Annotated in this window: 57 protein-coding genes, 1 tRNA gene and 2 riboswitches (2 of these 60 running past the window's edge); of the genes, 25 read left to right on the top strand and 33 right to left on the bottom strand. The window is 69.4% G+C overall.

Features of this window, described 5'->3' with window-relative positions:
- Window positions 1-117: the 5' end (the start) of an SDR family NAD(P)-dependent oxidoreductase gene (locus tag GVV86_RS15090; RefSeq protein WP_159619945.1), read on the bottom strand. 564 nt of this gene lie to the left of the window's left edge; 117 of the gene's 681 nt are visible here — the first part of the coding sequence; it begins with the start codon at window positions 115-117; its stop codon lies beyond the left edge, outside the window.
- A gap of 51 nt (window positions 118-168) precedes the next feature.
- Here GVV86_RS15090 and GVV86_RS15085 point away from each other — a divergent pair, with 51 nt between their 5' ends.
- Window positions 169-738, top strand: a complete 570-nt coding sequence (locus GVV86_RS15085) for a DUF5655 domain-containing protein (protein WP_159803221.1) — start codon at window positions 169-171, stop codon at window positions 736-738.
- Here GVV86_RS15085 and GVV86_RS15080 read toward each other — a convergent pair.
- From GVV86_RS15080 to GVV86_RS15045, 8 genes are all read right to left on the bottom strand, one after another.
- Window positions 710-1,408: a PspA/IM30 family protein gene (locus tag GVV86_RS15080; RefSeq protein ID WP_159619941.1), complete on the bottom strand. Its 699-nt coding sequence runs from the start codon at window positions 1,406-1,408 to the stop codon at window positions 710-712. The genes GVV86_RS15085 and GVV86_RS15080 overlap by 29 nt on opposite strands.
- 40 nt (window positions 1,409-1,448) lie before the next feature.
- On the bottom strand, window positions 1,449-2,012 hold the full coding sequence (locus GVV86_RS15075; protein WP_159803220.1) for a hypothetical protein: 564 nt from the start codon (window positions 2,010-2,012) through the stop codon (window positions 1,449-1,451).
- Window positions 2,013-2,121: 109 nt separating this feature from the next.
- Window positions 2,122-2,544 carry a heat shock protein transcriptional repressor HspR gene (locus tag GVV86_RS15070; protein WP_159619937.1) on the bottom strand — a complete coding sequence of 141 codons (423 nt, stop codon included), beginning with the start codon at window positions 2,542-2,544 and terminating at the stop codon, window positions 2,122-2,124.
- A 44-nt stretch (window positions 2,545-2,588) separates the two neighbouring features.
- A complete protein-coding gene (locus GVV86_RS15065) occupies window positions 2,589-3,569 on the bottom strand; it encodes a DnaJ C-terminal domain-containing protein (RefSeq protein ID WP_159803219.1) in 981 nt (326 codons plus the stop codon).
- A 169-nt stretch (window positions 3,570-3,738) separates the two neighbouring features.
- Window positions 3,739-4,416, bottom strand: a complete 678-nt coding sequence (locus tag GVV86_RS15060) for a nucleotide exchange factor GrpE (protein ID WP_159803218.1) — start codon at window positions 4,414-4,416, stop codon at window positions 3,739-3,741.
- A gap of 2 nt (window positions 4,417-4,418) precedes the next feature.
- On the bottom strand, window positions 4,419-6,281 hold the full coding sequence (dnaK, locus tag GVV86_RS15055) for a molecular chaperone DnaK (RefSeq protein WP_159619931.1): 1,863 nt from the start codon (window positions 6,279-6,281) through the stop codon (window positions 4,419-4,421).
- A gap of 127 nt (window positions 6,282-6,408) precedes the next feature.
- Window positions 6,409-7,290, bottom strand: coding sequence for an esterase/lipase family protein (locus GVV86_RS15050; protein WP_201291469.1), 882 nt, complete (start codon window positions 7,288-7,290; stop codon window positions 6,409-6,411).
- Window positions 7,250-9,427, bottom strand: coding sequence for an MMPL family transporter (locus GVV86_RS15045; RefSeq protein ID WP_159803216.1), 2,178 nt, complete (start codon window positions 9,425-9,427; stop codon window positions 7,250-7,252). Before GVV86_RS15045 ends, GVV86_RS15050 begins: the two co-directional genes overlap by 41 nt.
- A gap of 100 nt (window positions 9,428-9,527) precedes the next feature.
- Here GVV86_RS15045 and GVV86_RS15040 point away from each other — a divergent pair, with 100 nt between their 5' ends.
- From GVV86_RS15040 to GVV86_RS15020, 5 genes are read left to right on the top strand one after another with little or no spacing between them, the layout of a single operon-like run.
- Entirely contained in the window at window positions 9,528-10,025 is a 498-nt protein-coding gene (locus GVV86_RS15040; protein WP_159803215.1) for a MarR family winged helix-turn-helix transcriptional regulator, read from the top strand.
- On the top strand, window positions 10,022-10,819 hold the full coding sequence (locus tag GVV86_RS15035; protein ID WP_159619923.1) for a methyltransferase domain-containing protein: 798 nt from the start codon (window positions 10,022-10,024) through the stop codon (window positions 10,817-10,819). Before GVV86_RS15040 ends, GVV86_RS15035 begins: the two co-directional genes overlap by 4 nt.
- 49 nt (window positions 10,820-10,868) lie before the next feature.
- Window positions 10,869-11,486, top strand: a complete 618-nt coding sequence (locus GVV86_RS15030) for a LysE family transporter (protein ID WP_159619921.1) — start codon at window positions 10,869-10,871, stop codon at window positions 11,484-11,486.
- A 54-nt stretch (window positions 11,487-11,540) separates the two neighbouring features.
- Complete coding sequence (gene pabB / locus GVV86_RS15025; protein WP_159619919.1) at window positions 11,541-13,601, top strand: aminodeoxychorismate synthase component I; 2,061 nt, start codon at window positions 11,541-11,543, stop codon at window positions 13,599-13,601.
- A 28-nt stretch (window positions 13,602-13,629) separates the two neighbouring features.
- Complete coding sequence (locus GVV86_RS15020; protein ID WP_159619917.1) at window positions 13,630-14,505, top strand: aminodeoxychorismate lyase; 876 nt, start codon at window positions 13,630-13,632, stop codon at window positions 14,503-14,505.
- 36 nt (window positions 14,506-14,541) lie between these two features.
- Here the strand turns inward: GVV86_RS15020 and GVV86_RS15015 are convergent, their stop codons facing one another.
- From GVV86_RS15015 to GVV86_RS15005, 3 genes are read right to left on the bottom strand one after another with little or no spacing between them, the layout of a single operon-like run.
- Window positions 14,542-15,339 carry an energy-coupling factor transporter transmembrane component T family protein gene (locus GVV86_RS15015; RefSeq protein ID WP_159619915.1) on the bottom strand — a complete coding sequence of 266 codons (798 nt, stop codon included), beginning with the start codon at window positions 15,337-15,339 and terminating at the stop codon, window positions 14,542-14,544.
- Window positions 15,336-16,829 carry an ABC transporter ATP-binding protein gene (locus GVV86_RS15010; RefSeq protein ID WP_159619913.1) on the bottom strand — a complete coding sequence of 498 codons (1,494 nt, stop codon included), beginning with the start codon at window positions 16,827-16,829 and terminating at the stop codon, window positions 15,336-15,338. Before GVV86_RS15010 ends, GVV86_RS15015 begins: the two co-directional genes overlap by 4 nt.
- Window positions 16,826-17,440, bottom strand: a complete 615-nt coding sequence (locus GVV86_RS15005; RefSeq protein WP_159619911.1) for an ECF transporter S component — start codon at window positions 17,438-17,440, stop codon at window positions 16,826-16,828. Before GVV86_RS15005 ends, GVV86_RS15010 begins: the two co-directional genes overlap by 4 nt.
- 66 nt (window positions 17,441-17,506) lie before the next feature.
- Window positions 17,507-17,639, bottom strand: a riboswitch (TPP riboswitch).
- Window positions 17,640-17,758: 119 nt separating this feature from the next.
- Here GVV86_RS15005 and GVV86_RS15000 point away from each other — a divergent pair.
- Both GVV86_RS15000 and GVV86_RS14995 read left to right on the top strand, forming a co-directional pair.
- On the top strand, window positions 17,759-18,019 hold the full coding sequence (locus GVV86_RS15000) for a DUF4235 domain-containing protein (protein WP_133403667.1): 261 nt from the start codon (window positions 17,759-17,761) through the stop codon (window positions 18,017-18,019).
- Window positions 18,020-18,120: 101 nt separating this feature from the next.
- Entirely contained in the window at window positions 18,121-19,485 is a 1,365-nt protein-coding gene (locus GVV86_RS14995) for an MFS transporter (RefSeq protein WP_159619979.1), read from the top strand.
- Window positions 19,486-19,696: 211 nt separating this feature from the next.
- Here GVV86_RS14995 and GVV86_RS14990 read toward each other — a convergent pair whose 3' ends face one another.
- The 3 genes from GVV86_RS14990 to GVV86_RS14980 all read right to left on the bottom strand — a co-directional run bounded on the left by GVV86_RS14990 (window position 19,697) and on the right by GVV86_RS14980 (window position 22,315).
- Window positions 19,697-20,647, bottom strand: a complete 951-nt coding sequence (locus GVV86_RS14990; RefSeq protein WP_159619909.1) for a hypothetical protein — start codon at window positions 20,645-20,647, stop codon at window positions 19,697-19,699.
- A 219-nt stretch (window positions 20,648-20,866) separates the two neighbouring features.
- Window positions 20,867-21,442 carry a dCTP deaminase gene (dcd, locus tag GVV86_RS14985; protein ID WP_120167593.1) on the bottom strand — a complete coding sequence of 192 codons (576 nt, stop codon included), beginning with the start codon at window positions 21,440-21,442 and terminating at the stop codon, window positions 20,867-20,869.
- An 18-nt stretch (window positions 21,443-21,460) separates the two neighbouring features.
- Window positions 21,461-22,315 (bottom strand): tryptophan 2,3-dioxygenase, encoded by an 855-nt coding sequence (locus GVV86_RS14980; RefSeq protein ID WP_159803214.1) that lies wholly within the window; start codon window positions 22,313-22,315, stop codon window positions 21,461-21,463.
- A gap of 118 nt (window positions 22,316-22,433) precedes the next feature.
- Between GVV86_RS14980 and GVV86_RS14975 the strand changes: the two genes are divergently transcribed.
- From GVV86_RS14975 to GVV86_RS14935, 9 genes are all read left to right on the top strand, one after another.
- Complete coding sequence (locus GVV86_RS14975; protein WP_159803213.1) at window positions 22,434-23,486, top strand: M4 family metallopeptidase; 1,053 nt, start codon at window positions 22,434-22,436, stop codon at window positions 23,484-23,486.
- On the top strand, window positions 23,483-23,761 hold the full coding sequence (locus tag GVV86_RS14970; protein ID WP_159619903.1) for a protealysin inhibitor emfourin: 279 nt from the start codon (window positions 23,483-23,485) through the stop codon (window positions 23,759-23,761). The genes GVV86_RS14975 and GVV86_RS14970 overlap by 4 nt, the downstream gene beginning before the upstream one ends.
- Window positions 23,762-23,971: 210 nt before the next feature.
- Window positions 23,972-24,042, top strand: a tRNA-Gly gene (locus tag GVV86_RS14965).
- A 97-nt stretch (window positions 24,043-24,139) separates the two neighbouring features.
- Window positions 24,140-24,565: an aspartate 1-decarboxylase gene (gene panD / locus GVV86_RS14960; RefSeq protein ID WP_159619901.1), complete on the top strand. Its 426-nt coding sequence runs from the start codon at window positions 24,140-24,142 to the stop codon at window positions 24,563-24,565.
- 267 nt (window positions 24,566-24,832) lie between these two features.
- Complete coding sequence (locus GVV86_RS14955) at window positions 24,833-26,146, top strand: sugar ABC transporter substrate-binding protein (protein WP_159619899.1); 1,314 nt, start codon at window positions 24,833-24,835, stop codon at window positions 26,144-26,146.
- Window positions 26,143-27,147, top strand: coding sequence for a carbohydrate ABC transporter permease (locus GVV86_RS14950; protein WP_246199864.1), 1,005 nt, complete (start codon window positions 26,143-26,145; stop codon window positions 27,145-27,147). Before GVV86_RS14955 ends, GVV86_RS14950 begins: the two co-directional genes overlap by 4 nt.
- Window positions 27,147-27,989 (top strand): carbohydrate ABC transporter permease, encoded by an 843-nt coding sequence (locus tag GVV86_RS14945; protein ID WP_159619897.1) that lies wholly within the window; start codon window positions 27,147-27,149, stop codon window positions 27,987-27,989. The genes GVV86_RS14950 and GVV86_RS14945 overlap by 1 nt, the downstream gene beginning before the upstream one ends.
- Window positions 27,990-28,019: 30 nt before the next feature.
- Window positions 28,020-29,387 (top strand): ABC transporter ATP-binding protein, encoded by a 1,368-nt coding sequence (locus tag GVV86_RS14940; protein ID WP_246199863.1) that lies wholly within the window; start codon window positions 28,020-28,022, stop codon window positions 29,385-29,387.
- A gap of 125 nt (window positions 29,388-29,512) precedes the next feature.
- A complete protein-coding gene (locus GVV86_RS14935) occupies window positions 29,513-30,493 on the top strand; it encodes a hypothetical protein (RefSeq protein WP_159803212.1) in 981 nt (326 codons plus the stop codon).
- A gap of 38 nt (window positions 30,494-30,531) precedes the next feature.
- On the opposite strand, the gene GVV86_RS14930 is transcribed toward GVV86_RS14935, so the two are convergent.
- The 8 genes from GVV86_RS14930 to GVV86_RS14895 all read right to left on the bottom strand — a co-directional run bounded on the left by GVV86_RS14930 (window position 30,532) and on the right by GVV86_RS14895 (window position 37,719).
- Window positions 30,532-32,505, bottom strand: a complete 1,974-nt coding sequence (locus tag GVV86_RS14930) for an NHL domain-containing thioredoxin family protein (RefSeq protein WP_159803211.1) — start codon at window positions 32,503-32,505, stop codon at window positions 30,532-30,534.
- Window positions 32,502-34,655: a bifunctional copper resistance protein CopD/cytochrome c oxidase assembly protein gene (locus GVV86_RS14925; protein ID WP_159619865.1), complete on the bottom strand. Its 2,154-nt coding sequence runs from the start codon at window positions 34,653-34,655 to the stop codon at window positions 32,502-32,504. Before GVV86_RS14925 ends, GVV86_RS14930 begins: the two co-directional genes overlap by 4 nt.
- Before the next feature lie 96 nt (window positions 34,656-34,751).
- A complete protein-coding gene (locus tag GVV86_RS14920; RefSeq protein ID WP_120167571.1) occupies window positions 34,752-35,030 on the bottom strand; it encodes an HU family DNA-binding protein in 279 nt (92 codons plus the stop codon).
- 289 nt (window positions 35,031-35,319) lie between these two features.
- A complete protein-coding gene (gene rpsN, locus GVV86_RS14915) occupies window positions 35,320-35,625 on the bottom strand; it encodes a 30S ribosomal protein S14 (RefSeq protein WP_120167570.1) in 306 nt (101 codons plus the stop codon).
- A gap of 3 nt (window positions 35,626-35,628) precedes the next feature.
- Window positions 35,629-35,796 carry a 50S ribosomal protein L33 gene (gene rpmG / locus GVV86_RS14910; RefSeq protein ID WP_019481734.1) on the bottom strand — a complete coding sequence of 56 codons (168 nt, stop codon included), beginning with the start codon at window positions 35,794-35,796 and terminating at the stop codon, window positions 35,629-35,631.
- The gene (gene rpmB / locus GVV86_RS14905; protein ID WP_026545364.1) at window positions 35,796-36,032 is read right to left on the bottom strand and encodes a 50S ribosomal protein L28; all 237 of its coding nucleotides are present in this window, start codon (window positions 36,030-36,032) and stop codon (window positions 35,796-35,798) included. The genes rpmG and rpmB overlap by 1 nt, the downstream gene beginning before the upstream one ends.
- A gap of 350 nt (window positions 36,033-36,382) precedes the next feature.
- Window positions 36,383-36,871: a MarR family winged helix-turn-helix transcriptional regulator gene (locus tag GVV86_RS14900; RefSeq protein WP_159619642.1), complete on the bottom strand. Its 489-nt coding sequence runs from the start codon at window positions 36,869-36,871 to the stop codon at window positions 36,383-36,385.
- Window positions 36,872-36,933: 62 nt separating this feature from the next.
- Complete coding sequence (locus GVV86_RS14895) at window positions 36,934-37,719, bottom strand: SGNH/GDSL hydrolase family protein (protein ID WP_159803210.1); 786 nt, start codon at window positions 37,717-37,719, stop codon at window positions 36,934-36,936.
- Window positions 37,720-37,817: 98 nt separating this feature from the next.
- On the opposite strand from GVV86_RS14895, the gene GVV86_RS14890 reads away from it, so the two are divergent.
- A complete protein-coding gene (locus tag GVV86_RS14890; protein WP_159619644.1) occupies window positions 37,818-38,777 on the top strand; it encodes a diacylglycerol/lipid kinase family protein in 960 nt (319 codons plus the stop codon).
- Window positions 38,778-38,858: 81 nt separating this feature from the next.
- Here the strand turns inward: GVV86_RS14890 and GVV86_RS14885 are convergent, their stop codons facing one another.
- From GVV86_RS14885 to GVV86_RS14860, 6 genes are all read right to left on the bottom strand, one after another.
- Window positions 38,859-39,713 carry a M23 family metallopeptidase gene (locus GVV86_RS14885; RefSeq protein ID WP_159619645.1) on the bottom strand — a complete coding sequence of 285 codons (855 nt, stop codon included), beginning with the start codon at window positions 39,711-39,713 and terminating at the stop codon, window positions 38,859-38,861.
- Between the two features lie 4 nt (window positions 39,714-39,717).
- A riboswitch (cyclic di-AMP (ydaO/yuaA leader) is annotated at window positions 39,718-39,951 on the bottom strand.
- A gap of 123 nt (window positions 39,952-40,074) precedes the next feature.
- Entirely contained in the window at window positions 40,075-41,121 is a 1,047-nt protein-coding gene (locus tag GVV86_RS14880) for a siderophore-interacting protein (protein WP_159619646.1), read from the bottom strand.
- Window positions 41,118-41,966 carry an ABC transporter ATP-binding protein gene (locus GVV86_RS14875; protein WP_159803209.1) on the bottom strand — a complete coding sequence of 283 codons (849 nt, stop codon included), beginning with the start codon at window positions 41,964-41,966 and terminating at the stop codon, window positions 41,118-41,120. Before GVV86_RS14875 ends, GVV86_RS14880 begins: the two co-directional genes overlap by 4 nt.
- A gap of 1 nt (window position 41,967) precedes the next feature.
- Window positions 41,968-42,978, bottom strand: a complete 1,011-nt coding sequence (locus tag GVV86_RS14870; protein ID WP_159619754.1) for a FecCD family ABC transporter permease — start codon at window positions 42,976-42,978, stop codon at window positions 41,968-41,970.
- A 77-nt stretch (window positions 42,979-43,055) separates the two neighbouring features.
- Window positions 43,056-44,123, bottom strand: coding sequence for a FecCD family ABC transporter permease (locus GVV86_RS14865; protein ID WP_159803208.1), 1,068 nt, complete (start codon window positions 44,121-44,123; stop codon window positions 43,056-43,058).
- Window positions 44,124-44,233: 110 nt separating this feature from the next.
- On the bottom strand, window positions 44,234-45,328 hold the full coding sequence (locus tag GVV86_RS14860) for a YihY/virulence factor BrkB family protein (protein WP_159619649.1): 1,095 nt from the start codon (window positions 45,326-45,328) through the stop codon (window positions 44,234-44,236).
- A 148-nt stretch (window positions 45,329-45,476) separates the two neighbouring features.
- Between GVV86_RS14860 and GVV86_RS14855 the strand changes: the two genes are divergently transcribed.
- Window positions 45,477-46,550: an NAD-dependent epimerase/dehydratase family protein gene (locus GVV86_RS14855; RefSeq protein ID WP_159803207.1), complete on the top strand. Its 1,074-nt coding sequence runs from the start codon at window positions 45,477-45,479 to the stop codon at window positions 46,548-46,550.
- Here the strand turns inward: GVV86_RS14855 and GVV86_RS14850 are convergent.
- Both GVV86_RS14850 and GVV86_RS14845 read right to left on the bottom strand, forming a co-directional pair.
- Window positions 46,547-48,577, bottom strand: coding sequence for a sensor histidine kinase (locus GVV86_RS14850; protein WP_246670003.1), 2,031 nt, complete (start codon window positions 48,575-48,577; stop codon window positions 46,547-46,549). The two genes, GVV86_RS14855 and GVV86_RS14850, sit on opposite strands and share 4 nt — an antisense overlap.
- Before the next feature lie 133 nt (window positions 48,578-48,710).
- Window positions 48,711-49,532, bottom strand: coding sequence for a CPBP family intramembrane glutamic endopeptidase (locus tag GVV86_RS14845; protein WP_246670000.1), 822 nt, complete (start codon window positions 49,530-49,532; stop codon window positions 48,711-48,713).
- A 103-nt stretch (window positions 49,533-49,635) separates the two neighbouring features.
- On the opposite strand from GVV86_RS14845, the gene GVV86_RS14840 reads away from it, so the two are divergent.
- The 5 genes from GVV86_RS14840 to GVV86_RS14820 all read left to right on the top strand — a co-directional run bounded on the left by GVV86_RS14840 (window position 49,636) and on the right by GVV86_RS14820 (window position 53,247).
- Window positions 49,636-51,006, top strand: coding sequence for a dihydrolipoyl dehydrogenase family protein (locus GVV86_RS14840; RefSeq protein ID WP_159619655.1), 1,371 nt, complete (start codon window positions 49,636-49,638; stop codon window positions 51,004-51,006).
- Between the two features lie 117 nt (window positions 51,007-51,123).
- The gene (locus GVV86_RS14835; RefSeq protein WP_159619657.1) at window positions 51,124-51,396 is read left to right on the top strand and encodes a hypothetical protein; all 273 of its coding nucleotides are present in this window, start codon (window positions 51,124-51,126) and stop codon (window positions 51,394-51,396) included.
- A 74-nt stretch (window positions 51,397-51,470) separates the two neighbouring features.
- Window positions 51,471-51,701: a DUF6480 family protein gene (locus tag GVV86_RS14830; RefSeq protein ID WP_159619658.1), complete on the top strand. Its 231-nt coding sequence runs from the start codon at window positions 51,471-51,473 to the stop codon at window positions 51,699-51,701.
- Between the two features lie 114 nt (window positions 51,702-51,815).
- On the top strand, window positions 51,816-52,865 hold the full coding sequence (locus GVV86_RS14825; protein ID WP_159803205.1) for an iron-siderophore ABC transporter substrate-binding protein: 1,050 nt from the start codon (window positions 51,816-51,818) through the stop codon (window positions 52,863-52,865).
- Between the two features lie 76 nt (window positions 52,866-52,941).
- Window positions 52,942-53,247 carry a PRC-barrel domain containing protein gene (locus GVV86_RS14820; RefSeq protein WP_159619662.1) on the top strand — a complete coding sequence of 102 codons (306 nt, stop codon included), beginning with the start codon at window positions 52,942-52,944 and terminating at the stop codon, window positions 53,245-53,247.
- A 39-nt stretch (window positions 53,248-53,286) separates the two neighbouring features.
- Here the strand turns inward: GVV86_RS14820 and GVV86_RS14815 are convergent, their stop codons facing one another.
- Both GVV86_RS14815 and GVV86_RS14810 read right to left on the bottom strand, forming a co-directional pair.
- Window positions 53,287-53,718 (bottom strand): ChaB family protein, encoded by a 432-nt coding sequence (locus tag GVV86_RS14815; RefSeq protein WP_159619664.1) that lies wholly within the window; start codon window positions 53,716-53,718, stop codon window positions 53,287-53,289.
- A gap of 32 nt (window positions 53,719-53,750) precedes the next feature.
- Window positions 53,751-54,725 (bottom strand): ATP-grasp domain-containing protein, encoded by a 975-nt coding sequence (locus GVV86_RS14810; protein WP_159803204.1) that lies wholly within the window; start codon window positions 54,723-54,725, stop codon window positions 53,751-53,753.
- A gap of 104 nt (window positions 54,726-54,829) precedes the next feature.
- Between GVV86_RS14810 and GVV86_RS14805 the strand changes: the two genes are divergently transcribed.
- Window positions 54,830-54,845, top strand: partial view of an ABC-F family ATP-binding cassette domain-containing protein gene (locus GVV86_RS14805; RefSeq protein WP_159803203.1) — the start only. It continues 1,628 nt past the right edge of the window; only the first 16 of its 1,644 coding nucleotides appear in the window; its start codon is at window positions 54,830-54,832; the stop codon falls past the right edge of the window.

Below are 54,845 nucleotides of genomic sequence, written 5' to 3'. Positions count from 1 at the left end.
CTCCGACCGTCCACTCAGGGTCAGGAGGGCTCCCCGGGCGGCAAGGCCGCGCGCGAGCGCGGATCCCAGCACTCCGGTGGCACCGACGACAAGGAAGTGGGATCCGTTCAGCTCCATGCGGCGAGTGTACCAACGCAGGGTTGAGGGCGGTCCGGCTACGCTGGGGCAATGGGCGAGATTAAGACCTGGCAGGCGATGGCCGACAAGAATGCGGAACGGCTCCAGCGCACCACGGGCCGCAGCGTTGAGGAGTGGGTGGAGGCCGCCCGCTGCGCCGGCGTCGACTCCCGGGCGGCGCTCGCGGCCTGGCTGAAACCCCAGGGGGTGACCGGCTACAGCCTGATGAGCGTGGACTGGGCGATGTTCGGCTACCCGGATTTCATCCTTCGATCCGGAGACGAACTGTACGAGGGCCAGTACGCGGACCGGCAGGCGCTGCGGCCCATCGGGGACCGGCTCCTCGCCTGGGCACTCGACACCGACGGCGTCGAGGTGCAGATGCGCAAGACCTACACCTCACTGCAGACGGCGCGCCGGAAGTTCGCGCAGGTCACCCCGGCGACGAAGTCCGCCGTCGACGTGTTCCTGCGCTTCGCCCGCCCGAACGATCCGCGCGCCGAGCCGGCGCGGGCGGCCAAGGACGATCCGTTCCGCTGGCGGATCCGCCTGAAGACAGTCGACGATATTGACGACGCGGTGCTGCAGGCCCTTACTGCGGCCCGGGACGAAAGCCTCTAGCCCGCTGTTCCTTGAGCCGGGCCAGCTCAAGGCGCGCAGCGGAGTCGGCCTCGAGCTCCTCGAACGCCTCCTGGACCCGCTGTGAGGAAGGATCCGACCAGGCCAGTTCCTCACGGGCGGCGGCGAGTGCCTGCAGGCGGCGCACCTCCCGCTCGGCTTCCCGGGCGGCGAGCTCCCCGCCCCCGATCGGGCCCGCCGAGGCGCGCAGTGCCTCCTGGGCCCGCACCGAGGCCTCGGCCGCGGCCTGCTGGGCCAGCAGGGCCTGGTGCCGGAGCCAGCTGTCGGACATCCGTTCCTCAAGCCGTGCGACGTCGGCGGCGAGCCGCCGGGCCTGAACGTCGATCTCCTGAAGCTGCCCGCTGAGGGTCTGCAGGTGCTTCGCGGCACCCAGCTGGGCTCGCAGGGCTTCCCGGGCGGCGTTGTCATCGCCACGGGCGACCGCGGCCGCGGCGTGCGCCTCGAAGTGGCGCACCCGCGCGGCGGCCTCGCCGGCCAGGATTTCGAGGCGGCGCCGGTGCGCGGCGACATCGGCGGCTCCCCGCCGTGCCTGATCCAGGGCTGCGTGCTGCGCCCGCTGTGCGTTGGCTGCGGTCACCCGAGGGTCCTCGACGGGCTGGGCGGCGGCCTTGTTGGCGCGGACGATCCGCGAGATGCGCCGGGAAAGGGACATCGCTGCCCTGCCGGGGCCTAGGAGCGGCGGAGCGGCGCCGTCATGACGCCCTCCGGACCCCGTAGGCGGTAAGCCATGAATGCATGGCGCTGATCTCCATGGTCAGCCGGGCACCGCTGCGTTCCAGCTCGAGCCGGTCCATGGAGCCTGAACCCCGCAGCAGGCAGCGCCGGAGGTCAACCGAGAGTCCCTCAAGGGAGCGCACATGACGGGCGAGGTCCGCCGTCAGTTCCCGTTTCAGGGCCCGGTTCGGCTCCCGGTCGGCCATGCGCAGGTGGTCTCCGACGGAGGCGGCGGCCCGTTCGAGCTCTTCCGCGGCGGCGGGCAGGTTGCCCACCGGCCAGCCGCGTTGCACGGCTTCGGCGAGGGCCCGCCGGTTGGCCTGATTGGAGCGGCGGAGCTCCAGGGCCAGCCGGGCCGGCTCCCTCACGGTCCGGTCCATGGCGAGGGAGTGAAGGGTCAGGACGCCGTTATCGGCCGCGCGCCGCATCAGTCCTGAACGCCGGATCCGCCGGACGGCCAGCCAGAGCAGCGCGGTGGAGGTCAGGCCCATGAGGAGCAGGATGATGCCGAACACCATCAGCAGCTGAAGAAATCCGTCCATCAGTACAGGGTCCTCGGGGAGCGGGAGCGGAGCATGCCTCTAGTGTGCCCTGCGGGTGCGGCGATTTCCAGATTTTGGCCGCTGAAATCCACCGGGCCGTGCCGTCCGCTCAGTTGCGGGCGATGTCCGGGCGCCAGACCATGACGGCCTGGCTGCGGGCCCGCGGGCGCTGGCCCCGGGCCAGGGTGACGACGTCGCCGGCCAGCCCGGCGGCGAACACCCGGCTGGGATCGGGCTGACCGCGGCGCTGCGCCAGTTCGGAGCTGAGTTCCCGGACCCTCTGCTGCAGCGCCGACACCTGGTTCTCGAGTTCGAGGATGCGGCGGATCCCTTCGAGGGAAACCCCTTCGTGGGACAGCCGCTGGATCTCGCGGAGGGTGCTGACGTCCTTCTGGGAGTACCGCCGGGCGCGCCCGGGAGCCCGGCTCGGTGTGACGAGGCCGAGCCGGTCGTACTGGCGCAGCGTCTGCGGGTGCATGTCGGCCAGCTCGGCGGCGACCGAGATGACATAGATCGGCATCTGACTATCCATGATGGCCTCCTTCCGGGTGCCGCGTGCGGGGGACGGGTGTGCGGTTAGAGCCGGGCCTTGGCCGCCAGGCCCGCGCGGGGGTTGGCGTCGGCGGTCGCGGCGGCGAACGCCTCAACCGCGGCGGCGGCCTCCTTGGAGAGGTTCTGGGGCACCACGACGTCGATGGTCACAAGCAGGTCCCCGGTCACCTTCGGTGTGGACACCCCGCGGCCCTTGAGCCTCAGCGTCCTGCCCGAGGGGGTACCCGGCGGGACCTTCATCTTGACCAGGTCGCCGGTGATGGTCGGCACTTCGATCTGCGCGCCGAGTGCTGCCTCAGGAAAGGTCACGGGCACGTGGACCTTGATGTTGTCGCCGTCGCGCTGGAAGAGCGGATGATCCTTGACGTTCACCGTGACCATGAGGTCGCCGCTGCCCGCCGGCCCCGACTGGCCGCGTCCGCGCACCCGCACCTTCTGGCCGTCCTTGATGCCGGCCGGGATGCGGACGTCGATGACCTCCCCGGAGGGCTCGCGCAGTCCGATGGTGGTGCCCTTGATGGACCCGGCGAAAGAGATGGTGGTGCTGGCGGTGCGGTCGGCGCCCTTGCGCGGCGGCGCGTCGAAGCCGCCGCCGAACCCGCCGCCGCCGCCGCCGAAGAGGTCGGCGAACTCGGGCGGGAGGTTGCTGTAGCTGTTGCCGCCGCGGGTGCGGGGCCCGGCGCTCTGGCCGAAGAGGTTTCCGAAGATGTCCTCGAAGCCGGCGCTGCCGCCCGGCGCCCCGGCGCCGGCGGCGGTGAAGCGGGCGCCGCCGCCCATGGCGCGGATGGCGTCGTACTGCTGGCGCTGCTCGGAGTCGGACAGCACGGAGTACGCCTCGGAGACGTCCTTGAACATGCGTTCGGACCCGGCGTCGCCCTGGTTCTGGTCAGGGTGGTGCTTGCGGGCGAGTTTGCGGTACGCCTTTTTGATGTCGGCGTCGGTCGCGTCCTTGGAGACACCGAGGATCTTGTAAAAATCCTTATCGACCCAATCCTGACTAGCCAATTGGAGTCTCCTTTCACTGCTTCTTAACGATGTAGGGAACAGTACCTGCAGGAGGCACTGCCGACGCTGGCCGGGTTCCCGGGGAAGGCGGCTTTAATACTTCCGGCGAGCTCTGCGAGCGGGAAGTTTCGTTGCCGCCGTCCGGGGACCCGGCCAGCATTGACGGAGCTTACTCCGGTACTGCGACGATCACTTGCGCCGCCCGCAGCACGCGGTCGCCCTTGCGGTAGCCGGCGCGGAGTACCTGGCTGACGCTGTCGGCCTGGACGTCCGCGCTGGGCTGCTGGATGAGCGCCTCGTGGATGTTCGGGTCGAACGCCACGCCGGTCTCGTCGATGCGGGTCAGCTCGTACGCCTTGAGGGCGTTTTCGAACTTGCCCGCGATCGCCGCGAACGGTCCGTCGGCAAGGTCGCCGTGCTGGCGCGCGGCGTCGATGTCGTCGAGGACCGGCATCAGCGAGTTCAGAACGCCGATGACGGCCTGATCGCGTGCAACGTCGCGGTCCCGCTCGACGCGGCGCCGGTAGTTGACGTACTCGGCCTGCAGCCGGAGCAGGTCGTTGCGCAGTTCGGCGATGACCTCCGTCACCGGCGCGTCCTCGCCCTCGCCGGCCTCGTTGAGGATGGCCTCGGCCTGGGCGAGCGCGTCGCCGTCGGCGGAGTCCGGGACGGCCGGCGCCGGGGGCGCCTGCTCCCCGGCCGCCCCGGACACCGGCTCGGCCGGTGCCGGGTCGCCGGCGTCCTTCTGCTGCCCACGGACGGCGCCCGTTTCAGGGTCGATCTTGCGGTTGTCCCGGAAGCTCACTGGCTCTGACTGGTGCTCTTCTTCATTTCCGTGGTGCGGCATGGTTACTTCTTTTCTTCGTCGACAACCTCGGCGTCAACGATGTCATCGTCCTCCGCCGGGGCGGGGCCGGATCCGTCGGCCGATGCTCCGGGGCCGCTCTGTCCGTCCTGCTGGGCGGAGGCGTAGATGGCTTCGCCGAGCTTGGACTGGGAGGCCTGCAGCTTCTCGAACGCGGTCTTCACCTCGTCCTCGTTGTCCTGGGACTCGAGCGCCTTCTTGAGGGCGTCGACGTCGGCCTGAACCTCGGTCTTAACCTCCTCGGGCAGCTTGTCCGAGTTGTCGGCGATGAGCTTGTCGACGGAGTAGGCGAGCTGCTCGGCGGCATTGCGGGTGTCGGCTGCCTCACGGCGGGCCTTGTCCTCGGCTGCGTGCTCCTCGGCCTCGCGGACCATGCGGTCGATGTCTTCCTTGGAAAGGGAGGAGCCACCGGTGATGGTCATCGACTGCTCGGTGCCGGTGCCCTTGTCCTTGGCGGACACGTGCACGATGCCGTTGGCGTCGATGTCGAAGGTGACCTCGACCTGCGGCACTCCGCGCGGGGCCGGCGCGATGCCGGTCAGCTCGAAGGTGCCCAGCGGCTTGTTGTCGCGGGTGAACTCGCGCTCGCCCTGGAAGACCTGGATCGCCACGGACGGCTGGTTGTCGTCGGCGGTGGTGAAGGTCTCGGACCGCTTGGTCGGGATGGCGGTGTTGCGCTCGATGAGCTTGGTCATCATGCCGCCCTTGGTTTCGATGCCGAGGGAGAGCGGGGTGACGTCGATCAGCAGGACGTCCTTGCGCTCGCCCTTCAGCACACCGGCCTGCAGTGCGGCGCCGACCGCGACGACCTCATCGGGGTTGACGCCCTTGTTGGGCTCCTTGCCGCCGGCGAGCTCCTTGACCAGCTCGGAGACCGCGGGCATGCGGGTGGAGCCGCCGACCAAGATGATGTGGTTGATGTCCGAGACCTTGATGCCTGCCTCGGAGATCACATCGTGGAACGGCTTCTTCGTGCGGTCGAGCAGGTCCTTGGTGAGGTCCTGGAACTTGGCGCGGGAGAGGTGCTCGTCCAGGTGCACCGGTCCCTCCGGGGTGACGGAGAGGTACTGCAGGGAGATGTTGGTCGAGGTGGCCGAAGAGAGTTCCTTCTTGGCCTGCTCCGCGGCCTCCTTCAGGCGCTGCAGGGCGATCTTGTCCTTGGACAGGTCGGCACCCTTGGCCTTGGCCTGCGCGAGCAGGAAGTCGACGACGCGCTGATCCCAGTCGTCGCCGCCCAGGCGGTTGTCACCGGAGGTGGAGCGGACCTGGATGGTGGAGAACTGGTCCTCGTCCTTGCCGACTTCGAGCAGGGAGACGTCGAAGGTTCCGCCGCCGAGGTCGAACACGAGGATGAGCTCGTCTTCCTTGCCCTTGTCCAGGCCGTACGCGAGCGCGGCGGCGGTGGGCTCATTGACGATGCGCAGCACCTTCAGGCCTGCGATCTCGCCGGCCTCCTTGGTGGCCTGGCGCTCGGCGTCGTTGAAGTACGCGGGAACGGTGATGACGGCGTCGGTCACCTTCTCGCCAAGGTAGGACTCGGCGTCGGTCTTCAGCTTCTGAAGGATGCGGGCCGAGATTTCCTGGGCGGTGTACTTCTTGTCGTCGACGGGGATGGACCAGTCGGTGCCCATGTGGCGCTTGACCGACGCGATGGTGCGGTCGATGTTGTTGACGGCCTGGCGCTTGGCGATTTCGCCGACCAGCACCTCACCGGCCTTGGAGAACGCAACGATGGAGGGCGTGGTGCGCGCGCCCTCGGCGTTCGCGATAACGGTGGGCTCGCCGCCTTCGAGGACTGAAACAACTGAGTTGGTGGTTCCGAGGTCAATGCCTACTGCACGTGACATGCAAGTTTCCTTTCGACAGCCCGGGAATGTGCTGGCCGCTCAACCGCCGGGCGCGTAGATTGAGCGTTCTTCACTCAACTGTACTCCGCCCTCGACGAGAGTCAAACCAAAGTTGAGCCTGCCCTGCTCAACTTTGAAATGTTGGGAAACATTCCGGCTGATACAGGGGGCTCGCCGGGCCCTTGGAGGCCAGGGCGTGGCTGACCAGTTGGTGTACCACCGGATCGTTGGGCGCCTGGTCGTGCTCGATCGGGTCGAGCGGGCACTTGTCCTGAAGGGTGATGTTCGTAACCTGCCGGGCCGGCCCGCTGAGGAACTGGCTCGGATAGGGAGTGACGACCTCGTCGTACTTCGTGGAAAGCACGGTGTAGAACGGCCCGTTGACCGTGTCGCCGATCGAGTTCAGCTTCGCAAGGAAGGCCGACCCCGCTTCCTGGTCCGCGCACGCCTGGCAGAGGAAACCCGCGTCGCCGGTGCCCAGAGGGACCTGGTCCGGCGTCGGCGCAATAACCCCTTCGGTTCCGTGGTTGGACGACGCAATCCCGACGAGGTGATTGACCTTTTTCGCTCCGCCGAGGAACCCGAGGTAGTACCGGGGCATCATTCCGCCCTGGCTGTGCCCCACCATGTCCACTTTCTGGGCCCCGGTGGCGCCCAGCACCCCGTCAACGAAGGAGGCGAGCTCTCCGGCGGAGTCGGCAATGGGCCCGGTGGCGTCGACGCCGTTGGTGGTGCCGTAGTTGAGGGCGAAGACGCAGTAGCCCTCGGCCGCCAGGCGGGGCGAGAGAGTCGACCAGTTCTTCGCCATGCTCTCGAAGGTGCCGGGAACCAGCACCACGGGCCGCGGGTGCTCGGCGCTGGGCTTGCAGGACCAGTCATTGGCTCCGGGCGGGGCGATGTCCGGAGTGTCGGCCGACGCGGGTGCTCCCGCCTTGCCCGCCTCGGGGCAGGCCTCCGGGCGGCTGGACTCAGGCGCGGTGGGCCGCCACCTCACGGTGCTCGTGCTCACCGGTGTCGGGCCCGGCGGCGCGGTGGGCCGGCGCCTGGCCCTTGGCCAGCGCGGAGGGCCACCAGATGCGCGGGCCCAGGTCATAGGCCAGCGCCGGCACCAGCAGCGACCGCACCAGAATGGTGTCAAGCAGCACGCCGAAGGCGACGATGAAGGCGATCTGCGCGAGGAAGAGGATCGGGATGACGCCCAGGGCGGCGAAGGTGGCCGCCAGCACCACCCCCGCGGAGGTGATGACGCCGCCGGTCACGCCCAGCCCGCGCAGGATCCCGGGCCGGGTGCCGAGCCGCAGCGACTCCTCGCGGACCCGGGTCATGAGGAAGATGTTGTAATCCACCCCCAGCGCCACGAGGAACACGAAGCCGAACAGCGGCACGGAGGCGTCGGCCCCGTCAAAGCCGAGCAGGTTGTTGAAGACCAGCGCCGAGACGCCCAGGGCCGTCGCATACGAGAGCACGACGCTCAGGATCAGCAGCACCGGCGCCACGACGGCGCGCAGCAGGAGCATCAGGACCACCAGGATGACGGCGAGGACGATGGGGATGATCTTGCCCAGGTCGGCCACCGCGGTGTCGTTGGTGTCGACGGCGATCGCCGTCACGCCTCCGACCAGCGAGTCGGGGCTCTGCTGCTCCAGTTCGGCGCGGAGGTCCCGCACCACGTTCTCGGCGTCCTCGGAGTCGGCCTGGAACTGCAGCGTGCCGCTGATCAGCACCCGGCCGTCGTTGACCTCGACGGCTCCGGCGGGGTCGGTGGCGAGGGCCGCCTCGGAGATGCCGGGGGTGTCCCCGACGAGGTCCAGGACGCGGTCCCGGTCCTCTTCGGGGGCGATGACGGCGATCGGGCTGCCGGCGCCTGCGTCGAAGTGGCGGCCGAGCGCTTCCTGCCCGTCGACGGCGTTGGATGAGCTCAGGATCACTTCCGACTGCGGTACACCGCTGGCCTGCAGCTGGGTGAGCCCGAGCGCTCCGGCCCCCAGGATGACCAGGGAGCCGATCCAGACCGCACGGTACCGGCGGGCCACCAGGACGGCGGCCGCCCGCCACAGCCCGCGCAGGCCCTCGGTGCCCGCGGGCCCGCCGGTGGAGGCGTTCCGGGCGGTGGCCCCCACCTTCGGCCGCAGCGGCCAGAAGGCGGCGCGGCCGAAGATCAGCAGAAGGGCTGGGAGCAGGCTCAGCGCGGCCGCCAGGGAGAAGACGATGCCGATGGCAGCGATGGGCCCGAGGCTGCGGTTCGAGTTCAGGTCGGAGAAGAGAAGGCACAACAGCCCCAGGATCACGGTGGCCGCCGAGGCCGCGATGGGCTCAACCGATCCGCGGTAGGCCCGCTTCATGGCCTCCCAGGTGGACTGCACCTCCCCCAGGCTCTCCCGGAAACGGGCCACCAGGAGCAGCGCGTAGTCGGTCGCCGCGCCGATCACGAGGATGGAGAGGATGCCCTGGCTCTGGCCGCTGAGCTGGATCCAGTCCCACTTGGCGAAGGCGAACACCACGAGAATGGAGGTGGCCAGGGCGAACACCGAGGTCAGCAGGACAAGGAACGGCAGCACCAGGGAGCGGTAGACGCCGAGCAGGATGAGGAACACGCAGCCCAGCGCCACACCGAGCAGGATCCCGTCGATGCCGCCGAAGGCGCTGACCAAGTCGGCGGTGAACCCCGCCGGCCCGGTGACGTAGCCGGTGGCGCCGTCTGGCAGTTCCGCATTGAGCACCTCCCGCAGCTCGGCGACCACCTCGCCCAGTTCGGCGTCGGCCGAGACGAAGGCGAGGTACTGCACGGCGCCGAGGTCCTCCGACGGGATGGGCCCGACGACGGTGGGGCCGCCGCCGGCCGGCGCCTCGAGGCCCTCGACCTCGGCGAGCTGCCCTGCGACGGCGGCGTAGGCGCCGAGCTCACCGGGCGCGATGTCCTGCGCGGACTCGGCGACGAGAACGGCCGGCACCGCGTCGGAGTCCCGGAACTGCTCCTCGAATTCGCCGGCGGCAGTGGACTCGGCGCTTGCGGGCAGGAAGGACGCCTGGTCGTTGCTCGAGACCTCCTCGAGCCGGCCGAAGGTGGGGCCGCCGAAGCCGGCGCCGACCAGCCAGACCAGGACGATGAGGGCCGGGAGCAGGACGCGCAGCCAGGTGCTTTTCATGATGGGCCTTCCAAAGTAATTATCTCTGCGGTCGAGTATATCCATGATGGAGATAAATGCGGAAGGGGCCTAGAGTAGGAACGGGAAGCGAGGTGCAACAGTGGGTAAGGACAACCGGGCGGCCATCCTGGCCCTCCTGCAGCAGTTCACGGCGGAGACCGAGCGCTATGTCGATGTGGTCAGCGCCAAGGACGCCCTGCACCGGACCGACCTGCACGCCCTGGGCATCCTCGTCGGGGCGGCCCGGTCGGGGACAACTGTCACTCCGGGCAGGCTGCGTGAGGAACTGAACCTCAGTTCCCCCGCGACGACGGCCCTGATCGACCGGCTCACCACCGCCGGGCACGTCACCCGCGCCCGCAGCGACATCGACCGCCGGCAGGTGCACCTGGAGATGACCGAGAAGGCGCAGGCTGCCGGGTCACGGCTCTTCGCGCCCCTCGCGCAGCACATTTCGGCGGCGCTCGATCAGTTCAGCGACGACGAGCTCGCCCTGCTGAGCACGATGCTGGAGCGCATCACCGCGGCAACGATTACTGCGAAGAATGACGCCGGGAGGCTGCCCAGACCGGCACCGGGCGCTACCCTCGGACCATGAACAGCGAGGTGTACTCCCACGGCCACCACCCCAGCGTCACCCAGGCACACGCCGCCCGCACCCTCGCGGATTCCGGCGCCTACCTGATCGGGCACCTGCGGCCGGGCATGGACGTGCTCGATGTGGGCTGCGGGCCCGGGAGCATCACCGCCGACCTGGCGCGCGCCGTTGCCCCCGGTACCGTGACGGGCCTCGACCGCTCGCCCGAGGTGGTGGCCGAGGCCGCCGGCCTCGCCGCGGACCTGCCCACTGTGCGCTTCCAGACCGGGAACGTCTACGACCTCGACTTCCCCGATGAGAGCTTCGACCTCGTCCACGCCCACCAGGTCCTGCACCACCTTGCCGATCCGGTGGCGGCCCTGCGCGAGATGCGCCGGGTCGCCCGCCCCGGCGGACTGGTGGCGGTACGCGACGCCGACTACGCCGCCATGACCTGGTACCCCCGGCTTCCGGAGCTGGACGAGTGGATGGAGCTCTACCAGCGGATCGCCCGCGGCAACGGTGCCGAACCCGACGCCGGACGCCGCCTGCTCGGCTGGGCGCAGGACGCCGGGTTCCAGGACGTCGAGGTTTCCTCCTCGAACTGGCTCTACGCCACCGACGAACGCCGCCGCGCTCACTCGGAGTCCTGGGCCGCACGGGTGCTTCACTCGGCGTTCGCCGACCAGGCGCTGGAACGGGGACTTGCAGACCGGGACGACCTCGAACGCATCTCGGCCGGGTGGCTCGCGTGGGGGCGCGCGCCGGAGGCCACCTTCCTCATGCCGAGCACGGAGATCCTAGCCCGCCCCTGACCCGGGCCCGAAGGCGGGACCGGCAGCGGCCACGAATTACTATGAACAGGTGAACCCCTCGGTCTGGCTCGCGCTCCTGGGCGCCGGCACCCTCATCAGCTTCACCCCCGGCGCCGGCGCGGTGAACACCATGAGCAACGCGCTCACTGTCGGCTTCCGCCGGGCGATCTGGGGCATCGCCGGCCAGCAGGCCGGGCTCCTGATCCACATTCTCGTCGTCGCGGCCGGGCTCGGGCTGCTCGTCGCCAGCTCCCCGGTGGCCTTCAGCATCATCCGCTATGCGGGCGCCGCGTACCTGATCTATCTCGGCGTCCGGAAGTTCCTGGCGGCACCGGAGCCCGAGGAAACCGCCTCCACCCGCCGTCTGGAGGGCCCGCTCTCCATGTTCCGGCGCGGGCTGTGGGTGAACCTGCTCAACCCGAAGGCGGTCGTCTTCTTCCTGGCATTCATCCCGCAGTTCATCGAACCCCAGAAGCCGCTGCTGGGCCAGTACGGCGTGCTTGCGGGAACGGTGGTGGCCATCGACGTGCTGGTGATGTGGTTCTTCTACGCCGCCGCGGCACGCTCCTTCCAGCGCTACACCCGCAGCCACCGCGGGCAGAAGGCCCTCAACCGGGTCTTCGGCTCCCTTTTCGTCACCGTGGGGGTGCTCCTTGCCTTCGCCTGATGCCCCTCCCTGCGCCATCCCCCGCCTGCCCCCCGGCACCCGGTGGAAGTAGCAATGGAAGCCCATTCCGGCCGCGCCGGCGTCCCCCTCATCCTCGCCGTGGACGGGCGTTCCGGCGCGGGCAAGACCACCCTGGCCGTGGAACTCGCGGCGCTGCTGCGCGAACACCACCGCGTGAGCCTGTTCCACCTCGAGGAGATCTACCCCGGCTGGGACGGACTCGCCGGGGGCCTGGACCGCTACGTCGAGTCGGTCCTGCGCCCCCTGGCCGCCGGGGGCACGGCCACCTGGCACGCCTGGGACTGGGAGCACGGAACCGACGGCCCGCTGCGGAGCACCGAACCGGCCGAGATCGTTCTCGTGGAAGGCGTCGGGGCCTCCTGCGCCGCCGCCCGGCCATACCTCGACGCCGCCCTGTGGGTCGAGGCGCCCGACGACGCCCGCCGCAACAGCGCCCTCACCCGGGACGGCGACACGTTCGCCCCGTTCTGGCAGCGCTGGGCCGAGCAGGAACTCGCCTGGCTCGCCCAGGACGACCCGGCCGGCAACGCGGACCTCATCGTGCAAGGCCACAGCGGCAGAGGCACCCCGCACGAGGTCCGGCTGGCCCTGTCCGGGCTGCCGCGCTGGGCCGCCCCCATGTCCCCGGAGCGCGCCGGGCGCCGCGGCCTGCGGGTCCACGCCGAGCGCCTGGAGCATGAACCCTCGACCCCGGAGGTGTTCGCCGAACTGTACGGCTCATCGCCCTCGGCGGTGTGGCTCGACAGCTCCGACGCCGGGTTAACCACCGCACCGGAGCGCAGCCGGTTCACCATCCTGGCCGACGACGGCGGCCGGTACGGCCAGTCGGTCCGCCACCGCGCCGGCCTCAGCGAGGTCACCGCGGGTGCCGTCACGGCGCGCATCTCCGGGCAGTTCTTCCGCTGGCTCGACGGCGTCTGGGGCCGCGGCAGCATGCGCGCGCCCGCCGGCTATGAGTGCGGCTTCGCCCTCGGCTGGCTGGGCTACCTCGGCTACGAACTGAAGCGGGAGACTGGAGGAACGTCCCTGCCGGCGGCTCCGCTTCCCGACGCGGCGCTGATCTTCGCCGGGCGCGCCGTCGTCGTCGACCACCAGCAGCGGTGCACCTTCCTGCTCACCCTCGGCGACGGCACGGCCGACCCGGAGTGCGGACGCTGGCTCGAGGCCGCCCGGGCCGCGGTGCTCGGCGCCCCGGCCCCGGGAAGCCGCGCCACCCGGAACACCGCGCCGGCCGGACCGGCCCCCGTCTTCACCGCCCGCGACACCCGCGCCGGGTATCTCGGCAAGGTTCAGGAATCCCAGGCCGAGATCGGGGAGGGCAACACCTACGAGGTCTGCCTGACCACCGTGCTGGAGGCCCGGCTCGAAGACGCCGTCGACCCGCTGCCGCTGTACCTGGCGCTGCGGGAGGCCAACCCCGCGCCCTTCGCCCACCTGCTGCGCTTCCCCGGCGCCGTGCTCGCCAGCACCTCCCCCGAGCGGTTCCTGCGGCTCGACGCCGACGGGTTCCTGCGCGCCGAGCCCATCAAGGGCACCCGGCGCCGCTCCGCCGACCCGGCGGAGGACGAAGCCCTCCGGCGGGACCTCGCTACGTCGCTGAAGGACCGCGCGGAGAACATCATGATCGTCGACCTGCTGCGCAACGACCTCTCGCACTTCGCCGTCCCGGGTTCCGTGACGGTCAGCCGCCTGTGCGCCATTGAAAGCTACGCCACCGTGCACCAGATGGTCAGCACCATCGACGCCCGGCTGCGGCCGGGGTCCTCACGCGCGGAGGCCGTCTCCGCGGCGTTCCCCGCCGGGTCGATGACCGGGGCGCCGAAGATCAGCACCATGGCCCTGCTCGACCGGCTGGAGGGGGCTCCGCGGGGCGCCTATTCCGGGGCGGCCGGCTACTTCTCCCTGACCGGCGCGGCGGACCTCGCCGTCGTCATCCGCACCCTCGTCCTCGAGGACGACGGCCGGGCCACCCGGGTCTCGCTCGGCGTCGGCGGGGCGATCACCGCCGACTCCGTGCCCGAGGAGGAATGGGAGGAAGTGCGCACCAAGGCCTTCGGCGTGCTGTCGGCCCTCGGGTCCCGCTTCCCCGACTGAGACCCGCCGCGGTCGTTATGCTGGCGGCATGACAGTTCTGGTGTTCCTTGATCCAGCCTTCGAGCACGGCCGCGTCGTCGATGCGTCCCAGCCCCAGCTCATGGCCACCGACCAGGGCGCGACGCGCGGCGACGGCGTCTTCGAATCCCTGCTCGCCGTCGACGGAGGCGTCCGCAAGGAACAGGCGCACCTTGCACGGCTGGCGTCGTCGGCCGAGGCCCTGCGCCTGGAGATTCCTGGCGCGGAAGTGTGGAGCCGGGCCATCCGCACCGCGCTCACGGAGTACGCCGCGTCAGCCCCCGGCCAGCCCGAGGCCGTGGTGAAGCTGATCGCCACCCGCGGGCTAGAGGGCGCAGGGCCCACGGCATGGGTTTCCGTCTCCCCCGTCCCGGCCGCCACGCGCCGGCAGCGGGAAACCGGCGTTTCGGTGCTGCTGCTCGACCGCGGCTATGACAGCACCGCCGCCCAGCACGCCCCCTGGCTGCTGCTGGGCGCCAAGACCCTCTCCTACGCGGTGAACATGGCGGCCATCCGCCACGCGAAGGAACACGGCGCCGACGACGTCATCTTCACCTCCTCCGACGGGAAGGTCCTCGAGGGGCCCACCTCCACGGTGCTGACCGCCCGCCACCGCGGCGGCGTCAAGACGCTCGTGACGCCCCAGCTAGAGAGCGGAATCCTGCCCGGAACCTCCCAGGGTGCGTTGTTCAAGGCGGCGGCCGAGACCGGCTGGCAGCTCGGTTACGGCCCGCTGGAGCCGAAGGACCTGCTGGAGGCTGACGCCGTCTGGCTGATTTCGAGCATCCGGCTGCTGACGCCAGTGACGGCAATTGACGGTACGGCCATCCCCACGGCACCGGAGCTCACCGCGGAACTCGCGGCGCTGGTCGACCGGTTCCTCTGACCGCGGCTCCCCTGCACCGGCTCTGGGCTCCGGACCTCAGGTCAGGAGCAGGCTCCAGGTCCCGGCCGCCACCGCGGCGGTCACCGCGGCCGCGGCGAGCGCGGTACCTGCAGCGGCAACCCAGAGATCGACGGCACTGAACGTGCTCTGCCGCGCCCAGGTCCGCGGACCGGCTCCGAAGCCGCGGGCCTCCATGGCCACGGCGAGGCGGGTGGCCCGGCGGATCGCCTGGACCAGCAGCCCGAAGGACTGGCCCAGGAAGTCCCGCACGCGGGCGAGAGGGCTCCCATCCGGTCCGGCGCCGCGGGCGTGGCGGGCCAGACCGAGCATGCGCCACTGATCGAGCAGGAGACCGGCGAGCCGCATCGCGGCTAGCGCGCTCAGGACGAACCGGTGCGGCAGGCGCAGCTTCTGCCCCAGGGCATCGGCGAGGTCGGTCGGGTCGGTCGAGATCAGGAGGAAGATGCCGGGCAGGGCCACGGCCAGCCCGCGCAGGGCCACCGCGATGCCGGCGCCCACCGAGCCCTCGGTGAAGAGAAAGGGTCCGGCGTCAAGGAGCACGCGTCCCGTCTTCTCGGCCAGCAGAGCCGTGCCGTACCCGCCTACCGCCGCCGCGGCCACCAGCGGCCAGATCCGCAGCAGAAGCCTGCGGACACTGATCCCCAGCAGGGGCATCAGCAGCAGTTCCCCGGAGAGCACGACGGCGGCGCTGACCCAGTCGATGCTGAGCATGACCGCCACCGTCACGATTGCCGCGGCGAACAGCTTCGAGAGCGGGTTGGCCCGCAGCAGCACCGCCCCGCTGAGAACGGGCGCCGAGAGGTCCGCGCTCATGCCGCCGCCGTCAGCCCGGCGCTGCCGGCGCGCACCTCGAGGATGCCGCCGCCGAGGGCCCGGGTGAAGTCATCGTCGTGGGTCACTGACACCACGATGCGTCCCTCCGCGACGAGCCCGCGCAGCAGGCCCACCAGTTCGGCCCAGGTTCCGGCGTCCTGGCCGAATGTCGGCTCATCGAGCACCAGGACAGCGGGCCGGGTGGCGAGCACGGTCGCCACCGACAGCCTCCGTTTCTCCCCGCCGGAGAGCGTGAACGGGTTGGCGCGCAGCAGGTGGGTCAGCCGCAGCCGCTCGGCCAGGGCCTCGATCCGGGGACCGTATTCGGCGGCGGAGATCCGGGCCGAGCGTGGCCCGAATTCAAGCTCCTGCGCGACGGTGCCTGTGAGGAACTGGTGCTCGGGGTCCTGGAAGACGGATCCGATGCGCTGCACCAGCTGGGCGGACTTCCACCGCGCCGGGTCCGGCCCGGCGCCGCGGGCCAGCGTATCGGCGGCGGTGACGGTTCCCGCGCGGGCGCGCAGCAGGCCGGCGAGGGTCAGGGCCAGCGTGGACTTGCCCGACCCGTTCGCCCCGACAATGCTGAGCGCCGAGCCCTCCGGCAGGGACAGGTCCACCCCCTCAAGGACCACCGGGCCCCGCCGGGTGCGCGCCACGGAGAGCCCGCGGGCGGCCAGCAGCTCCGGTCCCGGAGTCCGCGTTCCCGGTACCTCCGCCAGCGGCGGACGCCAGCCGGGGATCCACACCCCGGCAGCCGCGAGCACCGAGCGGGTGGCCGGGTCTCCCAGCACCGCTGCGGGCGGGCCGTCGGCGAGAATGCCGCCGCCCGCACCGAGGACCACAACCCGGTCGACGACGTCGGCCCATACCGCCACCCGGTGTTCGACGACGACCAGGGTCGCGTTCGTCCGGTCGAGGGTGCGCACCACCGCGTCGCGCACCTCGGTGATGCCCTGCGGGTCCAGGTTGGCCGTCGGCTCGTCGAGGAGCAGCAGCCCCGGCCGCATGGCAAGGACCGCCGCGAGGGCGAGCCGCTGTTTCTGCCCTCCCGAGAGCGCGGAGGTGGAGCGGTCGAGCGGAACGTCGAGACCGACGTCGTCGAGGGACTCCCGGACGCGCCGCCAGATCTCCGGGCGCGGCACCGAAAGGTTCTCGGCCCCGAAGGCCACCTCGTCCCCGACCCGGGCGAGCACGATCTGGGAGTCCGGGTCCTGAAGCACCAGCCCGGCCCGGCCGCGGCGGGCCGCGGGCGGTTCGCCGTCGAGCAGGATCCTGCCCTCCTGCTCGCCCTCCTCGGCGTCGCCCAGGACGCCGGCGAGCGCGGAGAGCAGGGTCGATTTGCCCGATCCCGACGCGCCCAGCAGCAGCACCCGCTCGCCGGGTTCGACGTGCAGGTCGACGCCCCGCACCGCGAAGCCCGGCCGCCCGGCGTGCCGCCACCCCCACCCCTCGGCGGTGGCGGCGACCGGGCGGGTGGAGCCCGGGGTCACCGGTCCGCCGTGCGTCCGGCGGCGAAGGAGGAAAGCACCCCGGTCTTCGCCAGCCCGCGCACGGCAAACCAGGACAGCAGGCCGGCGATGAGGATGCCCGAGACCGAGGCGAACAGCACGTACAGCAGCTGATACTCCACGGACCAGAGGGCGTTGTAGAGGATGTTCTCGCTCATGGCCAGGGCGATGCCGGCGCCGAGCCCGGCCAGCAGGGCCACCCCAAGGTTCCACCTCCGGTACAGGAACAGCAGGAACACCAGTTCCGCGCCGAGGCCCTGGACGAAGCCCGAGAGCAGCACCGACAGCCCGAACTGGGTGCCGAGCAGGGCCGAAACGGCGGCGGCGAGGACCTCGCAGTAGATGGCGGCGCCCGGCTTGCGGATGATCAGGCCGCCGAGCACCCCGGCGATCAGCCAGCCCCCGGTGTAGAGCCCGGTAAGCGGAGGGAACGCGCTGGTCAGCAGCTGGACGCCGCTGTAGCCGGCGGACCAGGCGAAAAAGATGACGCCGACGGCGACGCCGAGGACAGACGCGACGACGATGTCGACAACGCGCCATTGGAAGCGGCGCGGGGACGTGCCCGTGCCGGTGGTGGCCTTGGTGAGAGCCATGGTGGAATCCTCCTGAGGTACAGGAGGGGAGGGCGCTCCGCCCACGGCACGCGTGCCGGCGGCGTTCGCCCTGAGAACTCGACTCCCTTCGCCGGTACTAACCGGATCAGGTTCGAGGGTCTGCGGTGGTCCGCACTCTCAGCGCCCGGTTCCGTCGGCAGCTCTGCTGCGTCCGGTCGGCGCTCCCCTGTCGTATGTTTGCGCGACCGAGTCTACACCTGGTCCCGCCGGGGGCGCCCGTGCGGTTCTCCCCCGCGGTGCCGCCCGGGCCCGGCACCGCTAGGCTTGTTTGAGATTCAGTCAACCCAAGGAGACGCAATGCACCTGCTGATTAAACTGCTCGGTACCGGAATGGGCCTCGGCGCTGGGATTGTCGCCAGCAAGCTTGTCGACTTCCTGTGGGAGAAGATCACCGGGGAGGCCTCCCCCAAGGGGACCGAGGGACTTGAGAACACCGTACGTTCCGCACTTGCTTTCGCCCTGATCTCCGGTGCCATCAGGACCACCATCCAGGTGTTCACCAACCGCACCATGCAGAAGGCTATCGAGCGGTTCGAGAAGACCCGCGACCTCACCTGAGCCCGGGGTAAGCTGCACGGAAACCCGCCGAACGCGCCGGCCGGGCGTCGGGTCGGGGCGCCGGTAGCATTCACCCTATGACGAAGGACCAGCAGCTGCCGATGCCCGTGAAGAGCGCTGATCCGGCGCCACCGGACCGGCCCGCTCCGATCCTCTCGCGGCAGGTCCTGTCCTGGGCCTCGTGGGACTGGGGCTCCGCGGCCTTCAACGCGGTGATGACCACGTTCGTGTTCACCGTGTACCTGACCTCCGACGCCTTCGGCGGGGAGGAACGGGCCTCCTCCACCCTGGGCTGGGGACTCGCCGCCGCCGGCCTGCTGATCGCCCTTCTCGCGCCGGTCACCGGCCAGCGGTCGGACAACGGGGGCCGCCGGAAGCTCTGGCTCGGCGTGAACAGCCTGGTCGTGGCCCTGCTCACAGGGCTGTGCTTCTTCGTCTTCCCCCGGCCCGAACTGCTTCTCCTCGGCGTGGCCCTGATCGCCGCCGCGAATATCTTCTTCGAGTTCGCCGGCGTGAACTACAACGCCATGCTCTCCCAGATCTCCACTCCGGCCAGCGTCGGCCGGATCAGCGGCTTCGGCTGGGCCATGGGGTACGTGGGCGGCATCATCGCCCTGGTCATCGTCCTCGTAGCCTTCGTCCAGCCGGTGGTGGATTGGGCCGGGTCCTCGACCGAGGACGCCCTCAACATCCGCCTGGTGGCGGTCTTCTCCGCCCTGTGGTTCCTCGCCTTCGCCCTGCCCGTTATGTTCGCCGTGCCCGAGGTGCCCCGGCAACCGAAAGCGGCGCAGCTCGGCTTCTTCGCCTCCTACGGGCTGCTGATCCGGCGGGTGAAGGCCATCTACCGGACCAGCCCCCACACCATTTTCTTCCTGCTGGCCAGCGCGGTCTTCCGCGATGGCCTCGCCGCCGTCTTCACCTTCGGCGGGATCATCGCTGCCGGCACCTTCGGCTTCGAGCTGAGCCAGGTGATCGTCTTCGCCATCGCAGGCAATGTGGTCGCCGCGCTGGGCGCCGTCGTCGGCGGGTACTTCGATGACCGGGTCGGGCCCAAGCGGGTGATCGCGGCCTCGCTGATCGGCCTGCTGGTCGCCGGCTCCGCGGTCCTGATCCTCGGTGCCGAGACGTATTCCTTCTTCGGCATGGCGTGGTCGGGCGACACCACCTTCTGGGTGTTCGGCCTCCTGCTGACCCTGTTCGTCGGTCCCGCCCAGGCATCCTCGCGGGCGTACCTTGCCCGGCTGGCCCCGGAGGGAGGCGAGGGGGAGCTGTTCGGGCTGTACGCCACGACCGGGCGCGCCGTCAGTTTCCTCGCCCCGACCCTGTTCGCCCTGTCGATCGGCATCTTCGGCGCGCAGCGGTACGGCATCCTCGGGATCCTGGTCGTGCTGCTGGTGGGCCTGCTCCTGCTCCTGCCGGTGAAGCCTCCGGCGCAGGTGGCTCCGGCCGTCGTCCCGGAGGCCTGAGGCGCCCGTCGTTCGCCATCCGGAGCGTCCGCTCGCTGCTCCCCGGCACCGAAACTGCACGCCACCGCCTTCGGCGGCACTCCGCCGAAACCGCAGCACACCACGCTTCGAAGCGCCCAGAACGTGGTGAGCTGCCGTTTCAACCTGAGGACGACGACGGCGAGACAGCGCGGACAGCGCCGCCCGCGGAACGGCCGCCGTGGATTTTCACTCACTCGACCAGGCGGCGTCCGTCCCAGCCGTTTCGCATCAGGGCGTCCCGCACCTTCACCACCGCCGCTGCTGAACCGAAAGCGTCCATGAGGCGTGCGGTGATGATGACCTGGGTCCACCCGGCCCGGACCGTCGCTTCATTGCGCGCGATGTCCAGCTCCTGTCGCTCCCGCTCGAAGTGGTGTGCGCCGTCGTACTGGATGGCGACCTTGTACTTCGGGTACGCGAGATCTGGCCATACGACGTGACCTCCGGCTTCGTCGGTGATGACCCATCCCAGCACAGGTTCTGGAAGCTCCGCCCGGACGAGGGCAAGACGGAGCAGAGTCTCGGGTGCGGAATCACATCCCACCCGGAGCAGCGGCAACGCCTCCCGCGCAGTGCGCACTCCCCGTGTCCCTCGATGGGTCGTCAGCAGCTGCGACAACTCTTCGACGGAAGCCATGGCGTCCCGCTTCTCCGCGAAGATCCTGTTGTTCCGGTTCACCACGTGGTCCCCGGCCGCTACCAGGGCATCGACTGGAATGAGCTGTGCAAGGTCGAACCAGGTCCGGGCCGGGGTGGTGACCGCAATACCGTCGAGCGTTGTCGTCTCCGTCGGCGGAAGCGTCATCGAATGGCCCCGCACGCCCTTTCGGCGAGGGGCCGACGTCCCGTGCGGACAGATGAGATGGACGGCAAAGCCGGGCCCGAGGTCACCCGGCAGGGGAAACCCCCACAGACGTGCGGCCGTCGAAAACCCGACAACCGCCCCCGGGGTCACTGCGAGCAGCGGGCGCAAGGAGTCGGCGAGCGCCTGGGTTGCGCCCCACGGCACCCGTATCCCCCGGCTGGGTGTGGTGAGGTCGGAGGATTCGGTCCGCCGTCGTGAGACACCGGTCAACCTCGCCTCCTCGAGGGTGAAGGAGCGGCCGGAGAGGGCCCGTGGCAGGGGTTGTGGAGAGCGCATGCGGCCAGTGTCCGGAAGATGCCGGGGCCATCGACGTCGGATCCGCGCTATGTGGATGCCGGGAGCGGGCACCGACGCCCGTGCTCCCCACCGAAACTGTAGATCACCACGCTCTACGTGCCCCGGAGGGTGGTTATCTGCACACTCGGCGCATTGAGGGCGCGGCCGGGCGAAAGGGGCCCGGTGGAAGGGGCCCGGTGGAAGGTGCCCAGGACAGGGCTAGATCGACGTCCTGTGGAAGTTGAGGTGGCTGCGGGAGGCGGTGGGGCCGCGCTGGCCCTGGTACCGGTTGCCGTACTCGCCCGACCCGTACGCGTGCTCCGCCGGGGAGGTCAGCCGGAAGAAGCACAGCTGGCCGATCTTGGAGCCCGGCCAGAGCTTGATCGGCAGGGTCGCCATATTGGAGAGCTCGAGGGTGACATGGCCGGAGAATCCCGGATCGATGAACCCGGCCGTGGAGTGGGTGAGCAGGCCCAGGCGCCCCAGGGAGGACTTGCCCTCGAGCCGCGCCGCGACGTCGTCGGGCAGGGTCACCGCTTCGTAGGTCGACCCCAGCACGAACTCGCCCGGGTGGAGGATGAACGGCTCGTCCGGGGCGACCTCGACGAGCCGGGTCAGGTCCGGCTGGTCCTCGGCCGGGTCGATGTGGGCGTACTTGTGGTTATCGAACAACCTGAAGTACCGATCGATCCGCACGTCGACGCTGGACGGCTGGACCATCGCCGGGTCGTAGGGATCCAGCTCGATGCGGGAGGCGGAAATTTCGGCACGAATATCACGGTCGGAGAACAGCACGCTACAAAACTACAGGAGTCAGCGGCCGATCTCGGTGCGCACGGCGAACAGCTCCGGGAAGAAGGTCAGCTCCAGCGCCCGCTGCAGGAAGCCGACGCCGGAGGAGCCGCCGGTGCCCTGCTTGAAGCCGATGGTGCGGGCAACGGTCTTCAGGTGCCGGAACCGCCACAGCTGGAAATTGTCCTCGAGGTCGACGAGCTCCTCGCAGGCCTCGTAGACATCCCAGTTGGCCGCCGCGTTCTCGTACACCTCCTTGTACACCTGGACGAGCGCGGGGGTGAAGACGTGGGCGGTGCTCACGTCGCGGTGCAGCAGTTCCTCCGGAACCGCGTAGCCGCGCCGGGCGAGGTAGGCGATGAACTCGTCGTAGATGCTGCTTTCGGTGAGCAGGCCCGAGAGCAGTGAGTGCGCGGCCTCGTCGTCGGCGAACACCGCCAGCATCGCCTCGTTCTTGTTGCCGAGCAGGAACTCCACCGCCCGGTACTGGTAGGACTGGAAACCGCTCGCCGAGCCAAGGTCGCCACGGAATGCGGCGTACTCCGAAGGGGTCAGGGTTGCCAGCACCGACCACTGTTCGGTGAGCGAGCGCTGGATGTGCTTGATCCGGGCGATGCCCTTCATGGCGGCGCGCAGGTCGTCGGCGCGCAGGAACCGGCGGACCGCGCCGAGTTCGTGAAGGACGAGCTTGAGCCACAGTTCCGAGGTCTGGTGCTGGATGATGAAGAGCATTTCGTCGTGGTGCTCGGGCCGGCTGACCGGCTGCTGTGCGGCGAGCAGCAGGTCAAGGCGCAGGTAGGAGCCGTAGCTCATCTTGTCCGCGAAATCCCGTTCGATCCCGGCCTCGAGGCTGCGGGTGTTCTTCTCGACACTCATGGCTCAACAGTACGACCAGCTCCACCGCGGTCCACCGCCACGGGAGAGGGTGTCGCGGCGGCGGGTCATTGATGGGCGTCGGTGCCGGGGTCTAGGTTGGGACCAACCGAGGAGGCCCATGCACCCGCATCCGCACTGCAGCATCGTCCCGCCCCACCTGCTGGCCCATCTGGCGGCGGTGGATGACCCCCGGCACGCGGTGGCGGCGCGGGCCGCCCGCAGGGCCCTCGTGCAGCTCGACCCCCTGCTGGCCGACCGGGAGGAGGCTTTCGCGGCGCCGGTTCCGCCGCGGACCGCGGTGGGCGGGCCGCTGGAGCGCCGGATCTCCGACGCCGGAAGGCAGGAAATCCTGCCCGGCACACTGGTTCGGGGCGAGGGCGACGGTGCAACCGGGGACGAGGCCACCGATGAGGCCTACGACGGCCTGGGTGCCACCGATGCCCTCTTCCGCCAGGTGTTCGGAAGGGCGTCCATCGACGGCGCCGGCCTGCCCCTGAAGGCGACGGTGCACTACGGGGAGCTGTACGACAACGCGTTCTGGGACGGCGAACGCATGGTGTTCGGCGACGGCGACGGCGACGTCTTCGGCCGCTTCACCCGGTCGCTGACGGTGATCAGCCACGAACTGACCCACGGCTTCACCCAGTACTCGACCAACCTGGTGTACGAGGGCCAGTCGGGGGCGCTCAATGAATCCCTCTCGGACGTCTTCGGCGTGCTCGTCGAACAGCACCACCTCGGACAGACCGTGGAGCAGGCAAGCTGGCTCGTGGGCGAGGGCATCTTCACCGACCAGGTGCAGGGCCGGGCCCTGCGGGCCCTGGCCGCCCCGGGAACCGCCTACGACGACGACGTGCTTGGCCGGGATCCCCAGCCCGCGACCATGTCGGATTTCGTGATCACCACCTCCGACAACGGCGGCGTCCACATCAACTCCGGCATCCCCAACCACGCCTTCTACCTCACGGCGCTGCAGCTGGGCGGCTTCGCGTGGGAGCGGGCGGGCAGGATCTGGTTCGACGCCGCGGTCGGCGGCGGAATCCAGGCCAACAGCGGCTTCCGGCTCTTCGCCGATGTGACGCAGGAAGCGGCCCGTGCTCGGTTCGGGCAGGACTCGGAGGAGCACGAAGCGGTGAGGCAGGCGTGGGCGAAGGTGGAGGTGACCGGGTGAGGATCGAGATCTCCCGGTCGGGGGGCTTCGCCGGCATGACCCGGACCTGGAGCCTTGAGGTGAGCCCCGCCGAGGCCGAGGAGCGGTGGCTCCCGCTGGCCGGCCGGGCGGCGGAGGCGCCTCAGCAGGAGGAATCCCGGCCGGACCGGGACCAGCGCGACCGTTACGTCTATCACATCGTGATCGGGTACCAGGAGGTGACCCTGCCGGAGAGCCGGCTCGATGAGCCGTGGAAGGAACTGATCGAACGCGCCCGGCGCGGGTCGACCGGCTGACCGCCCGAACCGTGGGCTTCGCCCGCCGCGGGTCGACCGGCTGACCGCGGGTCGACCGGCTGACCGCGGGTCGACCGCCCGGCGCAGGCGCAGGTGCAGGTGCAGGCACCGCCCGTTCCCCGCCGGAACCGGGCCTGCCGCGCCGGAGTGCGGCGGTCGCGGCCGGCCCCGCCGAAATGTTGTAGGGTTATGGAGCGGTTCAACCGCAGTGCGGGCGTAGCTCAATGGTAGAGCGCTAGCTTCCCAAGCTCGATACGCGGGTTCGATTCCCGTCGCCCGCTCTCCCTTCCCCTGCCGCGGCCCTCCGCAGCCCGTGCCTTGTGCGCTGTGAGCGATCCCGTCCTTGGCGCCTCACCGGCGGCAGTATCCTTGATCCTGATGAACCGGACAATGTTTAAATCCAAGATCCACCGGGCCACGGTGACGCACGCCGACCTTCACTACGTCGGCTCGGTGACCGTCGACCTCGATCTTCTCGATGCCGCCGATATTCTCCCCGGCGAGCTCGTGTCGATCGTCGACATCACCAACGGTGCACGCCTTGAGACCTACACCATCGCCGGCGAGCGCGGCTCCGGGGTTATTGGCATCAACGGGGCAGCAGCCCACCTGGTTCACCGGGGGGACCTCGTCATCCTCATCACCTACGCGTCGATGACTGACGAGGAAGCCCGGGCCTACGTCCCATCGGTGGTCCATGTCGACGCCGACAACCGGATTCTCCAGCAGGGCACCGATCCTGCCGAAGCCGTGACCGCAGGCCTGCAGCGCCCGCCGCACGCCGTGGACGCCGCCGCCCGCTAAGCGGCGATGCACGCCGTGGACGCCGCCGCCCGCTACGCGCCGCTGCCGCCGGACCGACCCCGTTATGCCTCTGTTATCCCCCCGTCACTGACGATCGCTTTCCGCATCCCCTGACACACCCGTCCCGCTGACTTTGATTCATAAGCCTCCTGTCTAGCGCATTCCGCGCTCGGGGCTTATGGTCAAAAAGCACGCTGGTTGTCTGGGCTGACGCCTCGCTTGAAGCGTCGGCTGGGTTGTCTACAAAGATGTGGAGGCTCGGTAGGTATGCCGACAAGGAAACGAAATTCCACCCGCAATCGATCGCGCGCCGGCACCGTGGCGTCGGTGCTGGCAGGCACGCTGCTCCTGAGCGGATGTGGCCCCGCGGACGGCACCAAGACCCTGACCTGGTACATCAACCCGGACGCCGGCGGTCAGGCCGACATCGCGGAGCGCTGCACCGAGGAGGCCGAGGGCGCCTACCGGATCGAGACCTCCCTCCTCCCCAGCGACGCCGCCTCCCAGCGCGAACAGCTCGCCCGGCGCCTCGCAGCCGGAGACTCCTCCCTCGACATCATGAGCCTGGACCCGCCGTTCATCCCCGAACTCGCGGAGCCGGGCTTTCTTGCTCCTGTGCCCGATGACGTCGCAGAGAGCACCACGCAGAACGTTGTCGAGGGGGCCCTCGCGGGAGCCACCTGGAAGGACGAGCTGGTCGCCATTCCCTTCTGGGCCAACACCCAGATTCTCTGGTACCGCAAGTCGGTGGCCGAGGCTGCCGGCCTGGACATGTCCAAGCCGGTCACCTGGGATCAGCTGATCGACGCCGCCGCCGAGCAGGACAAATACCTCGGCGTCCAGGGCGCGCAAGCCGAGTCGATGACCGTCTGGGTGAACGCCCTAATCGAATCCGGCGGGCAGTCGATCATCGTCGACCCGGAGGCGACCTCCGACGAGATCGAGCTTGCCCTCACCTCCCCCGCGGGGGTCGAAGCGGCCCGGATCGTCTCCACGATCGGCGACGAGGGACTCGGCGGTCCCGGTCTGGCAACCCAGGACGAGAACACCTCAATGATCAACTTCCAGGGAGACAACGGCTCGTTCATGGTGAACTGGCCCTTCGTCTGGCCCGCCACCAACGGCGCGGTCGAGGCAGGAACCCTTGACGCATCACTGATCGAGGACATCGGCTGGGGCGTCTACCCCCAGGTCACCGAGGGCGAGGAATCAGCTCCGCCGCTGGGCGGCATCAGCCTCGGCGTCGGGGCTGCCAGCGACAGCCCGGAGCTCGCCTACGAGGCGATCGAATGCATCGTTTCACCGGAGAATCAGGCCGAATACTTCGTCACCAACGGCAACCCGCCGGCCAACACCGAAGCCTACGAGGATCCACGGATTGAGGAGACCTTCCCCATGGCGGACACCATCAGGGAGTCCCTTGAACAGTCGGCTCCGCGCCCTCAGACCCCGTTCTACAACGAGGTCTCCACGGGCATCCAGCAGACCTGGGCCCCGCCGTCCGGCGTCAATCCTGAGACGACCCCGGAAAATTCAACCGAATTCATCATCTCCGTCCTCCGAGGGGAGCAACTGCTGTGACTTCTGCAATACCGGCAAGACCCGTCAGCCCCGACCTTGAGCCGGACACATCACCGGGCGTCGGGCCAGGCGGACCCTCCGACAAGAAGGCCACTGCCCAGTACAGCGACCGCGTCCGCGCCGAGCGCCGGCTCGGCTGGATGCTCGCCGGACCGGCGTTCATTGTCATGCTGGCGGTGACCCTGTATCCCATCCTCCAGGCCATCTACGAGTCCCTGTTCCAGTTCCGCCTCACCGCTCCCGGCGAGCGGGAGTTCATTGGACTGGGCAACTACGCGGTCATCCTGACCGATAACGTGTGGTGGACGGACCTCGGCGTCACCCTCCTGATCACCGTTATCACCGTCGCGGTCGAACTCGTCCTCGGGTTCGCCCTCGCCCTGGTGATGCACAAGGCCCTGAAGGCGGTGCGCGGTCCGCTGCGCACGGCGATCCTGGTGCCCTACGGCATCATCACCGTGGTCTCGGCCTTCGCCTGGTTCTACGCCTTCGACATCAACTCGGGCTACGTGAACAGCTGGTTCGCCTGGCTTCCGGGCATCGACGCCGACCTCAACTGGTTCGCCCAGGGGCCCACGGCACTGTTCGTGATCATGGCCTCGGAGATCTGGAAGACCACCCCGTTCATCTCGCTGCTCCTGCTGGCCGGGCTGGCCCAGGTTCCCGATGAGCTGACCGAGGCGGCCAAGGTCGACGGCGCGACCTGGTGGGAGCAGATGCGCAAGGTCATCATCCCGAACATGAAGGCCGCGATCATGGTCGCTGTGCTGTTCCGGGCGTTGGACGCTTTCCGCATCTTCGACAACGTGTTCATCATGACCAACGGCGCCTACGGCACAGAGGTGCTCTCGCTGCTGGCCTACCGGCAGTCGATCAGCAGGCTGGAGATCGGCCTCGGCTCGGCGGTGTCCGTACTTCTGTTCCTGTGCGTCCTGATCATCTGCTTCGTCGCCATCAAGCTGTTCAAGGTGGACCTCGCCGGGGCCCAGGGAGGTAAGTGATGACAAGTACAAAATCGAAGGTTCTATGGGGCATCGTCAGCGTGCTCGTCGCTGTCTACGCCCTGTTCCCCGTGGCGTCCATCCTCGCCACCTCGTTCAAGGCGCCCAGTGACCTGACGAACCGGAAGTTCCTGCCCTCGGCAGGGCAGGCAACCACCGGCAACTACGAGCAGATCCTGGTCGGCGACGCCCAGGGGCTGTTCCTGAGCGCCCTGCGCAACTCGATTGGCATCTGCCTGATTTCCACCTTCATCGCCGTCGTGCTGGCCACCCTGTGCGCTTATGCGATTGCCCGTCTTGACTTCCCCGGCAAGAAGCTCGTGCTGACCACCGCGCTGGCGGTCTCGATCTTCCCCGTCATCTCGATCGTGACACCGCTGTTCAACCTGTGGCGGTCCATCGGCCTGTACGACACGTGGCCCGGGCTGATCATTCCCTACCTCTCGCTGACCCTTCCCATCTCCATCTGGACCCTCGCCGCGTTCTTCCGGCAGATCCCCTGGGAGCTGGAGCAGGCGGCGCAGGTCGACGGCGCCACCACCTGGCAGGCGTTCCGGAAGGCGATCGTTCCCCTCGCCGCACCGGGCGTCTTCACGACGGCAATCATCGCCTTCTTCATCGCCTGGAACGACTTCGTGTACGGCATCTCACTGACCTCCACGGAGGTGGCGCGGCCGGTGCCGGCGGCGCTGGCGTTTTTCACCGGCGCCTCGCAGTTCGAGGAGCCGACCGGGGCGATTTCCGCGGCGGCCATCATCGTCACCATCCCCGTCGTCGTGCTGGTACTGGCGTTCCAGCGTCAAATCGTCTCAGGCCTGACCTCGGGCGCCGTCAAGGGCTGACGCCCCGGATCAAGAAAAGGATTTCCTCCCATGGCTTCAATTACCCTCAACCACCTCGTCAAGAAGTACGGCGACGGGTTCCCCGCCGTCAACGACATCAGCATCGACATCGCCGACGGCGAGTTCATCATCCTCGTCGGCCCCTCCGGCTGCGGGAAGTCGACACTGCTGCGCATGATCGTCGGCCTCGAGGACATCACCGACGGCGACCTGCTGATCGACGGGAACCGGGTCAACGACAAGGCGCCCCGCGACCGCAACCTGGCGATGGTGTTCCAGAACTACGCCCTGTACCCGCACCTCACCGTCTACGAGAACATCGCCTTCCCGCTGCGGCTTGCCAAGGGCAAGCACAGCGAGGAGGAGGTCGATAAGCTGGTAAGCGAGGCGGCCGCGACGCTGGAGCTGACGGACCACCTGCAGCGGAAACCGGCAAACCTTTCCGGTGGCCAGCGCCAGCGCGTGGCGATGGGGCGGGCGATCGTCCGCCAGGCCGACGCGTTCCTCTTTGATGAGCCGCTGTCCAACCTTGACGCGAAGCTCCGCGGGCAGATGCGTGCGGAGATCTCGCAGATGCAGCGTCGGCTCGGAGTCACCTCCGTGTACGTCACGCACGACCAGACCGAGGCAATGACCCTCGGAGACCGCGTCGCCGTGCTCAAGAAGGGCGAACTGCAGCAGATCGCCTCGCCGCGGGAGCTTTACGAACAGCCCCGCAACCTGTTCGTGGCCGGGTTCATCGGCTCCCCGTCGATGAACTTCCTGCCCGCCACCGTCGAGGGCAACGTGCTGCGCACCGCGCTGGGAGACCTCGCCATCCCGGCGGAGAAGGCGGGGAAGGCGGCCGGCAAGAAGGTAGTGCTGGTGGGGGTGCGGCCTGAGTTCTTCGAGGACGCCAAGCTCGTCGAGGACTCCAAGCGGGGCCACGGCTCGACCTTCCATGCCGTTCTCTCCCACACCGAGTGGCTGGGCAACGAGCAGTACGGGTACATCAACTTCGACCCCGCACCCGAGGTCCGGGAACTGCTGAACAACCTGGCCAAGGAGATGGACGCCGACGAACTGCGGCCCCAGGTCGTCGTCACCCTCGACGCCGCCAGCCGCATCCGCGGCGGCCGGGAGGCGGAAATCTGGCTGGACACCCGCAAGCTGCACCTCTTTGACCCCGAAACCGGCGACAACCTCACCCGCGATGAGGCCGCCGGCGCGGCCCTGACCGAGGAGGCCAACCAGGAACGGGCCGAGGAGATCGCCAACGCCCAGGCCGGCGACGGGGACAGCACGGCTTCCGGCTTCTCCAGCCGCAACAACGACGGTGGTTCCCCGGCGGGGGCGCCCGCCGGCAGCAGCTCCCGTGGCGGCGCCACTGCGGCGGGCGGCAAGCACACCACCGGCTGAGCCGGACCGGCCCGGCCGCCAAACCATGAAAGGACGCCGCCCCGCCACCGGTGGAGCGGCGTTCTGGCGTCCGCAACCGCTTAACCGCCGCGGGGTCCGGCACCGGCAGCGGGTAACGTTGTAGCGTGCAAACCCCCCGCGTCGTCCGAGTGCTGTCAGCCTGGCTGCTGGCGCTCCTGCTGACGGTTGCGGGATTTTTCGTTGCCGTGGTGGTGCTCAACGCCGGGGTATACGGGCCGCAGCAGCAGGTGAGGGACTACCTCGCGGCGCTCAACGAGGGGGACGGCGGCCTGGCCCTGGGCATCCTCAACGGGTCGGCGCCCACGGCCGATGCTGCACTGCTCGACGGACCGGCCCTGGCCCGCGGCGCGGCGGCGGTGGAGGACGTGCGGGTGCAGGACCCGGTGGAGACCACGAACGGGCATGTCGATGTGCCGGTGACCTACAGCATCGACGGAAGCGACCACACCACCCGGTTCCCCCTTAAGCAGACCGGGACGCAGTGGTTCTTCTTCTCGACCTGGGAGTTCGTTCCGTCCACCCTTCCCACCGTCGATTTCTCGGTTGCCAACCTCACCGAGGCCAAGCTGAATGGTGCCCGGGTGGCGCTGCCCGGGGGCAGCGGCCGTTTCGCGTCCCTGTACCCGGTGCGGGTCGAAGGGGGCTTCGAGGGCGAGTTCTTCACCGCGCCGGCGAAAGCCGTCGCGGTGACCGACCGGGCCGCGGCACCGAAGCTGGCGCTGCCGGCCGCGGCCACGGAGAAGCTCGTGAAGGCGGTGGACACCGAAATCCGGGCCTTCCTCGACGCCTGCGCTGCCCAGACCGTCTTCCAGCCCACCAACTGCCCGTTCAACTTCCAGACCAGCCAGCGGCTGGCCGGGGAGATCTCCTGGTCGATCACCGACTATCCGGCGGTCCGGATCGACCCGCACGACGGCGAGTGGGTCATCGCGCCCCTAGCCGGCTCGGCCACCCTGTCGACCCGGCTGCAGGACCTGTTCAGCGGCGCCATTTCCGACGTCACGGAGAAGCGCCCGTTCGAGTTCCTGGCCCGGCTGCGAATCGACGGCTCAACGGTCACCGTCACCCCCGTGATCGAGTACTGAGTCCTCCGGCGGGCCGTCCGGCCCGCCGGAGGCCGCGCTCAGTTAACCCCGCGCAGGTCCAGCACCAGTTCGGCGTCACCGGCGGCGTCGAGCACCACCGGGATGCCCCAGTCCTGCTGGTACAGATGGCAGGCGGCGTGGTCCGGGATCGTCCCGCCCGGCTCGCCGTCGCACGCGGCGGCCCGGGCACTGATGTGGAGCACCCCTTCGCGGACCTCCTCCGAGAAGCGCAGTTCCCGGGTCAGTCCCGCCGAGGTTCCGGCCCCGGCCACCAGGAGGGTCTCGGGCGAGGCGGAGATCTTCAGCTGGGAAGGATCCCCCCACCGGTCGTCAAGCTTCTGCCCCTTGGGCGCGGCGAAGCGCACGGTGAGCGCCAGCGGCCCGCTGGAGACGGCGGTCTTGGGGCGCTGGCTCTGCGAGGCGCCCTCGTTGACGGCCAGGGCCTCCTTGGGGATGGGCAGCCGCACCAGCTGGTGCTTGTTGGACTCAACCACGATCAGCAGCGGCTCGCCCCCGTCAGGGGCGGCGTCGATGACGATGTCGGACGGTTCGGCCAGCCCGCGGGCGAGGGTGGAGACCGTCCCGGTCGCCGGGTCGTACCGGCGCACGGCACCGTTGTAGGTGTCGGCGATGGCCACCGAACCGTCAGGAAGGGCCGTGACGCCGAGGGGGTGCTGGAGGCGCGCCTGGCCGGCGTCGCCGTCCCGGAACCCGAAGTCGAACAGGCCGGTGCCGATGGGGGTGTCGACCGTGACCGCGGGCCGGCCGCCCGTCAGGCTGACGCTCAGCCTGCGCAGGGAGGAGGTTTCCGAGTCGGCCACCCAGAGGTTGCCGTCGCGGTCCTCGGCCAGCCCGGAGGACTGGGCGAACCAGGCGGTGGACCCGTCGCCGTCGAGCAGGCCTTCGAGGCCGGTGCCGGCGAGGATGTCGACGCTGGAGGTGTCCGGGTCGAAGGTGAAGATCTGGTGGGTGCCGGCCATCGCGATGACCACCCTGCCCAGGGCGCTTGAGTAGACGACGTCCCAGGGGGAGGACAGCGAGATGTTCAGGGCGTCGGTGCCGAGGTGGGCGTCGAGCAGCCGCGGCGTGTCGTCCTGGTCCGCTTCGGCCGCCGCGTGCTCCGGGCCCGGCTTGGTGTGGTTTCCGGAGTCGAGGAGCCGCTGCACGCCGTTCCCGGCCAGGGTGCGGACCGTCCCGTCGCTGAGGGAGACACCGCGGAGGCGGTGGTTGACGGTGTCGGCGACGACCACGTCGTAGCCGGCGCGCTCCGCGGCGTCCGCGGGCAGGAGGGCCAGGCCCTGCGGTTCGTTGAACTGGGCGGTCTCGGCGTCGCCGTCGGCAGCGCCCCTGGCGCCGGCGCCGATGACGCGGCGCACCGTCGTGAGGTCCGCTTCGAGTTCGACGAGGCGGTGGTGCCCGGTATCCGCGGCGAGGTAGGTCCCGCTGGCGGGCAGGGGCAGGAGCTTGCCCGGGAACTTCAGGGTGCCCGCGGTGCTTTCGGCCGGCACGTAGGGCCCGTCGCCGCGGTGCAGGGTTCCCTTGGCTGTGTGCTCTTCGACGAGTTCGCTGACGAGCGAGTCGAGGCCCGCCGCGTGCCCCTCACCGGAGAGGTGGGCAACGATGTAGCCCTCGGGGTCGATCACGACGAGGGTAGGCCAGGCGCGGGCCGTGTAGGCCTGCCAGGTGAGCAGGTCCGGGTCGTCGAGGATCGGGTGGTGGATGTCGTAGCGCTCAACGGCCGCCGCCAGCGCCACCGGGTCGGCCTCATGCTCGAATTTCGGCGAGTGCACGCCGACCGTGACGAGGACGTCGGAGTACCGTTCCTCGAGGGGCCGCAGCTCATCGATGACGTGGAGGCAGTTGATGCAGCAGAAGGTCCAGAAATCGAGCAGGACGATCTTGCCGCGCAGGTCCTCAAGGCGCAACTGCCTGCCTCCGGTGTTGAGCCAGTTGCGGCCGGCCAGTTCCGAGGCCCGCACGCGGTAGGAAGTACGGATCGGGGTTTCGGTCATTCAGTGGCTCCTGGCGTCGGTCGGGATGCGGGGCTGGGCGAGGTGGGAGTGGAGGTGCCGGCGGCACGGCCGCCCGTATCACGCGCCGCAAGGTCGGCGAACATACTGTTATAAGCGGCGAGGTCGGCGTCGTTATTCCGGTCAGCCGCCCGGTCCTTGCGCCGGGTGTCGCGCGCGTCGGTCCGTGACCACATGATCGCGACGCCGATGGCCAGCAGCAGCGTCGGCACCTCCCCAATGCCCCAGGTCACTGCGCCGCCGATCGCCTGGTCCTCGAGGGCCGAGGGGCCCCACTCCCGGCCCATGCTGCCGAACCACGACGCCTGAAGCAGCGAGTCCGAGCCCGTGAGCGCGACGCCGAAGAAGGCGTGGAAGGCCATCGTGGCGAACAGGAGCAGCAGGCGCAGCGGGAAGGGCGCCCGCCGGGGCAGGGGGTCGGTGCCCACCATCGTCAGGACGAAGATGTATCCGGTGATGAGAAAGTGGGTGATCATCAGCTCGTGGCCGACGTGCTCGCGCAGGGCGAATCCGAACAGCGGCGAGTAGTAGAAGATCACAATCGACCCGGCGAAGTTCGCGGCGGCGAACAGCGGGTGGGTGACCAGCTGCGAGAAGCGCGAGTGGATCAGCACGAGGATCCACTCCCGGATGCCCCGGCTGCCGTCCCCGCGCGGGGTCAGGGCCTTCAGGGCCAAGGTGACCGGCGACCCGAGCACCAGGAACAGCGGAACCACCATGGTGAGGGCCATGTGGTCGACCATGTGGGCGCTGAAGAGCACCATGCCGTAGACCGCTGGCGCGCCGGAGGTGAAGTAGGTCAGGAGGAGAAGGCCCATCAGCCAGCAGGCGAGCCGCAGCGCCGGCCACCGGTCCCCGCGGCGGCGCAGCTTGGCCATCCCGAGGACGTAGGCAGTGGCGAGGGTGAGGGCGACGGCGATCCACAGCCAGTCCGGCCTCCACTCGGTGAACCAGCGGGCCACCGTCGGGGCGGGCGGCAGGTCGTATCCGGTGAGGATGCGTGCCGGTGAGGCGTTGGGCTCGAGTTCCTCGCCGCGGGGCGGGGCGGTCCGGCCCAGGGCCGCGGCCACGCCGGATACCGCCGCCATGATGAGCAATTCGACGGTGACCAGCTGCCACAGCACCCGGCGTGCGCTCAGCCGCGACCCCGCCGAACCCGTCCGGTCCTCAAGCTGCGGGATGACCCACTGCCGGTGCATCCAGCCGACGCCCCCGAGCAGGAGCGTGGCGACCGCCTTGAAGGTGACGAGCAGCCCCCACTGCGAGCTCAGCTGGGACAGTTCGGTGATGCGCAGGCTGGCGTTGACGATCCCGGAGAGGAACACCAGGGCGAAGGCGAACCCGGCCAGCGCCGAGAACCGCTTGAGGACCGGCAGGGTGGAGCCGCCGAGGCGCCCGCCGACGACGGCAAGGACGATAATGCCGCCGAACCACAGGCACACCCCGACGAGGTGCAGGGCGATGGAGTTCACGGCCGCGTTGTGGTCGTCGCCGCTGGCCGCGTGTCCGACGAGCGCCGCCGGAAGCAGCCCGAGCAGCGCCAGGACGGTGGCCACCCCGAGCCCCGCGGAGGAGCGCACGCCGAAGGTCAGCGTTGCCACCACCGCGGCGACAATGGTGGTGACGGTCCAGGCCCGGCCGGCCGCGAAATCGGTGATGAAGGAGCCAAGGCCCTGCGTGAAGGTCTCTCCCGAGCTCAGCGGGAGCCCCGCGGCGTCTGAGTAGGTGAACACGAGCACCCCAAGGGCACCGAGGGTCCACAACACCGCCGCGGCCGAGGCGAGCGCCAGCGCCCGGGTGAACGCGGGATGCTCGGCCCGTGCGGCGCCGGTGCGGCCGGGACGGCCGCCGCCGACGGTCCGGGGCAGGATCACGACGGCGAAGACGAGGGCGCCGATGGTTCCGGCGGCTCCAAGGTTGTTCGCCGCCTTGGCGAAGGGAAGCCCCCAGCGGGTCAGCGCGCCGGGGTCGCCCAGCTGGCGGGCCGCGGCGGCGCCGGAGAACAGCAGCGCGGCCAGCAGGGCCAGGACGACGAGGACTCCGGCCGCCGCAAGGAAGCCCGGGCCGGTCCCGCTCTTCGTGCGCTCCGCGCTCGTCCGGGGGCCCTTCGCAAGTGTTGACACGTGTTCCATTGTCTACCCCCGGTAGAACAAGGGCCAATCGCGGGCCCGGTTAAAGCGGAAAGGACCGCTGCCGATGGTCGGCAGCGGTCCTGAATCCTGCGGAGGTTACTTGGCGGAGGCCTTCAGCTTCGAACCCGCGGTCAGCTTGACGCCGTGGCCGGCAGCAATCTGGATGGTTTCGCCGGTCTGGGGGTTGCGGCCGGTGCGGGCGGCGCGGCTCGTGCGCTCTACGGCGAGCCAGCCCGGGATGCTGATCTTCTCGTCCTTGGCAACGGACTCTGCGAAGACGTCGAACAGGGCGTCAAGCACGCTGTTGACTGCAGCCTGGCTGGTGTCAGCCTTGGCAGCTACCTCGGCAACAAGTTCACTACGGTTTTTAGCCAATTTAGGTCCTCCTGGACATGGTTATTGAAACGAGCTTTCGGGGTATTCGGAAAGCCCCTGTCGGAAAACTTACCAGCTTGGGCGGAAAAAACCCTGAACTGCGCCGCTCCTGCGCCTTTATCGGGCGCAATTAGGTGCCATTTGGGCCCCGAACGGCCCCCGCGGGGACCCACAGGGCTTTCGGAGGGCGCCCGCCCTGCCGGAGGCCCTGCTGGCAATCCCGGCCCCGAACGCAGGAGAAGCCGGCGGCCAAGGGCCGCCGGCTTCTCCTGCTGATGCTGCGTGCTGGTTACCAGCTGGACTTGGTCACACCGGGCAGTTCGCCGCGGTGGGCCATGTCGCGGAAACGCACACGCGAAATGCCGAACTTCTGGAGCGTTCCGCGGGGGCGACCGTCGATCTGGTCGCGGTTGCGGAGACGCACGGGGGAAGCGTTGCGCGGAAGCTTCTGCAGGCCGAGGCGTGCGGCTTCGCGGGCGTCGTCCGAAGCGTTTTCGTCGACAAGTGTCTTCTTGAGCTCGAGGCGCTTTGCAGCGTAGCGCTCAACGATCAGCTTGCGCTGCTCGTTGCGGGCAATCTTTGACTTCTTTGCCATTCTTTAGCGCTCCTCTCGGAATTCGACGTGCTTGCGGATCTTGGGGTCGTACTTCATCAGGACCATGCGGTCGGGATCGTTACGACGGTTCTTCCGGGTCACGTAGGTGTAGCCGGTTCCGGCGGTGGACTTCAGCTTAATGATGGGACGTACGTCCTTATCCTTTGCCATTAGAGCTTCACTCCCCTCGCCTGGATCTCGGCGACGACGGCGTCAATGCCCCGCACGTCGATGGTCTTGATGCCGCGCGCAGAAACCTGCAGCGTGACATTGCGGCGCAGGGACGGAACCCAGTAGCGCTTCTTCTGAATGTTCGGGTCGAACCGGCGCTTCGTGCGGCGGTGCGAGTGCGAAATGCTGTGTCCAAAGCCGGGCTCGGCTCCGGTCACTTGGCAGTGGGCTGCCATAACTCTCCTCCAGTTAGATGATCGTGACGGAATCACTTGTGAAGCGTCCCGCCACCAGTAATGACACCGTTATTACTGCAGCTTTCCGGAGGTGGACCTGGCAGGGTGAGAACCTGCCGAGGCGCCTCGCCGCGGGGAAGACGGTGAAGATTCGGCGCCGCGGGTCGATGTCCCGGCGGCGGCCTAATATTCCAGGTGGTTACGGGTAGCTGTGCCACTTCCGCCGGGGCGGGAGCGACTCAACCAAACGCCATACCATACTACGTGCCGTCCGGCTCAGCGCCAAACCGGAAGGGGTAGCCTTTTTCGCACCGTGCGCGCCCCGCGCGCCCGCTCTCCTGGCGGAGTCCTCAGGTGTGCCCGTCCTCGCCGAGAATCCAGTGGTCGGCCTGGATGGCGGCGAGGATTTTCCGTCCCACCCGCTCAAGGTCGGCGGTGTCGCGTTTGTCCAGGGAGTCGAAGACCAGCTCGCGCACCTTGTCGACGTGCTTCACTGCCAGGCGCTGGACGGCATCCATCCCCTCCGCGGTCAGGACCGCGGTGGTGACCCGTCCGTCGTGAGTCGAGGGTCTGCGCGAAAGCCAGCCGCGCGCCTCGAGCTTCTTGGCCACATGGCTGAGGCGGGACAGCGAGGCGTTGGAGCGGGCGGCGAGCTCGCTCATGGGAAGGCTCTCGTCCTCGGACTCGGAGAGCATCGCCAGCACGTGGTAGTCGAACAGGGTGATGCGGGCCTCGCGGAACAGGTGGGCGTCAAGGGTTCCGGGCAGCAGCGTCGAAACAGCGTACAGCGCAAGCCACGCCCGCCGTTCGTCGGGGGTGAGCCATCGGGGCGGTGCCATGGGCCTATCCTGACACATGCCGGGGAGCGGACCTGTTCCCGCAGCCGGGGGCGGAACCCGGCTCACCGGACAGGAGCCCCGGACCAGTCGGGCTGGCTCAGCGCAGGGTACTTCGCCGTGAGGTCATCGCCCGAGGAAACACCCCGCAGCCGCCGCCCCACCCACGGGGAGAGATAGTCGCGTGCCCACTGGGCGTCCGCCCGGAGCTGATTGAGCCGGGTCAGCGCGGGCCGGGCGTCGAGCTCCGGGAGGTCGACGCTGTGGGAGGCCTTGAGGGTTTCGAGGACCTTCCGTGCCATGAGCAGGTGGCCCGCCGTGGCCATGTGCATCCGGTCGGCGTCCCAGTAGGCCCAGTTCCGGAATTCGCGCATCCGCCAGTAGTCGACGATGTCGGCGCCGCGGTGGTCGGCGATTTCGCGGAGCAGCTCGTTGTAGACGGCGGTGCGGCCACGGGTTTTGGCGAAGACGGCGGAGGCGGAGGAGTCGAATCCGGTGAAGACGAGGACCGCCGCGCCGGTGGCGGCGAGCCGGGCGATTCCGGCGTCGTAGTGCTCCATCAGCGCATCGATGTCAACGCGCGGGCGCAGGATGTCGTTGGCGCCGGCGTAGATCGTCACGAGGGTCGGCTGCAGCAATACGGCGTCGTCGATCTGCTCCTCGAGGATCTGGCGCATCCGCTTGCCCCGGATGGCGAGGTTGGCATAGCCCCAGGAGCTGTCGGCCAGGATGAGCTGCTGTGCGACCCGATCGGCCCAGCCGCGCACCCCGTTGGGGCTGCCCGGGTCCGGGTCGCCGACACCTTCGGTGAAGGAATCGCCGAGTGCAACATACCGCTGGGAAAAATCCATCAGCAAAGGTTATCGCGTCTGCCAACGGCGGCACAGCCCGGGTAGGCTCGTGCCAACCCGTGACAGGCGGGGCCCGACAGGCGACTGGAAAGGAATCCATGACGACCACCGACCGTGCCGGCAAGCGGGCCGCGCTGATCCTCAATCCGATCAAGAACACCGGAGCGGACGCCCGGGAGATCGTGGAGCGGGTTTCGTCCGAGGAGGGCTGGGAGGCACCCCTGGTGCTTGAGACCACGGTCGAGGATCCGGGCCACGGACAGGCGCAGGAAGCACTGCGCGCGGGCGTCGAGGTCGTCATCGCGGCCGGCGGCGACGGCACGGTGCGGTGCGTGGCCGAGGAACTGTCGGGCACCGGGACCGCAATGGCCCTGGTGCCGCTGGGCACGGGCAACCTGCTGGCGAGGAACCTCGATATTGCCGTGGACAACCCGGAGGAGGCCGTCGATACGGCGTTCCACGGGACCGAACGGAGGATCGACGTCGTGCACGTCACGGTGGACCGCGCGCAGAAGGCCCACGTCTTCCTCGTCATGGCCGGCCTCGGCTACGACGCCGCGATTATGTCCGACACCCGGGACGACCTCAAGGACAAGGTGGGCTGGCTCGCCTACGTCGATGCCGGAATCCGGAACCTTCCGGGGAAACCGGCCCGGACCACCATCACGATCGACGGCGGACGCCCCTTCGACCGCCGCCTGCGCAGCGTGATGGGCGGCAACTGCGGCAAGATCATGGGCGGCCTGGAGATCTTCCCCGGGGCCAAGATCGACGACGGGCTGCTCGACCTGATGACGGTCGCGCCGCGCGGGCGGTTCGGCTGGCTGAATGTGGCGGGCAAGCTCTTCGCCAAGGGCAAGGGCAAGGATCCGTCGCTGGAGTACTACCAGTGCAGCCGGGCCGAGGTGCAGCTCCACGAGCCGCTCGAAGTGCAGCTCGACGGCGACCCGCTGGGCAAGGCGACGCACATGTCCTTCGAGATGAAGCCCGAGTCGCTCCGGCTGCGTATGCCCTACGGTCGCAAGGACCCGGCGATACTCAGCAATCCCCTGCCGTAGGCGGCCGGCAGGGGATTGCGGCGGGACACTGCCGCGCCAAAACCCGCCCGGAGCGCCTTCCGGTGGAGGGCCTGTTCCGGCCTAGAGCCAGGGCAGGGGGTCGACCTTCTCGTCGTTGACGAGGACCTCGAAGTGCAGGTGGCACCCGGTGGAGTTTCCGGTGGTGCCGACGGCCCCGATCAGCGCGCCACGGGCGATGGCCTGGCCCGTGCTGACGCCGATCGAGCTGAGGTGATTGTAGGTGGACTTGAGCCCGTCACCGTGGTCGATCACGATCCGCTGTCCGCCGCCGTAGGCGTGCCAGCCGGCGTCGACAACAACTCCCTTGTCCGAGGCCTTGACGGGGGTTCCGCACGCTCCCGCGTAGTCGACGCCAGTGTGAAGTTCGGGCGCGTAGCCGCCGAGCGGGTTCACGCGGTAGCCGAAGGTCGAGGCGACGCTCAGGTTCTCGAGGGGCGCCGAGAGGGTGGGCTTGTCGCCGGTGCGGGCGATCCCGGTGGAGAGGGTCTTGGCCGTGGCGCCGGACTTGGTCATTGCCACGCCGGCTACTTTCTGGCGGCTGAAGTCGATGTCGGCGGCGGCGTCGGCGGTGATCTGCGGCAGGGACGCGGCCGGGGCGGCCTGGACCGTGGAGGTCTTGGTGTCCATTGAGGCCGGGGCGGGGACGGCGCCCATCACCAGGCCCGCGCCGACGGCGGCCAGGCCGACGACGAGGGCTCCGGCGCGCATCCGCGGAAGGAGGCCCGCCGGCTTGGTGTCGGCGGCCGCCGTGCGGCGCAGCTCGCGCCGGCGGACCGGCAGCGGCTCGGGCCGCAGCGAGCGGCGGGTCGGGAAGGCTGGGACGGCTTCCGGTGCGGCGGGAGCCGGTGTTGCTGAAGTGGCGCTGAGGACAGCTGCGGACGCGCGGCGGCGTCCGGGCAGGGCCGGGTTGGTCAAGTTCAATGCCTCTCTGCGACGCCTGCGAAGTTAGCTGTCGGGTTCGAGCAAGAGTCGACTCGGCCCCACTGCACAGGGCCGGCACCCTGCATGCCCCCTCTAGCGGGCATGCAGGCATCCGGTCCGCTGTGTGCGGACAGTTCAATGCAGTGAAGGCTTCACCCCGAAGACAGCGGTGTGCTGCCGGGAAGTGGGTCCTCCGCCCCTGTCATGAGGTGGGTCAGGGCGGTCCGCTGACAGGGCTGGGCGTACGGACCAGGGAATACACGGTGTTGAGACTTCAAGCAAGTTTACTCATTTTGCCGGAAGTTACAATTCCGTTATATTCCACCGGGCGTGTCGGCAGCAACACGCCGTGCCGCTACGCAGATTCGGACCTGCCGCGGCGCCAGTACCCCATGAAGGCGACCTGCTTCCGGTCGATGCCCACGTCGCGGACCAGGTACCGGCGCAGCTCCCGGACCATCGAGGCCTCCCCCGCGATCCAGGCATAGAACGGCTGGGACCCCGGCGGGCGTTCGGCGGTCGAGGAGGCCGCGGCGGAGAGCGCCTGGGGGGTCTCCCAGAGGATGGTGCGGTCGACGTCCACCTCCTCGGGTTCGGGCCCGGGGGCGCCCTGCCGGTCCGGGGCGGACCCGGCCAGGACGGCCCAGCCGGGTGGGGGAAGGGCGCGGCGCACGGCCTGGGTCAGGAGTCCGCCGTGCTCCACGCGTCCGCGCACGAGCCAGGTGACCTCCACCGAGGAGGGGGTTTCAAGGGGCTGGATGTCCGCTGCGTCGGCGACTTCGAGGAAGGCCTGCCCGCCAAGATCCGGTGGCAGGGATTCGAGGATTGCGCTGATGGCCGGGACCGCCGTCTCGTCCCCGGCCAGGAGAACCGAGCCCGCCAGTCCGGGCTTCCACTCGATGCCGCCGTAGGCGCCGGCGGTTGCACACCGGGCGGCCGCCGCGTTCGGGCCGATCAGGCACAGCGTCGCCCCGGGGGCCGCACCGGCAGCCCATCGAGCGGCCGGCCCGGCGCTGCCGTCCGCGTCGAAGTGCAGGACGAAGTCCACGTCGATTTCGGGCGATGGGCCCTGGCAGCGGGACGCTCGAACGGTGTAGGTGCGCATGACGCCGCGTTCGGCCGGGTCAAGGCCGAGCCAGCGCTGGTACCAGCCGTCGCCGGCTCCGCGCAGAAGTTCGCCGGGGAGGTCGACCGTGCCGCCGCCGGGCGGAGGGATGATGACCTTGATCCGCAGGTCGCAGGTCGGGCCGTTCACGCCGAAGTCCCGCAGGCAGTCCCCGCCGAACGTGATGCGCTGGAAGTTCGCGCCGATCCTTTCAACCTTCTTCACCTCGACGTCGAAGGCGAGCACCGGGGGAACCGCCGGCGCGGTCCGGGCCGGGCGCCGGGTGGTTTCGGTCATGACGCCGCCCCGGCGCGGGCCCCGGCGGGCACGGGCGCGGCGTGATGGCGGCCCACCGGGACCACGAGGGGGGTTCCCGCGACGGGGTCGGCGATGACGGTGCATTGCAGGCCGAAGACCTCACGCACCAGGCCGGGCGTGACGACGGCGTCCGGCGGGCCCTGCACCGCGAGGCGCCCGTCTTTGAGCACGATCAGGTGGTCGGCATAGCGGGCGGCGAGGTTGAGGTCGTGGAGCACCATGGCCACAGTGGTTCCGGCGCCCCGGTTGAGGTCGGTGACCAGGTCGAGCACCTCGATCTGGTGGGCGACGTCGAGGAAGGTGGTCGGCTCGTCAAGGAGCAGGATGTCGGTCTGCTGGGCCAGTGCGAGGGCGATCCAGACGCGCTGCCGCTGGCCGCCGGACAGCTCATCGACCGGGCGGTCGGCGAAGGAGAGCGTGTCCGTCACCCTCAGGGCCTCGGCCACGGCGGCGTCGTCCCCGGGGGTCCAGCGTCGGAACCAGCCCTGGTGGGGGTAGCGGCCGCGGCCGACGAGTTCCGCGACGGTGATGCCCCCGGGCGGAACGGGCGCCTGGGGCAGCAGTCCGATGGTCCGGGCCACGGCGCGGGAGGGGAGGGAGCGGATGTCCTGCCCGTCGAGCAGCACCGACCCGCCGGAGGGTCGAAGCAGCCGGGCCAGGCCCCGCAGCAGCGTCGATTTTCCGCTGCCGTTGGCACCGACGATGACGCTGACCCTGCCCGGCGGGAGCGCCACGGTGAGCCCGTCCACCACCTTCCGCTCGTCATAGCCGAGCGTGATGGAACGCGCCTCAAGCGTGGAGGGTACTCGCGGGGTATCAGCCATGTCAGCCTCCCTGGCCGGATCGGTTTACGGATATCAGCAGCCAGAGCAGGACCGGCGCCCCGAGGGCCCCGGTGAGTACACCCACCGGAAGGGAGGTGCCGGGGATCAGGTTGGCCGCAACGAAGTCGGCGGCCAGGACGAGGACGGCGCCCACCAGGCCTGCAAGGGCGAGGGAGGGCGGTCCGCCCACAAGGCGCCGGGCGATGGGCCCGCAGAGGAAGGCAACGGCGGCCACCGGACCGGCCGCGGCGGTGGACACGGCGGCGAGGCAGGCGCCGGTCAGGATCAGGGCGGCCCGGGAGGCCTCCACCCGCACCCCGAGTCCGGCGGCGGCGTCATCGCCGAGCTCAAGGAGCTGGAGGATGCGCGAGAGCACCAGGGCAGCGGGGACAAGGAGCACCAGGGCGCCCCCGAGCAGGACGGCACGGTCCCAGTTGCTTGAATTCAGGGATCCGGTGAGCCAGACCAGCGCCTCGGCCGCCGTCCGGAGGTCGGCGCGGGTCAGCAGGAAGTTCACCAGGGCGTGGAGGACAGCAGCGAAGGCGATGCCCACGAGGATCAGCCGGTACCCGCCGAGGCCGCCGCGGCGGGCGGTCAGGTAGATGGCGGCGGCCACCGCCAGGCCACCGGCGACCGCGGCGAAGGACACCGCCGCCCCGGAGGCTCCGAAGAGAACGATGGCTGTCACCGCACTTGCACTGGCCCCGTAGCTGATGCCGATGACGTCGGGGCTGGCCAGGGGGTTGCGGAGCAGAGTCTGGAAGATCGTCCCGGCCATGCCGAAACCGAGCCCCACGAGGACGGCAATCAGGGCGCGCGGCAGCTTGTTCTCGAGCACGATGAAGCTGGCCCCGGGGATCTGTGCCCCGCCCAGGATGCGGAAGAAGTCGGGCACGGTGACCGTGTAGGAGCCAAGGAGCACCGAGACGGCGAACAGGACGACGACGGCCAGCACCAGCGCACCGGCCCGGACGCTGCGGGCCCGCCGCCGTGCGGCGCGCCCCGCAGCCAAGACTCCTGCAAGGTCTCCGGCGGCGGTTCCGGACTCGGCCGTGCGGTCAGGCCGCCGACCGGCCTGGGTCGAGGCGCTCACAGGTCCGCAGCCTTACGGCTGCGGATCAGCACCAGGAAGACCGGCGCCCCGACGAGCGCGGTCAGAATGCCCACCTGGATCTCCCCCGGCGGGAGCAGGATCCGGCCCAGGATGTCGGCACCCAGGAGGAGCACCGGACCGAGGACCGCGGAGAAGACCAGCACCCACCGGTAATCGGAGCCGACCAGCAGCCGGACGAGGTGCGGGACGACCAGGCCGACGAAGGCGATCGGGCCCGCCACGGCGGTGGCCGCCCCGCACAGGACCACCACGCCGAGCGCCACGCCCGCCCGGGCGAGGGCCACCCGCTGGCCCAGGCCCCGGGCGACGTCGTCGCCGAGGGCGAGCGCATTGAGGATCCGGCCTGTGCACAGGATCAGGACCAGCCCGGCGGCAAGGAACGGTGCGGCGGTGCCGAGCACCTCGAAGCCGCGGCCGGAAAGGGTGCCCACCTGCCAGAAGCGGAACCGGTCGAGGGTTTCCTGCTGTGAGACGAGAATGGCGTTGGTCAGGCTGCCCAGCCCGCCGGCCAGGACGGCCCCGGCGAGGGCGAGTTTGATGGGGGTTGCGCCTTCGCGGCCGAGCGCGGCGACCGCGTAGACGGCTGCGGCCGCGGCGGCGGCCCCGGCGAAGGCGAACCAGAGGTACCAGAAAGGCCCGCTGACGCCGAAAAGGTGGATCCCGGCAACCACCGCGAGGGCGGCCCCGGCGTTGATGCCCAGGATGCCCGGGTCGGCGAGGGGGTTGCGTGCCACGCCCTGCATGGCGGCACCGGCGGCGGCGAGGGCGGCCCCGACGAGCAGCCCGGCAAGGGTGCGGGGGACCCGGGATGCCACCACGGCGTGGTCGCCGTTGGCCGCGTCGAAGGCCGTGAGTGTCTGCAGGAAAGTGTCAAGCCCGACCGGGCGGGCGCCCAGGGTGAGGGAGGCGACGCCGATCAGGGCGAGCGCGGCGGCGGCGGCGAGGAGCTTTCGTTTCCGTCCGCCCGGCACGCTCCCCTCCACGGCGGAGATGGCGTCCGGGGCGGGGGCGGCCCCTGGCAGCGCGGTCGCTCGCACTGCCATCTGCGTTCCTCCTCAGCCACGGGATCGGTCTGAGGTAAGGCTAGCCTACGTTGGAGGGGATTAGGAAACGGTGCCGTACCCTAATCCCCTCCGCTCCGATCCATGCAGTCCTATCGGTGGAGGGACTCCCGCTCGTATTTGTTGCGCAGTTCGCGCCCGTCATTGACGAGCTTGAGGGTCTTCTCTTCTTTCTTGTCGGTGGCCTTGGTATCGCGCGGCGGGAGCTGGATGGTGTCCTCCGCCTCGATGCCAGCCTGGAGCTGGCGTCCCCGCTCTACCTCGGCGTCGAACTCGGCGCCGAACAGCAGGGAGATGTTCGCGATCCACAGCCACAGCAGCAGCACGATCACGCCGGCGATGGCGCCGTAGGTCTTGTTGTAGCTGCCGAAGTTCGCAACGTAGAAGGAGAAGGCCGTGGTGGTCAGGGCCAGGACGATCAGGGCGATGAAGGCACCCATGCTCATCCAGCGGAACTTGGGCTGCTTCACGTTCGGAGCACCGTAGTAGAGGATGGCGATCATCACGACAGCGAAAGCCACCATGACCGGCCATTTGGCGATGTTCCAGACGGCTACGGCCGCCGCACCGAGGCCGATCGTATTGCCAACAGCCTCCGCGACAGGCCCCGAGAGCACAAGCATCAGGGCCAGGGCAACGATGAGGATCAACACGGTCACGGTGATGGCAAGCATGATCGGGCGCAGCTTCCAGAAGGGCCGTCCCTCCTGCACTTCATACACCCGGTTCATGGCGCGGGCGAAGGCGCCGACATACCCGGAGGCCGACCAGATGGCGCCGAGGATACCGACGACCAACGTGAGCCCGGCGGCGTTGGAGGAGGCGAGTTGGTCGACGACGGGCTCAATGGTGTTGACGGCGTCTGCCGGGGCGAACCGCTCAACGAGGCCCATCACCTGGGCGGTGGTCGCCTCCGCCTGGCCGAAGACGCCCAGCAGGGAGACCAGCGCAAGGATGGCAGGGAAGATTGACAGCACGGCGAAGAACGTAAGGGCAGCCGCAAGATCGGTGCACTGGTCCTTGCTGAACTCACTCACGGTCCGTTTGAGGATGTAACCCCAGGCCGGCTTGGCGAGTTCGGTCGGATCATCGGGCTTGCGCGAATCGTCAGGGTCCGGGGCGTTCTGGGCCTTGAGGCGCGTCGCCTCCTCCTGAGTCCCTGCCTCGGATGCGTTCTTGCTGTTCACTGCTACCTCCACCTACGTGCCTGGCTGCAGACGTACGGCTGGCCGCCGCTGCACTGTCTCCCCGTAACTGCACCATAAGCTTACTTACTAGTCCAGTTGGATGAACAGCCACTACGGTGTAACAAAGCGACGAGAAGGAGCGGTCCCCATGCGTATTGCCGTCATCGGAGCCACCGGAAATGTCGGCACCGCTGTGCTTCGGCGGCTCCACCGGGCGGCCGCGGACCGTGCGGCGGCCGGGCATGCCGGGCTCCTCTCGATCGTCGGAATCGCCCGGCGGCGCCCCGACGAGTCGGCCCCGCCCTACAGCGGCGTCGAGTGGCACACCCTCGATGTGGGCACCGACGAGGGCCGCCGCCGACTCCCCGGCGCGCTGGCCGGCGTCGACGCCGTCATCCACCTCGCCTGGGCTATCCAGCCGAACCGGGACGAAGCCGCTATGCACAGGACCAATGTGCTGGGCACCGAGAACGCCCTGCGGGCCGCCGGGGAAGCCGGCGTGCGGCAGTTTGTCTGCGCCTCCTCGGTCGGGGCCTACTCCCCCTCCGGCAAGTCCGTCCGCAGGGACGAGTCCTGGCCCACCGGAGGAATCACCACCTCGCACTACAGCCGGCACAAGGCGGAGCAGGAACGGCTGCTTGACCGCTTCGAACTCGACTACCCGGAGATCCCCGTGGCCCGGCTGCGGCCGGGCCTGATCTTCCAGACAGGGGCCGGCAGCGAGGTCGGCCGGTACTTCCTCGGTCCGCTCATTCCGAAGGTGTTCCTCGGCCGGGTCGCTCCGCCCGTGGTGCCCATTCCGGACCGGATGGTGTTCCAGGCCGTTCATGCCGACGACGTCGCCGACGCCTACTGGCGCGTCGTCGACCGGCGGGCCTCGGGCGCGTTCAACATCGCGGCCGAGCCGGAGCTCACCCCCGCCCGCGTAGGGGGACTCCTGGGCGCCCGGCGCGTCCTGAACGTGCCGGTGGCCCTGCTGCGGGCCGTCGTGGGGGTGAGCTGGTCCCTCGGCGTGCAGCGGACGGACCCGGGCTGGGTCGACATGGCCGCGCAGTCGCCGGTGATGAGCACCGACCGGGCCGCCGCGGTGCTGGGCTGGAGTCCCGAGCACTCCTCGATCGAGGCGATGGCCGCCATCCTTGCGGGGATGCGGGGCGGAGGGGGCCACCCCGCGTCGCCCGCGCTCTACCCGCGGAACGGCCGGCCTCCGGAGGGCAGCTAGGAGGCGCCCCCGGCCGGGACCGGCGAGCCGGCGGCTGCGGCCCCGATGCCGGCGGGCAGCTGGCCCGGGGCGGCCGGGAGGGTGACGACGAAAACGGCGCCGCCGGTGGGCGGGGATTCGACCCGGATGTCCCCGCCGTGGCTTTCGACGATCCGGCGGCAGATGGCCAGCCCGAGTCCGGTGCCCGGGGCGCGGGACGCGCCGTTGGGGGACCGGTGGAACTCGGTGAAGATGCGCTCGCGGTCCCCGGCCGGCACCCCGATCCCGTTGTCGGCCACGGCGATCCGCGTCCAGCCGGTCTCGGGGTCCTTTTCCGAGGTGACCGATACCACGGCCGTGCCGTTGGTGGGCCCGTACTTCACCGCGTTGCCAATCAGATTTTCCATCAACTGGGTGAACAGCCGTTTGTCGGCGTAGACGTCGCTGCGCAGGTCGAGCCGGAAGTCGACCGGCGGGGCATCCGATTCGGCAGGCAGGGCCGCGCGCAGGTCGACGATCGCCGAGACGACGGCGTTCACGTCGACTGGTCCGGGGGTGAGCTTGTCCGCCTTCGCCAGGCTGTAGTCAAGCAGCGCCCGGATCTGGCTGCTCATGCGCAGGCTCGCCCGGCTCAGGCGCCGGACAACGCTTGCGCGTTCCTCCTCGGTGAGATCCTCGTCCTCCAGGATTTCGAGCCATCCGTCGAAGACCGTCAGCGGAGTGAGCAGGTCGTGGGCCACCACCGAGGCGAAACGGGCAAGGTCCTGCTGGTGCCGCCGCTCGACCGTGACATTGTGGAAGACGATGACCGCGCCCTGACCGGCCGGCAGCGGCACGGCGTCGACGGAGAGGTGGAGCAACTCTCCGTCTGGCAGATGAAGATCGATGCTCTCCCGCTCCACGGTCTCCCCCGCGAGGGCACGGTTCAGCGGGAGCTCCTCCTCGGCCAGCGGCACGCCGGCCGTCGTCCGGAAGTCATAGCGCGCGGTCCAGGGCACGTCCGAGCGCAGCCGGGTCTCCCCCACCCAGCGGGCCCCGGCTGTGTTGTGCACCAACACCGCGCCGGCGGCGTCGACGGCGATGACGCCGTCGTACATCTTCTCGATCACGACGTCGCGGAGCTGGGTCGCGGCCTGGGCTTCCCGGTGTGCCTCGGACAGGCTGGCGATGAGGCGCAGCCGCTCCTCGCCGTTGAGGGCCAGGACCGCCGAGACCGAGAAGGCGACAAAGGTGAATGCCTGGGCCACATAGGCCGCGGCATCCGCTGGCAGGGTGGCGAAGGGACCGTTGCCGGAGATGGTCAGCCAGACCAGAAGGGTGCCGCTGGCCAGGCCGTGCGCCATCGCCCAGCCGGTGGTCAGGCGCAGGCCCGCCCAGATGTTCGCCGGAAGGGTGACGAAGGCGATCGGCAACGGATTCGAGGGCACGAAACTGACGATGTAGAGCAGCGCGGTGGCCCCTGCCAGAGCGACAAATTCGACCCACCGGCGGGCCGAGGGCCGGGCGGGCGACGGTCCGGGCACGGTCCGGGTGGCCACCAGCGCCAAGCTTCCGAACGTGACAAGGGAGACGGCGTTACGGACAACCCAGGGCGAAAAGCCCTGGAGAACGGTGAGGCCCGAACCTGCCGCATAGGCGCCCGCCGCGATGACGGCGCCGCCGATCACCGAGGCGATCACCGCCGCCGCGGCCAGGCCCAGATACTCCCCCACGCTCTGCTGGGTCCGCGTAGGAACGAACCGGGTGAAGAGGAACACGGCGGCGAGCGCCTGCACCGGGTTGCCGAAGCCGGTGATGAGGGCGGCATCCGGGGGCAGGCCGGTGAACCCGTTGAGCAGGGAGGTGAGGACGAAGATGCCCGTCAGGGCCAACGCCACGCCGACGCGGCGGGGCCAGGCCCACAGCACCCAGAGGAAGCCGGCCCCGGCCGCGGGCCAGGCCAGGGCGTAGCCGCTGGATTCGAACTGGGTGCCCCTGCCGATGTAGACGGCCGTGACCAGGGCTGCGGCGAAAAGCACATGGAGAACCGCCGGAGGCAGCGCCGCCATCCGTTGCACGGGCCCTGTGAGCTGCCCTTCCCGCACCTTTTCCTCCAGAGATCTGTCCCCGGCGGGCCGCACGGGCCCGCGGCCCGGCGCGCCGCTGCGAACCGGTGGCATCCAGCCTAACGGCTCACTGCAGTCAGTACAGGAAGATTGGGAACAACCAGCGGTTATGGGCGTGGAGCAGCACCAGGAACAGCACGAAATCGAAGAGGAGGTGGACGCTGACGATGTAGGAGAGCGACTTGGTGCGCGCGAAGATCCAGCCCTGGATCACGGCGAAGGGATAGATCAGGAAGGGGCCCCAGGCGTGGAATCCGAGGTCCCACAGGAAGGAGGTGAACACCACCGCCTGCAGCAGGTTGGCCTGCCATTCCGGCAGGTGCCGGCGCAGCAGCGTGAACAGCGTGCAGATGAAGAACAGTTCGTCCCAGATTCCCAGGACGTTGGTGCCCAGGAACAGTTTGAAGATGTCTGTGCCGTCGCTGGCCGCCGGCCAGTTCCGGTACACCCCGGTCGGGATCATGTACACGGGCAGGATCAGGTACCCGATCACGACGACGGCGGCAAGGTACCACCGTTCGGTCCGGGACCACTTCGAGCCGGTCAGGACCGGGAAGCGGATGGCGTGGTCCCGGAAGACCCAGCGGGAGACGGCGTAGGGCAGCCCGACAGCAAGGACCATCGCGGTCCCCATGACGGCCATGTGGCCGATGCTGATGTCCGTGGTGATCGGGACGGTGCTGATGATGGTGATGCCCAGGGCCGCGAGCCCAACGTCCTTGAGCAGGGGGCGGCTGATCAGGGCGGCCGCAGCGACCGCGGCGGCGAGCAGGAGATACCCCGCCACCCGGTACTCGAGGGCAAAGAGGAGGAACCCTGACAGGACGGCTGCGATGGCCGGAACCAGGTTCAGCGCGGAGTGCCGGACGATCGGTTCTGCCGTCGTAGAGGTGCTCACACATCGAGCGTACTCCCGGCGGCCGCGGGAGTCATGGCCTTGAGGTGCGGGGGGATCCACGACAGGATAGCGGTACATCTGCCGTCCACCCAGGGAGTGCCTCATGGACTACACCTACGACGTGCTCGTCATTGGAGCGGGGCCTGCGGGCATGGCCGCCGCCGCGCGCGCCGCCGAGCTGGGGGCGCGCACGGCGGTGGTTGAGCGCTCGGCCCTGGGCGGAACCTGCGTGAATTCCGGCTGCGTTCCCACCCGTGTCCTGGCCAAGACCGCCCGGCTGTTCCGCGAGGTCCGCACCGCCCACGACTACGGCATCGTTGTCGCTGAACCGCAGGTTGACTGGCCCACCACCGTCGACCGGGTCCGCGCCACTGTTGAGCGGGTCCTCGCCGCCAAGGGGTACCCCGCGCTCATCGACCGGCTCGGCATCGATCTGCTCGCGGGGGATGCCTCCTTCACCGGCGAACACACGGTGGCCATCGGAGACCGATTGGTCAGCGCCCGGTCGATCATCCTGTGCATCGGGGGCAGCGCGCGGCGCCTTCCCATTCCGGGGGCCGAGGCAGCGGTCCTGCCCCATGAGGTGCTTTCCATGCCGAAGCTTCCGGCGTCGGTCGCGGTGATCGGCGGGGGCCATACCGGCGCCCAGCTCACCACGATCTTTCATGCCCTTGGATCGCAGGTGCTGCTCCTCGATGTCGCCCCGCGGATCCTGATGACCGAGGACGCCGATGTCGCGGCGGCCGTCACCGAGGGTTTCAGCGCACGGGGGGTCCGGGTGGAAACCGGCATCGCCGGGATCGACGCGATTCGGCCCTCGGACGGCGCGCTGAGGTTGTCCTGGCGCAGCGGCGGGCAGTCCGAGGAGATCTCCGTGGAGTCCGTGGTGATGGCCGCGGGGTGGCCGGCGAACCTCGACGGGCTGAACCTTGAGGCTGCCTCCGTCGAGTCGACCCGCACCGCCGTGCCGGTCGACGACTACCTCCGCTCCAACGTGCCGCACATCTTTGTTGCCGGGGATGCCAACGGATCGAGCATGCTCGTACAGGCGGCCGTGTTTGAAGGTGAGACCGCCGCAGAGAACGCGGTGCTGGGGGCCAACCGCACCACCCCGCACCACCTGCTGCCCGAGGGCGGATTCACCGACCCCGACTATGCGGGGGTCGGCCTCACCGAGGCCCAGGCGCGGGCCCGCGATTCCCAGTGCCACGCCGTCGTGCTGCCCTACGCCGCGGTGGAACGCCCCATCATCGATGACCGCGAACAGGGCTTCCTCAAGCTGGTGACCGACCGGCACCGGGAGCTTATCCTCGGCGCCCACTCCGTCGGGGAGAACGCGGTGGAGGTCATCCAGGCGGTGGCCGCGGCGATGGCCGCCGGCACCGACCTCGCAACCCTTGCACGGGTGAAGTTCGCCTACCCGACCTACAGCGCCGTGATCGGCCAGGCTGCCCGCGCGGCCCTGCGGTCCTGAGACCCGGACTTTTCGCAACCCGGCGGCACCCTGACGCCCGGACGGACCCGCTGATAAAATGGAAACGCTTTCCATCTGAGGGAAGGCACGTTCTCCACCTCCGGATCAGGGAGAGACATGAACACGACCGGCAGAAAATTCACAGCCACCGAGGAATCGACGAGCAAGCACCCACAGGACTGGGGCCGCGCCATGGCCGTAGCCATCTGCCGCCTGGGCGAGATGGCACGCGACGCCGGGGACGACTTCGAGCACGAGGCCCTCCTGGGCGAGGACCTTCACCTTTTCGTCAACGAGACGCACGACGGCGTCAATATCACCATGTCGTGGACACCGAAGCGGGAGGCGCCGAAGGAGCGTATGGAGGAACCAGCGCAGCCCGCCGGCTGAGATCCTAAGCAGACTTACCTTTCTCGGGGTAGGCTAAGGAGCACCACCACCCGCTGGTCAACCCGGAGGAAAAGATGTCCGCAGCGAATCCCGACCCGAAGGACGACAACCTCACCGGGCTGGAGCCCGGCGGCGGGGTGCCACCGGGGGAAACTCCTCCCGGCGAGGCGAGCACCGCCGCGCAGCAGGGCCACGGCGAGGCCGGGCCCTCGAAGGGCTTCTCACGCATCTGGCTCGCCGTCACCGGCATCATCGTCCTACTGTTTCTGCTGTTTTTCGTCGGCTATATTGCCAACTTCTTCTGACCGGCTCCCGCCCCGGCCTAGAAGGACTTTTTTCAAGCGGCCTTAGCTTAGGCTAGCCTTACTTCTGTCCTGATCGAAAGACCCCGAAGGGTCACCAAGAAGTCAAGGAGCCCCATGGCCCCCCTCCGCACGCGCGCCCTCCTGGCGGCCGCTGCCGTCCTGTCCGTCTCGGCCTGCTCCACCGGCCCCGCGTCCGGAGAATCGGCAGGGTCCGGCGGGAACGAGGCTGGGGCGGCGGATGCGTTCCCCGTCACCATCGAGCACGCCTTCGGCGAAACCGTCCTTGAGGAAAAGCCCGAGCGGGTGGCGACGGTCTCCTGGGTCAACGCCGATGTCTCGCTCGCCCTCGGTGTGGTTCCGGTCGGGATGCCCACTGACACCTACGGCGGGAACGACCAGGGCTCGACCCCGTGGAAGGACGCGAAACTGGAGGAGCTTGGCGCCCCGATCGGCAGCGACGACGCCCCCGTCCAGTACTCGGAGACCGACGGCCTCCCCTTCGATGACATCGCGGCCACCGACCCGGACGTCATCCTCGCCGCCTATTCCGGGCTGTCGCAGGAGGACTACGACACGCTCAGCGACATCGCCCCGGTCGTGGCCTACCCCGAGACCGCCTACGGCACGGCGTGGCAGGACTCGACCCGCCTCGTGGGAGAGGCACTGGGCCTGCCCGAGCAGGCCGAGGACCTTGTCGCCGACACGGAGAAGGCCATCGACGACGCCGCGGCCGACTACCCCCAGCTTGAGGGGAAGAGCTTCATTTACGGCACCCTCGACCCCGCCGGAGCGGAGCCGGTCAGCCTCTACACCGCCAACGACAACCGCCCCCGGTTCCTGTCCTCGCTGGGCATGAAGCAGGCCGAGGTCATCAGCAGTGCTGCGGAGGGTTCCGACGAATTCTTCATCCCCTGGTCGGCCGAGCGGGCCAACGAACTCGAATCCGATGTCTTCGTCACCTGGGTGCCTGACGAAGCCACGAAGGACGCCGTTGCCACCGACCCGCTGCTCGGCCAGATTCCGGCCGTCAAGTCGGGTGCGCTCGTGGCCGACAGCAACAACACCCTCACCCTCTCGATCTCCGCGGCCAGCCCCCTGAGCCTGCCCTGGGCCCTGGAGAAGTTCCTGCCGCTGCTGGGCGATGCGGTGGACAACGCCGGATAGCCCCGGAGGGCGCCGGGACGGGCCATTGCCCATCCCGGCGATCTGGGCTGAAATGGTAAAAACGAACGGAGCAGCCATGGCCCAGCTTGATATCAACGAACTGCAGGACGCGACGGCGTGGGACAGCGAGGGCACCAAACTCGGTGCCGTCAATGAGGTCCACCTTGAGAAGTCCTCGGGAGCGCCGGGCTGGGTCACCGTCTCGCTGGGCCTGCTGAACACCCGGGAGCACTTCGTTCCGCTTGCCGGCTCGCGTTTCGAGGGAGGAGACCTCCACCTCGGGTGGACCCGGGACAGAATCAGCGACGCCCCCGACGTGGCCAGCGACAAGGAGCTCTCCGCCGAAGAGGAACGGCTGCTGGGCGACTATTACGGGCTGTAGCGGCAGCCGCGGGCGGCGCGGCGGCCGGTCAGTGCGCCGTCAGCGCGTCTCGGCCTCCCGGGCCCTGCGGGTGGAGGCGTCGTTCGCCTTCTGCAGCGCGTCGACGAGTTCGCTCTTGGTCATCGTCGACCGGCCCGGCACGCCGAGCCGCTTCGCCAGGTCGTAGAGGTGTGCCTTGGAGGCGTTGGCGTCAACCCCGCCGGCCGTGTCTCGGGAGGAGTCGGCACCGCCTTCGGCCCGGGCATCGGAAGGGCCGTTCTTCTCCTTCGGCTCCCAGTGATCGCCCACCTTCTCGTGGGTGTGCTTCAGCGCCGCGAACGCGGTGCGGTGCGCCCGCTCACCGTCGCCGTACTGCTCCTCGGCTGACTCCAGGGTCCGGGCGAACGTGGCCCGGGCGGCACCGCCCGACCGCTGCAGCGTGCTGGGCAGCTCGTTCTTCGTTACCCTGCGCTTTCCCTTGTCTCCTGCCATCGGTGTCCCTCCTCCGGGAGCGTGCCTCAATCCTAGGCCGGTGCCGGCTGCCTGTCCGGGTCGGCGAGCCGGGCGAGGTAGCGGACGAGTTCCCGCGGGCCCGAGAGCGGCGCCCCGGCCTCCACAACGGCGTTGTAGTTGGTGTTCGTGTTGACGTCGTAGGTCACCACCCTCCCGTCGACGGTCTCGATGAACTCGATGCCGCACACCTCAAGGTGGTTTCGCCGGGCAAAGTCGGAGTACGCGGCGATGATCGGGGAGTCGAACCCCTCTCTTCGGGAAAATAGCTGCTGGCCGGGTTCCGGCGCGATAGTGGCTCCCGGCGGCATAACCGGCCGGCCCGTCACCGGGTCGATGGCGCAGGCGTCGGCGGGGCAGAGCTGGAACCCGCCGCGCGCGGTGTCGGCCTTAATCGCGTAGATAAAGCTCCCGCCGACGAGCTCGACGCGGGTGATGAAGGGCTCGGCGGCCTGCAGGTATTCCTGCACCAGGGTGATTCCGTCCTCGGGCTCCTCGAAATCCGGGGACGCGACGTAGTCGGCCAGTTCGGCGTGGGAGTCGAACTTCCGCACCCCCAGTCCCTTGCCGCCCTGGTTGTGTTTGAGGATGAACGGCGCCTCGAAGGCCTCCGCAGCTTCGAGAATGCGCCGCCGTCCGATGGCCGCCACTGTCCGGGGCGTGTCGATCCCCGCGGCCCGAAGCGCCGTGAGCTGGTCCACCTTGCTCATCTCCAGCTCGAGCACGCGCCGCCCGTTGACCGTCCGGCGTCCGGAGGCCTCAAGCCAGGACAGCACCGCGCGGGCGTAGTCCTTGGACAGTCCGTGGCCGCGGGTGTGGGCCGAGGCGCTGATCCGGGACCAGAAGATCCCTTCGGGCGGCACGCCGTCCAGGTCGAGCACTCCATCGGTGAGCACCCACTCCACCACCTCGACGCCCTCCTGTTCGAACGCCCGGGCGAAGGGCGGAAACCAGTCCGGATTTTCATGGAGCGCGTAGATGGTCTTCATGGGTCCTCCCGCGGCGTGGGTGATCGGGTTCCGCCCATCCTAGCCGGGCGCGGGATCCCGCCGGCCCGGCGGGCCCGGGGCGGTGGGCCTCCTAGACTGGACCCATGACTGCAACACTCG

The organism is Arthrobacter zhaoguopingii (assembly GCF_009828595.1).
GTDB lineage: Bacteria > Actinomycetota > Actinomycetes > Actinomycetales > Micrococcaceae > Arthrobacter_D > Arthrobacter_D zhaoguopingii.
The sequence above is the reverse complement of the archived record's forward strand: the minus strand, read 5'-3'. Positions and strand labels throughout refer to the sequence as shown.

Excerpts from the sequence above, each read along its gene's own strand:
- GVV86_RS14850 (WP_246670003.1), bottom strand. The coding sequence starts at position 48,577 with ATGGCGGCGCTGCCTCCGGCGGTTCTCCATGTGCTTTTCGCCGCAGCC.
- GVV86_RS14895 (WP_159803210.1), bottom strand. The coding sequence starts at position 37,719 with ATGGATTTTTCCCAGCGGTATGTTGCACTCGGCGATTCCTTCACCGAA.
- GVV86_RS15020 (WP_159619917.1), top strand. The coding sequence starts at position 13,630 with ATGACAGTTCTGGTGTTCCTTGATCCAGCCTTCGAGCACGGCCGCGTC.
- GVV86_RS15085 (WP_159803221.1), top strand. The coding sequence starts at position 169 with ATGGGCGAGATTAAGACCTGGCAGGCGATGGCCGACAAGAATGCGGAA.
- GVV86_RS15000 (WP_133403667.1), top strand. The coding sequence starts at position 17,759 with ATGCACCTGCTGATTAAACTGCTCGGTACCGGAATGGGCCTCGGCGCT.
- GVV86_RS14830 (WP_159619658.1), top strand. The coding sequence starts at position 51,471 with ATGTCCGCAGCGAATCCCGACCCGAAGGACGACAACCTCACCGGGCTG.
- GVV86_RS14880 (WP_159619646.1), bottom strand. The coding sequence starts at position 41,121 with ATGACCGAAACCACCCGGCGCCCGGCCCGGACCGCGCCGGCGGTTCCC.
- GVV86_RS14925 (WP_159619865.1), bottom strand. The coding sequence starts at position 34,655 with ATGGAACACGTGTCAACACTTGCGAAGGGCCCCCGGACGAGCGCGGAG.
- GVV86_RS15005 (WP_159619911.1), bottom strand. The coding sequence starts at position 17,440 with ATGGCTCTCACCAAGGCCACCACCGGCACGGGCACGTCCCCGCGCCGC.
- GVV86_RS14840 (WP_159619655.1), top strand. The coding sequence starts at position 49,636 with ATGGACTACACCTACGACGTGCTCGTCATTGGAGCGGGGCCTGCGGGC.
- GVV86_RS14930 (WP_159803211.1), bottom strand. The coding sequence starts at position 32,505 with ATGACCGAAACCCCGATCCGTACTTCCTACCGCGTGCGGGCCTCGGAA.
- GVV86_RS14975 (WP_159803213.1), top strand. The coding sequence starts at position 22,434 with ATGCACCCGCATCCGCACTGCAGCATCGTCCCGCCCCACCTGCTGGCC.
- GVV86_RS15045 (WP_159803216.1), bottom strand. The coding sequence starts at position 9,427 with ATGAAAAGCACCTGGCTGCGCGTCCTGCTCCCGGCCCTCATCGTCCTG.
- GVV86_RS14990 (WP_159619909.1), bottom strand. The coding sequence starts at position 20,647 with ATGCGCTCTCCACAACCCCTGCCACGGGCCCTCTCCGGCCGCTCCTTC.
- GVV86_RS15070 (WP_159619937.1), bottom strand. The coding sequence starts at position 2,544 with ATGGATAGTCAGATGCCGATCTATGTCATCTCGGTCGCCGCCGAGCTG.
- dnaK (WP_159619931.1), bottom strand. The coding sequence starts at position 6,281 with ATGTCACGTGCAGTAGGCATTGACCTCGGAACCACCAACTCAGTTGTT.
- rpsN (WP_120167570.1), bottom strand. The coding sequence starts at position 35,625 with ATGGCAAAGAAGTCAAAGATTGCCCGCAACGAGCAGCGCAAGCTGATC.
- GVV86_RS14995 (WP_159619979.1), top strand. The coding sequence starts at position 18,121 with ATGCCCGTGAAGAGCGCTGATCCGGCGCCACCGGACCGGCCCGCTCCG.
- GVV86_RS15015 (WP_159619915.1), bottom strand. The coding sequence starts at position 15,339 with ATGAGCGCGGACCTCTCGGCGCCCGTTCTCAGCGGGGCGGTGCTGCTG.
- GVV86_RS14855 (WP_159803207.1), top strand. The coding sequence starts at position 45,477 with ATGCGTATTGCCGTCATCGGAGCCACCGGAAATGTCGGCACCGCTGTG.
- GVV86_RS14810 (WP_159803204.1), bottom strand. The coding sequence starts at position 54,725 with ATGAAGACCATCTACGCGCTCCATGAAAATCCGGACTGGTTTCCGCCC.
- GVV86_RS14980 (WP_159803214.1), bottom strand. The coding sequence starts at position 22,315 with ATGAGTGTCGAGAAGAACACCCGCAGCCTCGAGGCCGGGATCGAACGG.
- GVV86_RS14875 (WP_159803209.1), bottom strand. The coding sequence starts at position 41,966 with ATGGCTGATACCCCGCGAGTACCCTCCACGCTTGAGGCGCGTTCCATC.
- GVV86_RS15080 (WP_159619941.1), bottom strand. The coding sequence starts at position 1,408 with ATGTCCCTTTCCCGGCGCATCTCGCGGATCGTCCGCGCCAACAAGGCC.
- rpmB (WP_026545364.1), bottom strand. The coding sequence starts at position 36,032 with ATGGCAGCCCACTGCCAAGTGACCGGAGCCGAGCCCGGCTTTGGACAC.
- GVV86_RS15035 (WP_159619923.1), top strand. The coding sequence starts at position 10,022 with ATGAACAGCGAGGTGTACTCCCACGGCCACCACCCCAGCGTCACCCAG.
- GVV86_RS15060 (WP_159803218.1), bottom strand. The coding sequence starts at position 4,416 with ATGCCGCACCACGGAAATGAAGAAGAGCACCAGTCAGAGCCAGTGAGC.
- GVV86_RS14825 (WP_159803205.1), top strand. The coding sequence starts at position 51,816 with ATGGCCCCCCTCCGCACGCGCGCCCTCCTGGCGGCCGCTGCCGTCCTG.
- pabB (WP_159619919.1), top strand. The coding sequence starts at position 11,541 with ATGGAAGCCCATTCCGGCCGCGCCGGCGTCCCCCTCATCCTCGCCGTG.
- GVV86_RS14820 (WP_159619662.1), top strand. The coding sequence starts at position 52,942 with ATGGCCCAGCTTGATATCAACGAACTGCAGGACGCGACGGCGTGGGAC.
- GVV86_RS15075 (WP_159803220.1), bottom strand. The coding sequence starts at position 2,012 with ATGGACGGATTTCTTCAGCTGCTGATGGTGTTCGGCATCATCCTGCTC.
- panD (WP_159619901.1), top strand. The coding sequence starts at position 24,140 with ATGAACCGGACAATGTTTAAATCCAAGATCCACCGGGCCACGGTGACG.
- GVV86_RS14890 (WP_159619644.1), top strand. The coding sequence starts at position 37,818 with ATGACGACCACCGACCGTGCCGGCAAGCGGGCCGCGCTGATCCTCAAT.
- GVV86_RS14940 (WP_246199863.1), top strand. The coding sequence starts at position 28,020 with ATGGCTTCAATTACCCTCAACCACCTCGTCAAGAAGTACGGCGACGGG.
- rpmG (WP_019481734.1), bottom strand. The coding sequence starts at position 35,796 with ATGGCAAAGGATAAGGACGTACGTCCCATCATTAAGCTGAAGTCCACC.
- GVV86_RS14835 (WP_159619657.1), top strand. The coding sequence starts at position 51,124 with ATGAACACGACCGGCAGAAAATTCACAGCCACCGAGGAATCGACGAGC.
- GVV86_RS14815 (WP_159619664.1), bottom strand. The coding sequence starts at position 53,718 with ATGGCAGGAGACAAGGGAAAGCGCAGGGTAACGAAGAACGAGCTGCCC.
- GVV86_RS14945 (WP_159619897.1), top strand. The coding sequence starts at position 27,147 with ATGACAAGTACAAAATCGAAGGTTCTATGGGGCATCGTCAGCGTGCTC.
- GVV86_RS14900 (WP_159619642.1), bottom strand. The coding sequence starts at position 36,871 with ATGGCACCGCCCCGATGGCTCACCCCCGACGAACGGCGGGCGTGGCTT.
- GVV86_RS14955 (WP_159619899.1), top strand. The coding sequence starts at position 24,833 with ATGCCGACAAGGAAACGAAATTCCACCCGCAATCGATCGCGCGCCGGC.
- GVV86_RS14865 (WP_159803208.1), bottom strand. The coding sequence starts at position 44,123 with ATGGCAGTGCGAGCGACCGCGCTGCCAGGGGCCGCCCCCGCCCCGGAC.